Source organism: Ruegeria sp. O4 (assembly GCF_056535125.1).
This window is the reverse complement of sequence record NZ_JBQERO010000003.1, coordinates 166,793-220,898: the sequence shown is the minus strand read 5'-3', so window position 1 is coordinate 220,898 and position 54,106 is coordinate 166,793. Positions and strand designations below refer to the sequence as shown.

The window sequence follows — 54,106 nt, the reverse complement described above, 5'->3', positions numbered from 1 at the left end:
ACACACGTCGTGTCGATCTGGTGTTTGGAATTGATTACGGGGACAGCGCAGATACCGCCATGCAGATCGTTCTGGATGTGGCCAAGGCCGACCAGCGCATTCACAGCGATCCTGAACCCTGGGTGCGGGTCACGAATCTGGGCGACAGCTCAGTCGATCTGACTGCGCGGCTATGGTGTGCGGCAGCCGATTACTGGGACGTCAAGTTCGAGCTTACGAAGGCGGTGAAAGAGGCGTTTGACGCCAAAGGTGTTTCGATTCCGTATCCGCATTCGGTCGAAATTCAGAAACAGGGGTGACAGCTGGCGCCTATTGTTTGGGCGAGCATTCATCCTTTCCGCGTATTAAAAAGGGCACCGCGCAGAAACGCGGTGCCCTTTTTTGTGAAAGTCGTCGGTTCGGTACCGACCGCGCCACCCCGAGAATTACCATCGACAGGCAACTTCAGGAGTGGAGGTACTTACGATTTGACCACCACGTTTGGCGAAACGACGTCGATGCCAAGGGCCTTGCCAACGGCATAGTATGTCAGTTTGCCAGCATGAACGTTCAGACCTTCCAGCAGGTGCGGATCGTCCTGGCATGCCTGTTTCCATCCCTTGTCGGCCAGCGACAGCATGAACGGCATCGTGGCATTGCCCAGTGCGATGGTCGAGGTGCGCGCGACAGCGCCCGGCATGTTGGCAACGCAATAATGCATGATGCCATCGACATCGTAGATCGGATCGGCATGGGTGGTGGCTTTTGACGTTTCAAAGCACCCGCCTTGGTCGATGGCGACATCCACCAGTACTGCGCCGGGTTTCATCGTCGACAGTTGAGCGCGCGACACCAGTTTCGGTGCGGCTGCGCCGGGGATCAGAACAGCACCGATGACCATATCGGCGTCCTGGATCAGTTCAGCGGTCGCGCCTGCTGTCGAATACTGGTTCTTGAAAGTTCCACCAAAGACATCGTCCAAGTAGCGCAGGCGCGGCAGCGACCGATCCAGAACGGTAACATCAGCCCCCATTCCGGCGGCAATCTTGGCCGCGTGTGTTCCGACGACACCGCCGCCAATCACAACAACTTTGGCCGGGCCGACGCCTGGAACGCCACCCATCAGAACCCCACGGCCGCCATTGGCCTTCTGCAGGGTCCAGGATCCGACCTGAGGGGCCAGACGACCGGCGACCTCGGACATAGGTGCCAGCAGCGGCAGGCCGCCATTGGCATCCGTTACGGTTTCGTAGGCAATTGCGGTACAACCCGATTCCAGCAGGTCATGTGTCTGATCCGGGTCCGGAGCCAGGTGCAGATAGGTGAACAGCAGCTGGTCTTCACGCAGCATCTTGCGTTCCACGGCCTGCGGTTCCTTGACCTTGACGATCATGTCGGCGGTGGCAAACACCTCTTCCGCGGTGTCGATAATTTGCGCGCCTGCGGCGACATAGGCGTCATTGTCGAAACCTGCGCCGATGCCCGCGCCGGACTCGATCAGGACTTGGTGTCCGCGAGCGACCGCTTCTTGAGCAGCATTGGGCGTCATCCCGACGCGGAATTCCTGAGGTTTGATTTCCTTGGGGCAACCGATTTTCATTGGGCTCTCCGTTCATAAGCTGCTTAAATTATGTGCATTTCGTGGCGCAATTTCTGTGAAAGAAAACGTGCCAGTAGACTTTTCTTTGGAAGAATTTCCCGTACTATTCAAAAAACTCGCAAAGGAATTGCAAGAATGAGCCTAGACACGACTGATCGAAAGATTCTGGCCGCACTTCAGAAGAATGGCCGGATGTCGAATTCGGAACTGTCTGAACAGGTCAACCTGTCTCCATCTGCGTGCCACCGCCGCGTTCAACGGTTGGAGGTTGACGGCTATATCCGCAACTATGTGGCTCTGCTGGATGCGCGGAAAATGAACGTGCCTACCACCGTCTTTGTCGAGATCACGCTACAAGGCCAGGCCGAAGAGGTTCTGGATGTTTTCGAAAAGGCGGTGGCCCGAATACCAGATGTGCTGGAGTGCCATCTGATGGCCGGAACCGCAGACTACATTCTGAAGGTCGTGGCGGAAAACACAGAAGATTTCGCGCGTATCCACCGGCAATACCTGTCGCGCTTGCCTGGGGTGGCGCAGATGCAAAGTTCATTTGCGCTGCGTACCGTGTTCAAGACCACAGCCTTGCCGGTCTGACCGTCATAACGGGCCGGGATAGGTGAACAGCAGCAGGTGGGTCAGATTGAACAAGAAATGCATCGCAACAGGCACCCAAAGCCGACCGGTTGCATAAAACCCCAACCCGCACCCCAACCCGAGAAGGGATGCGAATACCACAAGCGCGGGTCCTCCGCCAATATGCGCCAATCCAAAGAGCAGGCTGGCAGCGACCAGACCGCCTGTTGCCTCAAGGCGCAAGGTAATGGCCGACTGCAAGTAGCCGCGAAAGAACGCCTCTTCTGTAAGACAAGTCAGAAACAGGTTGGACAGGCAAAATACCAGCCACCAATAAGGGGCTGAGAGGTCCACGCGCACGGCGCGCAGCGATAGACCCAGCAGAAACAGGCCGGGCAGAATCAGAAAACCCGCTAGCAAAGGTTTTATTCTGGTCTTGATTGGGCTGTTCAGCATTCCGGGCCAAGCCAGAAGAACGGCAAAGAAGACCATGGGTTTGTCCAGATTCAGGTGCAGTGTGAAACTTGTGCTCGAGGCACTTGCCTGCACCTGATCCAGCAGTTTCAAATTGTTGAATCCTGGCAACAGATGTGCCCCCAATGCCAGGCACCACAGGATCAACAGCGTATGCCCCGCAATAGCCAGCAGACCTGTCTGGCGAGGGAGGAAGAAGGCCACGATCAGACCAAGCGCCACCGCCACGATTGCTGTCGGTGACATCAGTCCGGTAACCGAGGCGACACTGACGAACAGAACCAGCAGGGCATACGCAAGTCCGGTTCGTCGCCCCATCGCCGCGACTTGCGCTGTGATCAAGATCAGCCAGGGCCAAGTGACCGGCAATGTCGAAAAGAAATACGTCACGGCGTTCTCGTCTGAATTGTGGACCCAGTCATGCCGCACAAAAACAAGGCAATGCAAGCAACCTGAAAGCGCGTGATTGGCGCCTCGTGTCAATTCTTGTGCTTGTATCCTTTGGGCCAGACGTACAAATTCGGGTAAAAGACCATATACCCGTCCAGACCCTGATTTCCGATATAGACTGCTGCAACGGATCGGCTTCGATTTATCTGATGACATCAGGCGGTTACACAGGCCCGATATGGTTCGAACCCGATGACTGAGAAGGAGCTGATCTTGGCTTACGAGAACGATGGGGGCACCAAGAACTGGCTTGAGGCCGAATTGGAAGACACGCTGGATGAAGACTTCGAAATCGAGTTCAGCGAGCCTATGCTGTCGATGGAAGTCCGCAAAATCTATCGGGACCAGCACCCCGAAATGCTGGATCGCAAAGTCTATTTCCGAAACCTGCTGCGGTTGCAGGCCGAGTTGATCAAGGTGCAGGATTGGGTTCAGCACACTGGCGCCAAGGTTTGTATCCTGTTTGAAGGCCGTGATAGTGCGGGCAAGGGGGGCGTGATCAAACGGATCACGCAGCGCCTGAACCCCCGTGTCGCCCGTGTGGTCGCTCTGCCAGCCCCCAGTCGCCGCGAGCAGAGCCAATGGTATTTTCAACGCTACGTGCCGCATCTGCCTGCTGCGGGTGAAATCGTCTTGTTCGACCGCTCGTGGTACAACAGGGCGGGGGTTGAGCGAGTGATGGGCTTTGCGTCCGAGGATCAGGTTGAACAGTTCTTTCAGGACGTTCCCGAATTTGAACGGATGCTGGTGCGGTCAGGGATCATTCTGCTGAAATACTGGTTCTCGATCACGGATGAAGAGCAACAACTGCGGTTCCTCATGCGTATTCACGATCCGATGAAACAGTGGAAACTGTCACCGATGGATCTTGAATCCCGCATTCGCTGGGAGGCGTACACGAAGGCCAAGGAAGACATGTTGTTTCGAACCAACATACCAGAAGCACCGTGGTATATCGTTGAGGGCAATGACAAGAAACGCGAACGTCTGAATTGTATCGAGCATCTGTTGACAAGAATCCCCTACGAAGACGTGCCACAGGAAAAGGTCAATTTGCCTGACCGGCGGTACAATCCTGAATACGAGCGGCGGGTATTGCCAGACGAGCTTTACGTCCCAAAGATTTACTGAGCAACGCATGCGAGGCCGGCAGGGCCGACCTCGCACAATTTCAAGTGATCAGGCTGCATCCATCATGCAGTCATGGGTGAAGATATTGATCATGAAGATATCGCAGCCATCGTCTTCGGTCGTTTCGGTGTCGACAGGCTCAATCTCGGTCTCCGGAGTGGTATCTATGGTCGGCAGGGTATCGACATCGTCGACATCTGCCACATCAGTGCCGTCATTCATGTCGTCGCGCCAATCAAACTCGTCAAACTGCGTTTGCAGGTTTTCAAGGAAGCTGGCGATTTCATCCAGGAATGCCTGAATGTCAAAGCAGAAGGCTTCCGGCTCACCACCATCGACGACTTCAGTATCGGGCGTTTCAGGTTGCGGGTCTTCGGTTTCGGTAACGTCAGTATCCGGCGCTTCAGGTTCCGGTTCTTCAGTTTCGGTTACGTCAGTGTCCGGTGTTTCGGGTGTTGTTTCCTCGGTACCGGGGGTTTCAGGTTCCGGTTCTTCGGTCTCAGTGACGTCGGTATCAGGTGTCTCGGGGTCCGGCTCTTCCGTCTCTGTGACATCGGTGTCCGGTGTTTCGGGTGTTGGTTCCTCGGTTCCGGGGGTCTCGGTCCCAGGCTCTTCGGTCTCGGTGACGTCAGTATCCGGGGTTTCGGTTTCTGGTTCCTCGGGCTCAGCAACCTCGTCCGGTGTTGTCGGAGGAACGGGCGGGGCGTTTGTATTGCCGTTGTCCAGCATGACAGCCGCGTCGGTTGCGGCAAAGTTTTGCGTGACCATCACGGCATCGAAGCCTTGCATGTCACCGGTTTCGATCCCGATCCCGATATACTTGAAATCCGGGTTCAGGATATTGGCGCGGTGACCCGGACTGTTCATCAGGTTTTGATGCAACTGGGCGACATCGTCGCTGATACCCGGCGCGCCGCGTTCGGACTGCCATGCGATGTTTTCCCCGGTGCGCCAGCTTCCTTCAAGATCGAACCCCGCGTTTTGCATCCGCTGGGTTGCGCTGGAACCGCCTGAACCGGTGTGGCTGAAGGTGTCTGTATTCAACATCCAGGTGCTGTGATCTTCGGACGAGTCGTTCAGCTGCGTTTCAAGCTGCAGCGGGTTGAGCCCGCGGGATGTGCGCTCCTGGTTTATCAGCGCCAGCATCTCGCGTTCGTATGTACTTGCAGTCGACATATTTGCCTCCGTTTGTGTTTGTGTCCTTGCGGACGGGCTCACTTAGAGGCGGGGATGTCGGGGGCGATAGAGGGCGGTGCATATCAGGCGAGTTTTGGCGGCGCGATGCTACCGAGACGAGATTCGCTGCGCTGCAAAGCGCCGGGCAAAACACTGCCTGTACGGAATTGGCAGCTTGCCGCACAACCTGAACCACGAGTCGGCGGATTGTATCCGAGCCCTGAAACGACAAACCCCCGGGCCATGCCTCGGGGGTCGTCAAATAGTGTCATCCAAAGCTGGACGAAATCAAAGATCTTAAAGCAGACCTTCGCGCTGGGCTTTCTTGCGCGCCAGTTTACGGGCACGGCGAATCGCTTCAGCTTTCTCGCGCGCTTTTTTCTCGGACGGTTTCTCGAAATGTTGCTTGAGCTTCATTTCACGGAACACGCCTTCGCGCTGCAGCTTTTTCTTCAGGGCACGAAGCGCCTGATCGACGTTATTGTCGCGAACACTAACCTGCATGTGGTTGTCACCACCTTTCTAGATAGAGTTGCAAGGAAATTGCAGGAGTTGGCCGTATAGCAAAGCCGCCCTAACTTGTCTAGTACTGGGCCTGACAACCGGAGAACCGTCATGACCACCACATATGAAGATGCAAAACGGCAGCTTTTGGACGCGATGCTGAACCATGTTCCTTTCGACGGCTGGTCGGAAGCCAGCTTTCGCGCCTCGGTTTCCGATTGTGGTCTGGATGACGGTTTGGCACGTGCAATCTGCCCGCGTGGGGCGGTTGATCTGGCATTGGCCTTTCATGCGCGCGGCGATCAGGTGATGCTGGACCGCCTCAGGTCCGAGGACATGAGCGGGCTAAAATTCCGCGACAGGATTGCCGCTGCGGTCAGGTTCCGGTTGCAGGCTGTTGAAGACAAAGAGCTGTTGCGCCGGGGCATGACGCTGTTTTCCCTGCCAGCATATGCGGCCGATGGGGCCAAGGCGTTATGGCAAACCTGCGATCTGATCTGGGACACGCTGGGCGATACGTCGGAAGATGTGAACTGGTACACCAAACGGGCAACCTTGTCGGGGGTCTATTCCTCGACCTTGCTGTTCTGGCTGGGCGATGACAGCCCGAACCATCAGCGCACGTGGGAGTTTCTGGATCGCCGGATCGCAAATGTCATGGAGTTCGAAAAGCTCAAGGCTCAGGTGCGTGACAACCCGGTGTTGAAACCCTTTCTTGCAGTTCCGAACTGGCTGGCGGGTCAGGTGAGGGCGCCGTCCAAGATGCGGGGTGATCTGCCGGGCATGTTGAACCCCAGAAAGTAACGCGTCTTGGTGCTGGGCCTTGCCTCTGATGCCTGTTAGGCATTGGGCAAAGGAGGTGCTTATGACCCAGATGATGCGTGCTGTTGAGATCACTCAACCGGGTGGTCCCGATGTTTTGCAGCTGACCGAACGGCCTATCCCTAAGCCGGGGGCCGGACAGGTTGTATTGAAAGTGTCCTATGCCGGGGTGAACCGCCCCGATGCTTTGCAACGCGCGGGCGCTTACGATCCGCCGCCGGGCGCCAGCGACCTGCCGGGGCTTGAGGCTTCGGGCGAAGTGGTTTCAGTTGGTGCGGGGGTTGAAGGACTGTCTGTCGGCGATCGGGTCTGCGCACTGCTGCCGGGCGGAGGATATGCGGAATACGTTTCGACCCCAGCGACCCATTGTTTGCCAGTGCCTGCAGGTATGGGAATGAAAGAGGCAGCGTGTCTGCCCGAGACCTTCTTTACAGTCTGGTCCAACGTGTTCATGCGTGGCGGGTTGAAGGCGGGTGAACGCTTTTTGGTTCACGGTGGGTCCAGCGGAATTGGTACGACGGCAATCCAACTGGCCAATGCCTTTGGCGCGCGCGTTTTTGCCACGGCTGGGTCGGATGAGAAATGTGAGGCTTGCGTCAAGCTGGGCGCGGAAAAGGCGATCAACTATCGAAACGAGGATTTCGTAGCAGCCATGCGCGCCGAAGGTGGGGCAAACCTGATCCTTGATATGGTCGGCGGTGATTACATTCCGCGCAACGTCAAAGCTCTGGCCGAGGATGGGCGGCTGGTGCAAATCGCGTTTCTGCAAGGGCCTGTGGTCGAGCTGAACTTTGCTCTGATGATGGTCAAGCGCCTGACCCTGACCGGCAGCACCTTGCGCCCACAAAGTGATCTGGCCAAGGCGCAAATCGCGCAGGACCTGCGCGAAGCTGTCTGGCCTCTGTTGGATGCTGGAAAAGTTGCGCCCGTGATGGACAGCGAGTTTGATCTGACCGAGGCCGCCGCAGCCCACGCGCGCATGGAAAGCTCGGGCCATATTGGCAAGATTGTTCTGAAGATCGCGGGTTGAGTTTAGAATGCGCGGGCGTGTCCCGCGCGTTCACGCAACGGCGCGGCGATACAGATGCCACGTGGCATGACCCAGAACGGGCATCACCACGATAAGACCCAGCAGCAGTGGCAAAGCCCCCAGAAACAAAAGCACCGCTACAATAAACCCCCAGGTTAGAGTGACTCCGGGGTTGTGACGCAGCACCCTGAATGATGTCACAACGGCAACCGGCAGGCCCACTTTGCGGTCCAGCAGCAAGGGAAAACTGACGACGCTAATCGCCAAAGCGCAAAGGGCAAAAACAAACCCAACTGCGGTTCCGACAATGACCATCGTCCAGCCCGCAGAGGTCGTAAACACCTGCGTGGCAAATACGCTGAGCGACGCAGGAACCTCGGGGCCCATCGTGTAGGTGTGAATGCTTTGCGCGACCATCAGCCAAAGCAGCAGCAGCATCACAAGGTAAAACCCCAAAACCAGAATTGCTCCAAATGACGGCGAGCGGAATACACCAAATGCGTCCAGCCAGTGAACCTCGCTGCCCTGTTCACGCTTACGGCTGATCTCATAGAGGCCCACGGCCGCAACAGGCCCGATCAGCGCGAAGCCTGCGACCAGAGGGGCCAGAAGCGGAACCAGATTGGCATTCAGGGCAAAGCCGAACATCAAAAGCCCAGCAATCGGATAAACCAGGACAATGAATACGACATCCGCTCGGGTTTCGAGAAAATCCTGATACCCCGCCCTCAGGCAGGCCCGTAGGTCTTGCAGGGTCAAGGTCTGCACTATTGGCACTTGCGTTGGATCTGCACTGCCAAGTTGCGAGACGCTTTCGGTGACGTGGTCACTTGTGGCGCCCAGAGCCTGGGCTGCCCAGCTGATCGGATTTCCGATTGTCTTAGCCATTTCTTCACCCTTCCCTGGCGAGACTTGCGCCGCGGAACGGATCCGGCATTCAGTTGCCCGTGGCCGGTCCAACCGGCAACGCCATACCTCAGTATAACATAAATTTGCGAAATCTGGATCAATACTCCGGCATCGGACGGATTGCCCTGTGTCACAGTCATGTTAGCTTGATGGCAGGCAAGAGGAGGTCAGGATGCAGCAAACAGCGAAAACGGTTGTGATTCATGAATTTGGTGGGCCTGAGGTTCTGCGGATCGAAGACAGGCCAGTGGGCGACCCCGGTCCGGGCGAGATACGTATTCGGCATCAGGCCTGCGGGTTGAACTTCATCGATGTATATCAACGCACCGGCCTGTATCCCCTTGATCTTCCACATGCTTTAGGCATGGAAGCGGCGGGTACCGTTGAAGCGGTTGGGGAAGGGGTAACGCATCTTCAGCCGGGGCAGCGGGCCGCTTACGCCGCAGCCCCGCCCGGTGCATATTGCGAGGCGCGTGTGATGCCCGCAGCGCAGGTTTGCCCGCTACCGGATGGCATCACATTCGAAGCCGGCGCAGCGATGATGCTGAAAGGTCTGACAGTTGAATACCTGTTTCACCGGACCACACCATTGAAGCGGGGCGATACGGTTCTGTTCCATGCGGCAGCTGGCGGGGTCGGGCTGATCGCATGTCAATGGGCTAAATCCGAAGGCATCACCTTGATCGGAACGGCGGGGAGTGACGAAAAATGCAGCCTTGCCCGGTTTAACGGGGCCGCGCATTGCATCAATTACAGGTCCGAGAATTTCGCAGAACGCGTGGTTGAGATTACAAAGGGTCAGGGCGTCGACGTGGTGATGGACTCGGTCGGGGCGGACACATTCGAAGGATCACTGGATTGCCTGAAACCGCTGGGCATGATGATTTCCTTCGGCAACGCCTCGGGCCCGGTTCCACCGTTCAACCTTGGGATTCTGGGTCAGAAAGGCTCGCTCAAGATCACCCGGCCCACGTTATTTACACATATCGCGGATCATGCGGTGTGTCAGGCAATGGCGCGTCGCCTGTTTGGCAAAGTCGAGGGGGGTGAGGTCAAAATCCATGTCGATCAGCGTTTTGCCTTGGATCAGGTTGCTGATGCGCATCGTGCGCTTGAAGCGCGGCAAACGACCGGCAGCACAATTCTGGATCTGTAACGCAGTACCCAAACGCCATCGTCCTTAGAATGCGGATATATGTTTCGCCCGTTGGGGAAGGATGAGAGGTGTTCAAAAAACATACGGCGGCGGAAAACCCGCCGCCGCTTTGCCTGAAACAGTCAGATCTTACTGCGATTGCAGCTCTGCCGGGGATTTTTCAGCAATCGTTTCCCAGTTTGCGCTCGCGCTTTCGATGAAACCCGGGATGTCGCCTTCCCAGCGCTCCTGAATGTCTTTGGACAGGTTCAGGTACAGTTTGTTGTCGACGATCTTCCAGTGGTTCGGGTCGCCGTCGAATTTAAAGCCCATGGCCGCGCCGAAGGCACAATAGCCACCATATGCGGGCAGGTATGCTTCGGGGTTGGCTTCAAAGGCTACTTTGTTTTCTTCCGAAGAGAACCGGTACAGTGCCTCATCGTGCAACGCAGTGATGCGGTAGTCGCCTTTGGTTGCCTCGCCAGCAGTGAAATACGCCACCGGATCATAACCCTGCATCGCCAGACCGGTCGAGCTTGCGTTGATTTCAACACCAGCCGCCAGCGCGGAGGTTGCCAATGTGACAGACAGTGCCACGCCACTGATCAGAGATTTAAACTTGTTCATTGCTTCACCTTTCGTGAAAAGAGCCCGTTCGACACCGCGAAAATTGCCGCCGTAAGGCCCAGATTGTTGTCCTGTGTGGCCCGTAATTGACCGTCACGATAGCGATTTGGGAAGCGGGCTGATCACGTTCAAAACAATGATTTGTGATTGTGCGCAGGTGATAGAGCCACTGTTCTTTTTTGCCGATCTCGCCTCAGGCATCCGGCCTTAGGTTCAGGACAAATGCGATGACTTTGCATGCGGACATTTCACAGGGTCTTAGCAACGCGCCGCTGCCCATGGTCTGATACAGGTTCAGGCTGATATAGTCGGCTCCGCCCAGTTCGTGCGCAACCAGCTTGTGGGATTTACCACCCGCCATTCGTTGACGCACAACAACATAGCGCCGACCGCCGGAGGTTCCGGTGAAACTGCCCAAGGGCAGTGCAAAAAGGGCATACAGAAACCCGTCTGGCGCGATCACGGCTTTCCGATTCTGGGTTCCGTTCCGGCCTTGATCCGCGCGACGTTCGAGCTGTGCCGCCAGTAGACCAGAAGTGTCAGAATTATCCCAAGGATAAATGTAGTCCCGTTTGACAGCAACAACACCCAAGTCGTTGACAGCGCGGCCGCAGCCAATGCGCCAACCGAGGATATCCGCCAGATTGCCGCCGCGACCAGCCAGGTCAGGCAGCAGGCAACACCGATGCGCCAGTCCAGTGCCAGCCAAAGCCCCAGAAAGGTTGCCACGCCCTTGCCACCCTTGAAGCTCAGCCAAACCGGAAAGCAATGGCCTAGAAACGCCATAAGAGCGGCAACCTGGGCTGCATCTTCACCCGCATATGCGCGTGCGATCAGAACGGCCGCCGCCCCCTTGCCTGCGTCAAACAGCAAGGTCAGTGCCGCAGCGGTCTTGTTGCCGGTACGCAGAACGTTGGTTGCTCCGATATTGCCGGAACCGATCTCGCGCAGATTTCCCAACCCCATGAACTTGGCCAGCAACAGGCCGAAGGGAATAGAGCCCATCAGATATCCAACCACCGCCCATTGGAGCAGTTCGCTAGTTGAGTTGTCGATTGGGGGCATCAGGGTCTCCGGAACACTTCATTACCTGCTACATAGGTCGAAATGACCTTACCTTGCATCCGCTGGCCGTCAAATGGAGTGTTCTGAGATTTCGATTTTAGTGCAAACCGATCAAGCACAAAAGGCACATCCGGGTCGAACAGAACCAGATCCGCTGGCGCGCCTTTCGACAGGCGACCGCTGTCCAGTCCAAGCCGCTTGGCCGGGTTAAGGGCCATGGCCCGAAAAAGCGTCGGCAGATCCAGCTGGCCCGCGTGATACAGGCGCAAGGCCGCGGGCAGAAGCGTTTCCAGTGCGACCGCACCCGAGGCCGCTTCTTCAAACGGCAGGCGCTTGCTTTCTTCGTCCTGAGGGGTGTGCATCGAGCTGATGATATCGATCAGCCCGGTGCGAACAGCTTCAATTACCGCTTGCCTGTCGTCTTCTGATCGCAGCGGCGGCTTGACCTTGAAGAAGGTGCGATAGTCGGCCACGTCAAGCTCGTTCAACGTCAAGTGGTGGATCGACGTCCCTGCGGTTATGTCCAGCCCATTGCGCTTGGCGCGCTCCAGTGCAGGCAGCGCCCGGGCAGTGGTGATTTGGTCGGCGTGATAGGCGGCACCGGTCATCTCCAGCAGGGCAATGTCGCGGTCCAGCCCCATCCGCTCTGCCATCGGTGACACTACGGGCAAGCCGCGCAGTGCCGCGAACTTGCCACTGGTCGCTGCGGCCCCGGCGCTCAGCCCCGGCTCTTGCGGGTGGGCTATCACAAGCGCGCCACAGGACTTCGCATAGGTCAGGGCACGGGAAAACACCTTGGTATTAGTGATGACGTGATCGCAATCGGTGAAGGCGATCGCGCCCGCGTCCATCAGAAACCCGATCTCGGTCATCTCACGCCCTTCGCGCCCTTTGGTCAGGGCAGCCATCGGCAGAACATTGACTGGCGCATCGGCCTGCGCCCGGCGTGTCGCGAATTCCAGCGTTTCCGGTGTGTCGACTGCTGGCAGAGTATCCGGTCGGGTGACAATCGTCGTGACACCGCCAGCTGCAGCAGCAAGTCCTGCTGACCGATAGCTTTCCTTATGACGTTCACCGGGTTCACAGACCTTGACGCCAATATCGATGATGCCAGGGGCGAGGCACTTGCCGTTGCACTCTACGATATGCCCTTCAGTACACGGCGCGCTTCCTTCGCCTCGGGCGGTAATCCGGCCATTGTTCACCTGCAACCAGCCAGTTGACTCTGTTCCGGCTTCGGGGTCGATCAGGCGGGCGTTGGCGAAAAGAACGGAAGTCATGGAACAGCCCTTTCGATGGCGGCCTTCGTGGCGGCGGGATCGGCCTGATACTTGATCAGGTGTTTGTCGCCGCCTTTGGTAACGACTTGGACAAAACTGCCCATGGTTTTAACCGCCTCGACCTGATTCAGCGGTACTTTGCGGGGACCGGGGCCGGTCAACAAAGTGCCGGTCATCTCCCAGTTAGCAGCCAGTTCTTCCGATGCCAGATACCACGCGCGGATGCCAATTGCGGCGAGGCCGGCGGGTGCTCCGGTCCAGACATAAGGGTTGCCGGTCAACCACAAGACAGCCATTGCACCGGCCATGGCAGCCGCCGCTAGCCATGCATTGGTGCGGATATACGCGCCCTTGTCCGGGGCAAAGACTACAGGATCAGCCATAGAATCCCTCCGGTGACCAAAAGTACTGCCAATGCCATAACAGCCGAGCCTATGCGGAGCGGTTTGTTGTCAACCGGCGCGGTTTGCGGGGCGGAGAAAGGCTTGGCACTTTCGGTTTCGATCACACCGCCGGTCCAATTGGTTGCCACTTCCGTGAAAAGACCCGTCAGGTGAAGCCGGGGATCGGGTTCAAGGGTCGTGGCCTGGTCTTTGAACGCCGCGCTGCGCAGAACCATGACCCATCCGCCGATCTGCGCCAGCGCCGCACGGTCCAACTGATCCTCGGACACGCCGCACCCTTCGTTCAGATAGCCGTAAAGCCCAAGTGCTTCGAGGTCGGATACCGGAAAAATGTCGATCTGCTCGGGGTCCAGCCCGTCGATGCCAAGCACCTGATCGGCGGCACCCGGTTCGCGCAGGAACTTTGCCTCTTCCGGGCGCATGTCCAGTGTGAACAGGCGCAGAACGCCGCGTTCATGGGGGGCGACTTTCAGATTGTTCATGCAACCTCGCGCAGGTTGCGGGCCAGAAGGTCCATGGCGGCCATGCGGACAGCGACCCCCATCTCCACCTGCTCCTGTATTACGGATCGATTGATGTCATCAGCCAGGGTTCCGTCGATCTCAACCCCGCGGTTCATTGGGCCGGGGTGCATGACGATGGCATCGGGCTTGGCCAGCGCCAGCTTTTCCGCATTCAAGCCGTAACGGTGGTAGTACTCACGTTCTGACGGGATGAAGCCTCCGTCCATTCGTTCTTTCTGAAGGCGCAGCATCATGACCACATCGACGTCTTTGAGACCCTCGTTCATGTCGTCATAAACCTCGGCCCCGAACTCGGCGAATTGCGACGGCACGAGTGTGGGCGGGCCGATCAGACGAATGCGGTTTTCCATCTTGCCCAGCAGGATCAAATTGGATCGAGCAACACGAGAGTGCGCGACATCGCCGCAAATGGCGATGTTCAGACGGTGCAGGCGACCTTTTGCGCGGCGGATCGTCAGCGCGTCCAGCAAAGCTTGTGTCGGATGTTCATGCCGCCCGTCGCCTGCGTTCAACACGGCGCAGTTGACCTTTTGCGCCAGCAGATCGACCGCGCCCGAATGCGGGTGACGCACCACCAAAAGGTCGGGATGCATCGCGTTCAGGGTCAGCGCAGTGTCGATCAGGGTTTCGCCCTTTTTGATCGAACTGGCCTGCATCGCCATGTTCATCACGTCCGCGCCCAGACGCTTGCCAGCCAGTTCGAAGCTTGCCTGTGTCCGGGTCGAGTTTTCAAAGAACATGTTGATCTGGGTCAGCCCCGACAGAACGTCCGAATGCTTGGTCGACTGGCGGTTCATGTCGACATAGGTTTCGGCCAGATCGAGAATTTCGGTGATATCGGATTGCGACAGATGCTCGATGCCAAGAAGGTGACGATGGGCGAAACGCATGGGCGGGCTCCTGTCTGACAATCGGGCCGCTTATAGAAAGCCACGCGGGGCAAAGCAACCTAAGGATCAGAACCCTCTGGCAGTTTTTCGCAGCCGCCTTCGGGCAGACATTGTTCACCTGGTTTGCACCATTTGCCGTATCCGCAGTCGATGGCTTTGATCGGCACGCAACCCTGATGGTCCGAGCATTTGAATCCCGGACGGCACTGCGAGCCTGTTTCTTCGCACAGGAACCATCCCGGACGGGAACACCCCCCACCCGGCAGACAGGACGAGCCGCGCGCACAAGTTCGGCCATCCTCGCATATCGTAGGAGGGGCTGTACCCGGATCTGGTGTGATCCGTTCACATTCGCCGCGCCCATTGCAAAAACTGTCACCGGGGCAATCCAGACGCGATGTGCATTTGTTCACGCCTGCGGGTGCACAGCTCGCTCCTCCCGCTACGCAGCGTTCAAACGGGCCGCAGCTGCGCCCGCCACCGCAATAGGTGCCGCCCAGCGGTATGCAGTGCCCATCAAAGCTGCATCTTTGACCGCCGGAACAGCAGGTGGTGCCGCATTTGAACTGGCCCGCACGGCACTGGCCCTGTTCGTTGTGGAACGTCGCCAATGCCGGATTGCCGGTAAGCACCAGTCCAAGCCCGATCAGGAGGATTCGCAAGGTTCTGAGCATCGTGCCCTGATGGTCGGCGCGACAGAGCGACCGATCAAGCCCAATTCGCTTTCCATCAGCCCTCAGGCGGGTAAATTATCCATATGGAATCGGGCTTGGACTATTACTCTGCACGGGCCTTGCTGGAATGGCAGGTCGAACTGGGCGTGACCGAGGCAATCGGGGATGCTCCGGTTGATCGATATTCGGTGCCGGACACATCACCAAAGCCCAAGAAGGCAGAAGTTGCGGCAGCCATCCCGTCAAAGCCCGGACAGACCGACCCGGTAACGGTTGCGCAAGCAGCGGCCAAGGGGGCGGGGTCACTGGATCAGCTGCGCGATGCGATGGAAGCTTTTGATCACTGCGAGCTGAAGCGCGGGGCGCGGCAGTTGGTTTTTGCTGATGGAACGCCCGGTGCGCGGGTGATGATTATTGGTGAGGCTCCGGGCCGCGACGAAGACCGCGAGGGCAAGCCCTTTGTCGGGCGCGCGGGCCAGTTGCTGGATCGCATGTTGGCCGCGATTGATCTGGATCGCAGGCAGAACGTCTATATCACAAACGTGCTGCCATGGCGGCCCCCACAGAACCGTGACCCAAAGCCCGAAGAAATCGGGATGATGAAGCCCTTCCTGGAACGTCACGTGGCGCTGGCCCGGCCCGAGGTTCTGGTGGTGATGGGCAATATCAGCTGTCAGGCCGTTCTGGGCAAGCGCGGGATTACCCGATTGCGCGGCCAATGGGATCAGGCGATGGACCTGCCTGTGATCCCGATGTTTCATCCAGCTTATTTGCTGCGCCAGCCGCAAATGAAGCGGCAGGCCTGGGCTGACCTGCTGGAGTTGCAAGCCCGGCTGCGAGGTGAGGCATGAAGGTCTTGGCGTTTTCCGATCTTCATATGGCACGCAACCGCGCCGCTGATCTGGTGGCGGCCAGCGCTGATGCCGACCTGGTTATCGGCGCAGGGGATTATTGCAATATGCGGCAGGGTCTGGACGAGGCGATGCAAATGCTTTCGGGCGTTTCAGCGCCGCTGGTCCTGATACCCGGGAATGCAGAAAGCGCAGAGGATCTGGGCAAAGCTGTGCCCGAGGGTGTGCATGTTCTGCATGGAACGGGAATGACGGTGGATGGATTGCGCCTGTTCGGGCTTGGCTACGGTGTTCCACCCACACCGTTTGGTGATTGGTCCTGTGATCTGACCGAGGGTGAGGCCGCCGAACTGCTGGCGCGCTGCAGCGGAGCAGATATCCTGATTTCGCACTCACCGCCCAAGGGCCATGGGGACGTGACCTCGCAAGGCATGGCTGTGGGCTCGATCGCTGTTCGGAACGCGATCGAGCGGATACAGCCCCGATTCACGTTTTGCGGCCATATTCACGACAGCTGGGGATATCGCGGCTCGATCGGCCGCACCCGGATCGCCAACCTTGGCCCCAAGGTAAACTGGTTCGAGATCGCTGTATGATTGAGTTGGTAACGCTGCTTGCCTTCATTCCCGCCGCGCTGGCGCTGAACCTGACACCGGGCGCGGATATGATGTTCTGTTTCGGTCAGGGCCTGCGATCAGGTCCGCGCGCAGCAATTGCCGCAAGTGCTGGGATTTCCGCGGGTGGAATGATACAGGTCCTTCTGGCTGGGCTGGGCCTCGGCGCGGCGGTTGCGGCCTTGCCATGGCTGTTCGATGTCATTCGCTGGGTTGGTGTTGCATACCTGTTGTATCTTGCCTGGGGTGCTGTTCGAAATGGCGCAGTGTCGGCCGAGGCCCCCGTCAAACCGGCCCGGTTGTCCTTTCGGGATGGGATGCTTGTCAATCTGACGAACCCCAAGGTTATTCTGTTCGTTCTGGCCTTTATCCCGCAATTTGTAGACCCGTCGCGGGGGTCGGTCCTGATGCAGTTTTTGATCTTCGGCACAATCATCGGCATCGGTGGGTTCGTCGTGAACGGGCTGGTTGGTGTTTTCGCCGGAAGCGCGGGGCGCCATCTGGTCTCGAATCCGCGCGCCTCACGTATTCTGGGCTGGATTACAGGGGGCATTTTTGCGGCCCTTGCGGTCCGGCTTGCCATTCTGGAAAGGGCCTGACACCACATGTCGCGCATTGATGAAACCATGGAGTTCATCCCGGTTAAGATCGCCGTACTGACTGTTTCGGATACCAGATCGATGAAAGAGGACCGCTCGGGACAGACATTGGTGGACCGGATTGAAAAGGCAGGCCATGTCGTCGCGGATCGCAGGATAATTCGGGACGAGCGCAAACAGATCGCAGATCAGTTACGCGCGTGGGTGGCGGACGAACAGATCGACGTCGTGATTTCGACCGGCGGCACGGGTCTGACTGGGCGCGATGTCACCGTCGAGGCGCATCGCGATGTCTATGAAAAAGAGATCGAAGCCTTTGGCACTGTCTTCACGATCATCTCGATGGGAAAGATCGGAACTTCGGCGGTGCAGTCACGGGCGACGGGGGGCGTTGCCGGGGGGACATACCTGTTCGCATTACCCGGCAGTCCGGGGGCCTGCAAGGACGCGTGGGACGGTATTTTGGAAAAACAGTTCGATTATCGCCATCGCCCGTGCAATTTTGTGGAAATAATGCCCAGATTGGACGAACATCTGCGACGGAAGTAGACTGGTCATACGTTCCATTCCGTATAACCGCCTTGTGGCTTGGCATATTTCCTGATCCAGCTACATGTTGTGGACGGCAGCGTGGTGCAACCGGGGTAACTGATTGATGCGATTTCTGCGGCATAGTCTTGTCGGTATTTTTCTGGCGTTTCTGGCGCTGGCTTTGTTGTTTGTTGCCGTGCAGATGATCGTTGGGGCCGTTCAGGAGGCTTTGACGCACGATAACGCGACACCTCCCGCTCGAGAAAGGATCTTTGCTGTTTCGGTTCGGCCTGCCGAGGCGGAAACCGTCACCCCATATCTTGAAGCTTTCGGAGAGGTTCAAAGCCGCCGCAGGCTGGAGTTGCGCGCGGCGCTTGGTGGTCGCGTTGTCGCGCTGGCGGAAGACTTTGAAGATGGTGGAATTGTTGAGGCTGGCGAAGTGCTGGTTGAACTGGACCCGGCAGATGCGCAATCCGCACTGGATCGGGCCAAGTCCGACCTCTTGGACGCTCAGTTTGAAGAGCGCGATGCAGAACGCTCGTTGCTGCTGGCGCAGGACGAGCTGAAATCGGCTGAGGCTCAGGCGGAACTGCGGGAAAGGGCGTTGCAACGTCAACGCGATCTGGAATCTCGGGGCGTGGGGGCCGCCGCTAGCGTGGAAGAGGCCGAACTGGCTGCCGCAGCGGCGCAACAGGCCGTACTGGCGCGGCGTATTGCGCTGGCACAGGCTGAATCCCGTGTGGATCAGGCATCAACCCTGTTGGCCCGCGCCATGATAGCACTGGAAGCTGCGGAACGTGATCTGGGCGACATGACAATCCGGGCGGGCTTTGGCGGTACTTTAACGGATGTGACGCTTGTGGAAGGGCGGCTGGTATCGGCAAATGAAAAGCTGGCTGAACTGGTTGATCCCAACGACCTTGAGGTGGCATTTCGGGTGTCGACCGCGCAATATGTGCGGCTTTTGGATGGCGGCGATCGTCTGATCAACGCGCCGGTAACCATATCGCTCGAAGTGACAGGGACCGATCTGACCGCGATTGGCCAGATTAGCCGCGACAGCGGGTCTGCCGGTGAAGGCCAGACCGGGCGGTTGATCTATGCCCGTCTGCAAGAGGCATCGGGGTTTAAACCCGGGGATTTCGTTACGGTTTCAGTTCAGGAACAACCGCTTGCCGGAGTTTACCGACTGCCGTCGTCGGCCCTTGATGCATCCGGAACAGTTCTGGTGCTTGGCCCTGATGACCGTTTGGAAAGCCTGCCGGTTCAACTCATCCGCCGCCAGGGGGACGAGGTTCTGCTGCGGGGCGACGGTTTGGAAGGGCGAGAGGTCGTCGTCGGGCGAACCCCCCTGCTTGGGTCGGGCGTGCGGGTGCGGCCCCTGCGGTTTGAGGCGGGTGCAGACCCCGGAATGGTCGAGCTGACGGACGAGAAGCGCGCCGAACTTGTGGCGCAAGTCGAGGCGAACAGTGCGATGCCTCCGAAGGAAAAGACGCAGGTTCTAACCCGGCTGCGCGAAGCTCGTGTGCCGACGTCTTTGGTGCGCAGCATTGAAACCAGGGCTGGGGGATAAACGCCATGATGCGCGAGATACCTGGCGCGGCGGGCGGCATTCTCAGTTACTTCACGCGGCATCGGACAGTTGCCAACCTGCTGTTGCTTGTCATGCTGGTTCTTGGCGCGGCGGCAATCCCGAACATGCGGGCGCAGTTCTTTCCGGACGTCATTCTGGAACGCGTCGATGTATCCGTAACCTGGGATGGTGCCGGGCCCGAGGACATGGACGCCGGGATCGTGCAGTTGCTGGAACCTGCGCTGCTGGCCGTCGAAGGGGTGACCAGTACCGAGGCTTCCTCGCATCCGGGCTGGACCCGTATCAGGCTGGAATTCGAACCCAACTGGGATGTGTCCCGCGCTGTTGAGGAAGTCCGGACCGCCGTAGACGCTGTCACAGATCTGCCGGAAGACGCTGAGGAGCCCAAGATTCAACGCGGTGCGTGGCGTGATCGGGTGACGGATGTGGTGATTACCGGTCCGACCGATACTGCTCAGCTGGCTAAGCTGACGGATGAGCTTATCAATCGTTTATTCGCATCAGGTGTGACCCGCACGACAATCCGGGGTATTGCCGCACCGCGCATCGTTGTCGAGGTCACCACCGCTCAGTTAATCGCAAACGATATAACGATGGCCGAAATCGCGGCAGCGATAGGTGCCGAAGTCAATACGGACCCCGCTGGCAATGTCGAAGGCGCGGGTGCTCGTGTCCGGGCGGGAACTGAGAAACGCACGCCGGAACAGATCGAAGGCATCGCGCTGCGGACGAACGAAGACGGGTCGAAGCTGAAGGTTGGCGACATAGCCACAATTCGGATTGAAGGCGTCACTCGCGACCGCAGCTATTATGTGGGCGATAATCCCGCCATGTCGATCAGAGTGGACCGGTCGAACCTCGGAGATGCGATAGGTATTCAGCACACGGTCGAGGACGTAGCCCGCGAGATGCAGGCCAGCCTGCCTGAAGGTGTGAGAATTGATCTGATCCGTACCCGTGCGCAAGCGATTACCGACCGGCTGAACATCCTCGTGGATAACGGGCTGATGGGGCTGGGGCTGGTTGTCATCCTGTTGTTCCTGTTTCTGAATGCGCGCATTGCGTTTTGGGTCGCGGCGGGTATCCCGGTGGCGATGTCGGCGGCGATCGCGCTGATGTATCTGGGCGGTCTGTCGCTGAACATGGTTTCCCTGTTCGGTTTGATCATCACCTTGGGGATCGTCGTAGATGATGCGATTGTCGTGGGAGAGCACGCCGATTATCGCGCCCGCCGATTGGGTGAGACACCTGTGGAAGCCGCTGAGCGTGCCGCCCGTCGAATGGCAATGCCGGTTCTGGCCGCCACAGTAACGACCGTGATTGCGTTTTTCGGCCTGACGTTGGTTGGAGGACGTTTCGGAGAGCTGATCCGCGATATCCCCTTCACGGTGATCGCAGTTCTGGTTGCATCGCTGGTGGAATGCTTCCTGATCCTGCCCAATCACATGGCGCACGCAATTGCGCATTCGGCCAAGGAACACTGGTACGATCTGCCGAACCGTGTCGTCAATCGTGGCTTTCGTTGGGTTCGGGATCACTTGTTCCGCCCGCTGATCGCCTGGGTGATCTGGGCGCGTTATGTGGTCGCCGCGCTGATGATCGCCATCCTGGCCAGTCAGGTCGCATTGTTCATTCGTGGCGACGTGAACTGGCGGTTCTTCAACGCACCTGAACGCAGCTCAGTCAGCGGCGGGTTTATCATGCGCGAGGGGTCGACCCGGTCAGATACGCTTGAAATGATGCGCATTCTACAGGACGCAACCAACGAACTGGGCCGGATCTACGAAGAGCGTCATGGCAGAAATCCAATTGACTATGTCTTGGCCGAGGTTGGTGGCAATGCTGGGCGTGCGCTTGCTGCGGCTGACGGCAAGGACGGCAGTGTGCTGGGGGGCATTTCGATTGAACTGATCGACGCCGATCTGCGCCCATATTCGAGTTTTGAGTTTGTGGGGGAGCTACAGGATTTCGTACCGCGCCACCCCAAGGTCGAGGTGATCAGCTTCCGCGGTTGGCGGTCCGGCCCCGGTGGCGACGCCATCGACGTGCAGTTCTATGGCTCGGACGTAAATGTCCTGAAAGCCGCATCAGAAGATCTGCAAACCGCGCTGTCGAAGTTTCCTGAAGTCTCGGCGCTCGAAGACACTCTGGCATATGACAAGGAAGAGTTTCTTCTGGACCTGACAGCGCAGGGTCAGGCGCTGGGCTTTCGGATCGAAACGCTGGGGCGGGCTTTGCGCAACCGTTTGAACGGGATTGAGGCCGCAACCTTCCCCGACGGGCCGCGCAGTGCCGAGATCCGTGTCGAACTGCCCGAAGGTGAACTGACGGCAGATTTTCTGGAACGAACTCTGATGCGTTCTCCTGATGGGGTCTACGTACCTTTGGCTGATATCGTTTCGGTCGAACGCAAGTCCGGGTTTTCGACGGTTCGGCGTGAAAACGGCCTGAGGGTGGTTTCGGTAACAGGTGACATTTCGGAAGACGATCCGGCACGGGCCGCCGAAATTGAACGCGTGATGCAGGACGAGATCCTGCCCAATATCGCAGCCGAAAGGCAGGTTGAGTGGCGCATGTCGGGTCTGAGCGAACAGGAAAACGAGTTCCTGTCCGAGGCCCGCAACGGTCTGATCCTGTGCCTGACCGGTATTTACCTTGTACTGGCCTGGGTTTTTGCCAGCTGGACACGACCCCTTGTGGTCATGGCGATTATTCCCTTTGGCCTAGTCGGGGCGATTTGGGGCCATTACATCTGGGAGGTGCCACTGAGCATGTTCACGGTTGTCGGGCTGCTGGGCATGACAGGGATCATTATCAACGACTCGATCGTTTTGGTGACCACGATCGACGCATACCAGCAGGATCGCGGGTTGATTCCGTCGATTCTGGATGGCACGGCGGACAGGTTGCGACCTGTCATGCTGACCACGCTGACGACGGTTCTTGGGCTAGCGCCCTTACTATACGAAGGCTCTCAACAGGCGCAGTTCCTGAAACCGACAGTAATCACACTGGTCTACGGGCTTGGTTTCGGAATGTTGCTGGTGTTGGTGCTTGTGCCCGCCTTGCTGGGAATTCTCAATGACGTGGCACGTCCGATGACAGCCATGCGCCGTGCTGCACGGGCCCCTGACAAGGTTGTTCGTGGCGCGTTGGCCGGAACCGGCGTGATGCTTGGGATCTGGTTTGCCTTGACGATGATCTGGCCCGCCGTCAACGGTGCACCGCTTGCCATGCTACAAAGCCTTTACCCCGGTGAGGATGGCATTGCCGCATTGAAAATGGGGTTGGGCGCGTTTGTTGTCGGCGCTGTGCCGATTGTGATTCTGAGCATTGCTGCCTCAGGCATGCTTTATGGTCGCCTCACGAAATCGGCAGATGCTTAAACCGCACGCAAGGCATATTCCATAAGCTCAATGACCCGCGCGCTCATGGGCAGGTTGCCCTGGCGTATCTGATCGACGGGAAACCACCGGGCATCCAATGCGTCGTCACCGGCCTTTGGCGTGCCCGAGCGATACTGGCAGGCGACCCCGACCAGCAGGTAATGGGACACGATCAGCCCATCTGGGGTTCGGCGCACAAGGTCCAGATTTTTCAGATAATGTGACGGCTGTGCAATTACCGAGGTTTCTTCCAACAATTCGCGTTGCGCCGCTTCCAACACGGTTTCACCCCATTCGACATGGCCACCAGGAAACCCCCACAGCCCGGCGTCGGGCTGTTTGCATCGCTGGACCAGAAGAACCTGATCCTGATGCAGAACAACGGCCAGGGCACCGATTTTTGGCGATTGGGTCATGAATTCAGCCTGCGCTGCAGCCCTGAATATCAACTGCGTGATTGGCGCCCAGAACCGTAATCCGGATTTCAGACCGATCCAGCGCAAAGGGTGTGCCCGATGCATTGATAATCTCGGCCTCGGCCACCAACGTATCACCTTGCCGTTGCGCAATCGGCTGCGACGCCCAGAGGGAGGGATTGCCGGGTTCGATCACAGCCACTTCATGACCACCTGCCGATGGCATGGTCACTCGTGCTTCGATACGCATACCATCTTTCGTCGGCGTCAGACGACAGGTGGCACTGGACACGCGAGCTTCTTGCGCGGAATAAGGGCGTTGCGCCAGTGCGGCGGCAATCGCGGGATGGCGTCCGGCATTGGCGTCGAGCGTGTGGTCAAAGCCCAGACGTTCCGGAATACAAACGTCTTTGCAAACGCCCAGATCCATTTCGCCCTGCAATCGGACCGGCTTGGCAGGGTTGTGCGGCGTAATCTCAATCGGAAGGACCAGTTGATTCTTGTAACCGATCGACTGCAACCCGTTCTGATCGAAGACATCGGGGGCAGGCCATGTGATCTCTACACGCCCGACATTGCTTGAGCGTTTCCAGTTGATTTCCGGCGGGATGCCAGCATCTCCGGGCGCGCGCCAGTAGGTTTTCCAACCATCCTCAAGCGTCACCTTCAAGGCGGTAAGATAAGTGCCGTTTGCAGTCCGTCCGCCATCCAGAACATCCAGCTGAACCACGCCGTCCAGACCCTGAGCGGCAACCGGGGCGGCCAGATGCAGGCAAGCGAGTGCAGCGACGGCAGTGTGTTTCATCGACATCTTCATCCCTCTTAAATGCGCGGCGTTGGCCCGGATTCCAAGTCACGTTCTGTTCACTGGGATGAAATCCGCCAAAATACCTGTTGTTCTCTTGCCAATAGACATGCTGCGGGGCCATTGTTGAGGTGTTCTGAGAAAGAGATGGCGGCCCATGGACCTGACCGGAAAACTGTTGATTGCGATGCCTGGTATGGGGGATCCGCGATTCGACCATTCGGTGGTGTATGTGTGCAGTCATGGTGACGACGGTGCCATGGGTTTGATTGTGAACAAGCCCTCGGACCTGCGGATCAAGACTTTGCTGGGTCAACTGAACATCGCCTGCCGTGTTCCGATTGTCGGCGAACGCCTTGTGCATTTCGGTGGGCCGGTCGAGATGTCACGCGGCTTTGTCCTTCACAGCGCCGATTACGAGGCCAACCTGCATTCAATGCAGATTTCCGAGGATTTCAGCATGACGGCGACACTTGATGTGCTCGAGGATTTGGCGTCAGGCACTGGGCCGCTGAACTCGATGCTGGCGCTGGGTTATTCCGGCTGGGGGCCCGGTCAGCTTGAGGATGAAATTGCCATGAACGGCTGGCTAACCACCGAAGCAACGTCGAAACTTGTTTTCGATGTGCCCGATGATGCGAAATGGGAGGCAGCGTTGGCTTCTTTGGGCGTGGACCCGCTGACCCTTTCTGCCAGCGCGGGGCGAGCGTGATCAGCTGTCACGGGGTGCCGCCGCGCGCCGCAGCCGGTCATTGATTGCCGCCCCCAAACCCGTGTCAGGGATCGGAGAAACGGCAATCGGTCGCCCGGTTTCGTTCAGCTGATGCAGAAACGCAAACAGATTTGCCGCCGCTTCGGTCAAGTTGCCAGTGGCGGACAAGTTCAGGTCGCACTCTACCTGCCCAAATCCCAGAAACACCTCGTCACCCTGACGGGTTTTGGCATTCAAACGGACCGGAGCGTCCGGCGCATAGTGTGATTGCAACTGGCCGGGGGCGGTCAGAAGATCACCGGATTGATGCAGATGCAGACGCATTTTCAGCGTCTCTTCGACCTGCTCCAGCGCGATGCCACCTGGACGCAAAAGTGCAGGTTCCCCAGCCAGGCCGATGATGGTGGATTCAAGCCCGACACCGCACGGCCCGTCATCCAGAACAGCCGCGATCTTGCCGCCAAGACCTGACCAGACATGACTTGCCTTGGTCGGACTGATCTGACCCGACGGGTTTGCCGAAGGCGCCGCAACCGGGCCATCAAATTTGGCCAGCAGCGTGCGCGCTGTCGGATGTGCCGGAACGCGCACGGCCAACGTATCCAAACCTGCTGTCACCAGCGATGAAATCCCGTGCCCTTCGCGCAAGGGCAAAACCAAGGTAAGCGGACCGGGCCAAAAGGCCTGCGCCAGATGCTCGGCCTGATCTGACCATTGCACATACCGTTGCGCCGCGGCGACCGAAGCGACATGTGCGATCAGCGGATTGAAACTGGGCCGCCCCTTGGCCTCGTAGATCGACGCCACCGCCTGCCCGTTGCGGGCATCGCCGCCCAGGCCGTAGACCGTCTCGGTCGGGAAAGCGACCAGAAGGCCCTGTCGCAACATATCTGCAGCCCGCGCGATACCGCCGGGATCCGCCGTCAATTCCTGAGTGCCGGTTGAGATCATAACTGGTGACGCCGCGTTTTGGTTGCTTGAAACATAAGGGACAGTAGGTAATTGATCCAAGCTCATACGCTTACCGGCGCTTGCCCACAATTCCAAGCCTGCCGATATGTTCTGAATTGTTAGCCTTCGAGAGTGATCATGCCCTATCGCACCCCAATTTCAGATTACCAGTTCCTGCTGGACCAAGTGGTCGGGTTCGACCAAGTCGCTGCGACGGATAAATTTGCTGATGCCAGCGGGGATGTGGTCAATGCGATCCTGACCGAAGCTGGAAAGATGTGCGAAGAGGTGATGGCCCCTCTGCAGCGTCCCGGTGATCTGGAACCTGCACGGCTTGAAAATGGCGTGCTGCGAACTTCTCCGGGATATGCAGACGGCTGGAAGGCAATTGCCGAAGGTGGCTGGATCGGGATCAGTGGTAATCCTGAATACGGGGGGATGGGGCTGTCTATGACCATCACCACGGCGGTCAACGAGATGATGAGTGCCGCCTGCCTGTCGCTGCAACTTGCGCCGCTTATGTCTCAGGGCCAGATCGAGGCGTTAGAGCATCACGCCAGCGACGAATTGAAAGCGCTGTATCTGCCTAAGATGATGACGGGGGAATGGTCGGGCACCATGAACCTGACCGAAGCTCAGGCTGGATCCGATGTTGGCGCGCTGTCTGCGAAGGCTGAGCCGAACGGTGACGGGACATATTCGATCACCGGTCAAAAGATCTTCATCTCGTGGGGCGATACCGATTTCACCGAGAATGTCTGCCATCTGGTACTGGCCCGCCTTCCCGATGGGGTGCCCGGCACCAAAGGGATCTCGTTATTCCTTGTCCCCAAATTCCTGCCTGATGAAAATGGTGATCCTGGCGTGGCCAATGATCTGAAAGTGGTTTCGCTGGAACACAAGATGGGCTTGCACGGGTCGCCCACCTGCGTGATGCAATATGACAAAGCCAAAGGCTGGCTGGTGGGTGCCGAACATGGCGGTATGGCGGCCATGTTTACCATGATGAACAATGCGCGCCTCGGCGTGGGCGGACAGGGCGTTGGCGTGGCCGAAGGTGCATATCAGCACGCGGTGGCTTATGCGCTGGAACGGAAACAAGGCAAAACGCCGTCCGGGACGATCATCGATCATGCGGATGTGCGCCGTATGCTTTTGGATATGCGTGCTGATGTTTATGCCGCGCGCGCGATCCTGTTGGCCAATGCGGTTGCGATCGATATGGCAGAGGCCACTGGTGACGCCGATTGGGCTGCGCGGGCCGCGCTGTTGACGCCGATCAGCAAGGCGTTTGGTACTCAGACCGGGATGCGTGTGGCTGAAACAGGGGTCCAGGTGCATGGTGGCATGGGATATATTGAGGAAACCGGCGCAGCTCAGTTCTATCGCGATGCGCGTGTCACCGCGATCTACGAGGGCACCAACGGCATTCAGGCGATGGACCTTGTTGCGCGGAAGATGATGGACGGGGGCGAGGCTGCTTCGAACTTGCTGGATGAGATTGAAGACCAGGCTGAACGCGCCCGTGCAACACTGCCTGATCTGGCGGGCCCTGTTTGGGAAGCCACCGAAACGCTGCGCGAGGCGACAGAATGGCTGGTGGCACAGGACGATATGAATAACCGCTTTGCAGGCGCAGTTGCTTATCTGCAGGCATTTGCCCGGGTGCTGGGCGGGCATTATCACCTGACCGCAGCCCTTGCCGACCCAGAGGGGCCGCGGGCGAAACTGGCGCGGTATTATATCAACGCCCTGTTGCCCGAACATACGGGCCTTTTGGCACGGGCACAGAACGGGGCGGATGACCTTTTCGCGCTGAGCACGGACGAGTTTGCAGTTTGATGGACGGGGATCACGTATTGGGGATCAGATATCCGTGGTCTGAACCGCCCGCGCAGGGCGAAGCCACCGAGATTGCCCAAGGTGTTCTCTGGATGCGGTTGCCCCTGCCTATGGCGCTGGACCATGTAAATATCTACGCACTGGACGATGGAGACAGCTGGACGGTGATCGATACGGGGCTGTCCTCGAACAAGACGCGGCGCATCTGGGAAGCATTGATGGCCGGACCTCTTGCAGGCAAGCCGATCAGGCGGGTGGTGGTGACTCACCACCATCCCGACCATGTTGGCAATGCCGGATGGTTTCAGACGGAACACGGCGCCGAGCTGGTGACAAGCCGCACCTCGTGGCTGTTTGCGCGGATGCTGACGCTGGATGTGCAGGAAACCTGGCCGCAAGAAACGCTGGGTTTCTATCGCAGCGCGGGCATGGCATCCGAAGTTTTGAACAAACGGATGGCGGACCGGCCCTTTAATTTTGCCGACACGGTCTATCCCATGCCGCTGGGTTTTACCGGGATCAAGCAGGGTGACGTGATCCGTATGGGCGGACGTGACTGGGACGTTCATATGGGCAATGGCCATGCACCGGAACACGCCACCTTCTGGAGCCGCGATGACAATCTGGTACTCAGCGGCGATCAGATCTTAAGTTCGATCAGTCCCAATCTGGGTGTCTATGCGACCGAACCCATGGCCGATCCAGTGTCAGGATGGATGGAGGCCTGTGAGAGGCTTCAGGCGCTCGCCCGTCCCGATCATCTGGTTTTGGGTGGGCACAAACTGCCCTTCACGGGTCTGCCGTTGCGTATGAAGCAGCTGATTGACAACCACCATGGCGCGCTGGAACGGCTGCTGGATCATCTGGATCAGCCCAAATCTGCCGCTGACTGCTTTATGCCGCTGTTCAAACGTACAATCCGCGAGGGTGAGTATGGCCTTGCGCTGGTCGAGGCGGTTGCACATGTAAATCACCTCTACCACATTGGTGCAGTAACCCGGACGCAACGCGCGGATGGGGCATGGTTGTATCAACGCAAAGGGTAGACGAATGCAGGACCAGATCGAAACCTCGGCCGAGGCCGCAGAAGCCGCAGCTTTGCCAAAGTGTTACGAGGTGCACGCCGATCCCAAAGCCGAATCCGGAAGCAAAAAACTGCCCGAGACGTTGAAAAAACCGGTGGCTAGCAAGAGCCCCGCACAATGGGCATACGAGCGGTTAATCCTGTACATCCAGAATTTCGAACAGACGCTGGACGGCGATCATGAGGTCGCGATGGGGTTCACCGGTGGCGATGCAGGTGTAATGCGGATCGAGGGGATGGGTTATTTCGACCCCGACATGATAACCTTTTACGGGTCCGACGGGACCGGAGCCCGCACGCAACTGGTGCAACATGTCAGCCAGTTGAACGTGATGTTGCGTGCGCTTCCCAAATCGGTTGAAGACAAGCCAGCCAACCGCATCGGGTTCCGCCTAGCTGCAGACCTGAAAGACAGCTGACTTGCAATTCACGTTTGCGCGCCTTTGAATGAATGTATCAGTTCGGAGGCGACCGCGTGAGCAGATATTTCCATGCCGTAACACATGCCTACGCGGGGGCCTGGGCCCGGCGTCGGGTTTTTGTGCCTATCTATATCGTTGTCCGATTGCTGCTTGTGGCGTTGATTGCGCCAGGGGTGGCGCTGGCGGTCAATCTGGCAGTCTCTCTGTCTGACCAGACGGCCTTGACCGATCAGGACATCGCCATGTTCCTGCTGTCTCCAGTCGGGTTTATCTCGTCTGTTGTAGTTCTGAGCTTGTTTCTGCTGGCTGAGGTCCTGGTGTTCTCGGTCATGGCCGGGTCGCTGCGCATGGGCGAACAAGATCCCTGGCGTGCTGGCAGTGCGGCGCTCGCATTGATCCTGTCCCGTTTCCCGGCGTTGTTCGGATTTGCCGTGCGTTTCATCCTGCGTGCCCTGTTGCTTGCCCTGCCATTCGTGGCTGTCGCTGGCTTGATCGCTTGGTGGACGCTGACTGAATACGACATCAACTATTACCTGACCTTCCGCCCCCCCGCCTTCAAGGTGGCGGCTCTTCTGATCGGAGTGGTTGTTCTTGTACTGGCGTGGCTTTTGATCCGCCGCCTGTCCGCCTGGGCGCTGGCCCTGCATTTGGTCCTTTTCGAACGAACTGCGCCCCGAACGGCGTTTGCCCAAAGTGCGCAGAATATGGAAGGCAGGCGCGGGCGGTTGAAGATCGAGCTTGCCCTTTGGCTGGGGATGCGCCTTGTCATCGCCGCTTTGATTGCCGCAGTGGCCAGCCTTTTGTTTACTTTCGTACCCGTGCAGGACGGCGGCAACCTCAAGCTGGCCCTGACCTTCAGTTTTGTCGTCGCTGGGCTGTGGTCATTGGCGGGGCTGGTTCTGGCAGCAACGGCGCTGGGCGCGCTGGCCGTCTTGCTGGACGGGTTTTTCGATACAGACGGAAAAAAGATCGCTCACCCAGAGCCCTGGAAAATTCGGGCGCCTGTATTTGTGACAGTGGGTGCATCCCTAGCCGCGTTGGGTATTGGCCTTTGGTCAGGTCAAAGTCTGCTGGAACGTGTGCAGGCCCCGGATCATGCCGAGGTCATTGGCCACCGGGGTGCTGCGGCCTTGCGGCCGGAAAACACGATGGCCTCGGTTCTGAAAGCCATCGAGGACGGCGCGGATTGGGTTGAAATCGATGTTCAGGAATCTGCGGATGACGTGATCATCGTGGCCCATGACAGCGATTTCATGAAGCTGGCGGGAGTTAATCTGAAGGTCTGGGATGCCACAATGGCGGATGTGGCCGATATCGACATCGGCAGCTGGTTCGACCCGGAATACGCCTCGGAACGCACGCCAACTCTGCGTGATGTGCTGGAGGCGGCCAAAGGCAAGTCCAGGGTTCTTATCGAACTGAAATACTATGGCCATGATATCGATCTGGAAAACCGGGTGATCAAACTGGTGGAAGAGTTGGAGATGCAGGACGAGGTTGCCACCATGTCGTTGAAATACCCGGCTGTCCAAAAGATGAAGAAACTGCGCCCGGACTGGCGTTCGGGTGTATTGGCGGCCACAGCCGTTGGTGATCTGTCGGGGTTGGAGGGCGAGTTTGTCGCCGTTAACGCAGGGATGGCGACGCCGGGTCTGATCCGAAAGGTTCACGATGCCGGCAAGGATATCTATGTCTGGACAGTGAACGATCCGCTGCAAATGTCTAAAATGGCGTCTATGGGTGTTGATGGTCTGATTACTGATCGCCCGGCTATGGCCAATGAGGTTCTGCGCGTGCGCGCCGAAATGGGACCGGCAGAGCGGCTGATGTTGTGGCTGGCCACGGCGTTCGGATTACAGGTCGACACCAAGGCGATGCGCGATGAAAGCCCTTAATCTTTCGCTGCTGTTGCTCGTTATTCCGCACGCCGCCTTGGCACAGGACTTGATGCGCCGGTTCGAAATGCCTGCCCATCGCGCCTTGATGGACCAGAGCGAAAGCGCCGAGCTGCAACCATTCGAAACAGACGGGTGTTCGGGTGGGTTGTCCGCAAGCTGGCGCTGGGTGGCAAAGCAGTTCCCGCAGGTTGGCGAGCTTTTTGAAGAACATCCGCCTTGGGAAAACTGTTGTGTGATCCACGACCGGGCATATCACAATGCCGGCGGCGCGGATTCGGCCGAGGAAAGCTATGACGCGCGTTTGGCGGCGGATGATGCCCTGCATGCCTGTGTTAAGGCGCATGGAGATCTGTATGCCGACGAATACGCGGATCGCTACGATATGGAACCTGACCAGATCCGCACCATTCACGCGATCACCGCGGATGCCATGTATGGGGCGGTTCGTTTCGGTGGCGGGCCGTGCAGCGGCCTGCCCTGGCGATGGGGGTTCGGTTATCCCGGATGCTCGGTCCTCAAGTAAGCGCGCCCTGCGCGCGAATGACGTGGTGACAGGCGTTTTGTTTTCCATTATCCAACAAATCAAACACGCGAATTGGGATTCTGAGACTCATGGCTGAATACAAGCACGGCGAAATGAACATCGACGTTCAAACCAAAACTTTCAACGGTTTCATCAAAGCCACCACCTGGTGTGTGGTCGCGATCGCCTTGTTGTGCCTGTTCCTGGCAGTTTTCGCCTCGTAAGCAATTCGGGGGCGGCTTTGCTCAGGATATTGACTGCGTGCCTTGTGGCCGCAACGCTGGCTGGTTGCGCTGCATCACAGCGCCCGCAAGCGGATCAGACTGAAATAACGTCCCGTTCCTATCGCGATCCGGGGCCATCGACCCTGACCTTGTACACGATGATCAGCACCCGGACCGGTTCGGGCGCGCATACGTCGTTGATGATCAGCGGCAGTGAGCGGGTTATTTTCGACCCGGCAGGGTCGTTCCGGGCGGATGTTGTACCGATCAGGAACGATGTGCTGTACGGTATTACCCCGAATGTCGAACGTGCGTATCGCAGCAGCCACGCCCGCGAAACACATTATGCGCGCATCCAGACGATCGAGGTCACTCCGCAACAGGCCGAAATTGCATTGCAACTGGCCAAGCAGATGGGCCCAGTGGCTGGTGCATTCTGTGCGAACTCTACCTCGCAGCTGTTGCAGCAGGTTCCGGGGTTCGAACAGATCACGACCACATTCTATCCAGTCAAACTGTCGGATCAGTTTGGAGCGCTGCAAGGCGTTCAAACGGCGGAGTACCGTGAAAACGACGACGCGGACCTGCAAAAGGGACTGGCGTTCAACAATGCGCGCCTGAACCAGCTGGACGCGGCTTCATCCAACTAAATACAGCAATATGTAAAGTGTTGCCGCCCCGGTAAAGATGGCGGCCAGCACATTCTTGGTTAGAATGCCCACAGACAGTGCAACCGCTGCGGCCGACATACGGGGTATATCCGGTTGTCCTTCGGTGGCTGCAGGCCAAACCACCAGCGGCGCGATCAGTGCGGGCAGGATGGCCACGGCTGTATATCGAAGGTGACGTAACAACCAGGGCGGCATCGGGCGATCACCGACGAGACCGATGAAGGTAAAGCGCAAAGCATAGCTGCCCACCGCAAGACCCGCGATGATGATCCATATTGTTGTCTGATCGATCTGGTTCATAGCGTGTTCCGCTTTAGCATCAATTCCGCCTGCGCACCGGCCATCATCCCTGCTGCGCCCGCGATCAGCAGGCCCAGATTGAACGGCACACTCACGGTCAGCAGGGCAACAACAATGGCGACCAGGGCGGCGATGACATGGGCCAGCGTACGCATCATTGGCCCAATCATCGCCAGAAAGGTGATCGGCAGGGCAAAGTCCAGCGCCCAACTTTCCGGTATTTGAGCACCCAGCACGGCACCCAGACAGGTTCCCAAAACCCACAGCGGTGTGATCGGAGTGACCGAACCCAGGAAATAGGCCATTCGCTGGGGGATCGTCAGATCAGGCTCTTTTTCGAACTGCGCGATTGAACAGGCGTAAGACTGATCAACGATCAGGTAAGCCGCACATGCTCTCTGCCACAAGGGCGCGGCACCCAGAAACGGCGTCAGTGATGCGGAATACATCGCAACCCGCAGGTTCACTGCCAGGGCTGAGATCAAAACGATGATTGTCGGCGTTTCATCCTGCAGAAGTTGCAGAGCTGTAAACTGCGCAGCGCCTGCAAAAACGGTGATGGAAAAGGCGATGGTCTGCACGATATTCAACCCGGCTTCTGTCGAGAAGACACCGAACAACAGACCAAAAGGCACAGCCACGAAGACAAACGGTGTGCCGTCGCGAAAACCTTTCCAGAAGTATGACTTGGATGTGGCAGAGGCCATGGCTAAATCCTATGGTGACGCCAGCAGCAGTATCGGTCTTGTGGAGGGGTTGCAATTGGTCACCGAAACCGACGTGTCAGACTATGTAATCGCTCCTGATCCGGGCGCGGCCCGCCTGACCCGTGCGGTCGAGGGGGTGGACCAGAATGGCGAGGTCAGTCAGATTTCAGTGGTTGAAGAGCGCCCACTGACGATCTTCCTCAACGCGCAGGAAATTGTGACGGCGATGACCATTGGCGATTATCCCGAGTACCTGGCGCTGGGTTTTCTGCGAAATCAGGGCATGTTGCTGGCTGATGATGAGATTACCCGTGTCGATTACGATGATGATCTTGAAACCGTTGTTGTCCGCACCGCACGCGCGACTTCGTACGAAGACAAGCTGAAGAAAAAGACACGCACCAGTGGCTGCGCTGTGGGAACGGTGTTCGGGGACATGATGGAGGGCCTTGAGGGCGTTCAACTGCCACAAGTGCAGGTGCGGACCTCGTGGCTTTACGAACTGGCGGCCAAGATCAACCGCACCCCGTCGCTTTATCTTGAGGCCGGGGCAATTCATGGGACTGTACTGTGCCGCGAAAACCGCCCGCTGGTTTATATGGAAGACGTGGGTCGCCATAACGCTGTCGACAAGATCGCAGGCTGGATGCTGTCCGAGGGTGCTTCGGCAGAGGACAAGATCCTTTACACCACCGGTCGCCTGACATCCGAGATGGTGATCAAAACGGCGATGATGGGCATTCCCGTGTTGGCGTCCCGTTCCGGCTTTACCGCCTGGGGTGTCGAGATCGCGCGTGAGGTCGGCCTTACGCTGATCGGTCGGATGCGCGGACAGCGCTTTGTTTGTCTTTCCGGTGAGGAACGGTTGGTTCGTGATGTGGACCCGTCGACGGTTGTGGCCGAAGACAGGAAACACCGGCGGAAGAGTAGCCAATGAGTGATGAAAACAGAAAACCTCTCGGCGTTATCCTCGCAGGCGGGCAGGCCACCCGGATGGGTGGTGGTGATAAAGGCCTGTTGAAGGTTGGCGGGCAGACCCTGCTGTCCCATGTCGTTGATCGGCTGTCTCCTCAAGTCGATGGTTTGGCCCTGAACGCAAATGGTGACCCCAAGCGTTTCAGCGATCTGACGCTACCTGTTCTTCCTGACACAATTGAAGGCTTCGCTGGCCCTTTGGCCGGCGTTTTGGCGGGGCTAGATTGGGCGGCAGATCAGGGGGCCGACAGCATCGTGACGGCTGCCGCAGATACTCCGTTCTTCCCGCGTGATCTGGTGGCGCGTCTGCAAGAGGCGGCAGCGGGGCAGGCGCATCCTCTGGTCTTGGCCACTACTCCGCGAACGGGCGACGAAGCGCTGAAGTCCGGTGGCGGCAGGCGCGTCAACCGGCACCCGACCTTTGGGCTCTGGCCTGTGGCTCTGCGCGATGATCTGCGGGCGGCTCTGACGGACGGGTTGCGCAAGGTCGTGCTGTGGACTGATAAACACGACGGGCGCGAGGCTTTGTTCCAGGCTGACCCGTTTGATCCGTTCTTCAACGTCAATACGCCTGACGATTTGGACCGCGCCCGGACATTGTTGGAGCAGGTATGAGAGTCTACGGCGTCACTGGCTGGAAAAACGCAGGCAAAACAGGGCTGATGGAACGGCTGGTGGCCGAGATCACGGGGCGGGGCTTTGCCGTCTCAACCGTCAAGCACGCGCATCACGGCGTCGATGTGGATCAGCCGGGCACGGACAGTCATCGTCACCGCGTTGCTGGCGCCAGCGAGGTGTTGCTTGCGTCGGGGCAGCGCGTCGCCTTGATGCAGGAGCTGCGCGGCGCACCCGAGCCGCCATTGGGCGAACTGCTGGCGCGGCTTTCACCGGTTGATCTGGTGCTGGTTGAAGGCTTCAAGCGGGAAGGCCACCCAAAGATCGAGGCGTTTCGCGCCGAGGCGGGAAATCCTCTGATTGCGATTGAAAACGAAACTATTCGTGCCGTTGCCAGCGACACGGCGCTGGAACTGGATCGTCCGGTTTTCGACCTGAACGACACAGTCAGGATCGCGGACTTCATATTGGATGAGGTCGGTTTGTGACCCCGTTCCAGACCTTTGCCATGGTGGACTGGTCTGGTGGAAATGACACCGGACCAACGCCGCGCAAAGACGCGATCTGGGTCTGTATTGTGCGTGAAGGGCAGGCACAGGAACCTGAATACCTACGCAACCGGGCGCTTGCCGAGGCGTGGCTGGATGCCCTGATCCGCACCGAACTAAAGGCAGGTCGCCGCCTGTTTCTGGGGTTCGATTTCCCTTTTGGATACCCGAAGGGCTTTGCCCGCGCGATCACCGGAACGGATGACCCCTTGACCTTGTGGGACTGGTTCGAACAACATGTCGAGGACGGTCCGAAAACGAACAATCGTTTTGACTTGGCAGGCCGGATCAATCGACAATTCGGAGGAAGAGGCCCATTTTGGATGAATGGCCTCGGGCGTGACATTGATGGTTTGCCGCGAACCAAGACGGGCTATTCCAATCCGTTTTCCGACCGTCGTGCGGTTGAAGCCTTGGCAAAAGGCAGTTTCACCTGCTGGCAGATGGCGGGTGCAGGCGCGGTCGGTGGGCAGGTGATGATGGGGCTTCCAGTTCTGAGCAGGCTCCGCCATCGCTTTGCCGGACAAGTCGCGGTCTGGCCGTTCGAGTCGTTGGATAGACCCATCGCCTTTGTGGAAATCTGGCCGTCGCTCACCTTGGGTGCGCCACCGGACGGGCGGATCAAGGATGCTTGGCAGGTCGAACTGATCGCCTTGACTCTGTCGCGTTTGACAGAGCAGGAGTTGAAAGCGCAATTAGATGTTTCAGCGGCAGAGGAAGGCTGGATATTGGGTGTGACTCAGAAAAAGCCGAACATAGTCCCGCCACCATTGCGCAACGATTGTTTTGCGCTGCCAGCGGGTGTGGAGTGGACGCCGGTTGATGACGCCTTAGCCTATTTGCGCGACAGGTTGCATCCGATTACCTCGGTCGAGGTGGTCGCGCTGAATAAGGCGAGTGGGCGCATTCTGGCAGAAGATGTGACAGCCCAACGTTCCAACCCGCCGCAGCCGAATACAGCCGTGGATGGGTTCGGGTTCGCTGGTCCGGTTTCAGATGGGCCACAGGTCCTGCCGCTGGTCGATGGGCGTGCAGCAGCCGGTATCCCGTTCGACGGTGATGTTCCCGCGGGTCAGGCAGTGCGCGTTCTGACGGGCGCCGCGCTGCCTGACGGGGTGGATACGGTTATTCTGGAAGAGGATGTCACAGTTAAAGACGGGCATATCGCATTCCACGGCCCGCTGAAAAAGGGGGCAAATACCAGGCAAGCGGGCGAGGATGTGGCCGCAGGCGATCTGGCCCTGCCTACAGGGCGCCGATTGACACCGGCTGACCTTGCGCTGCTCACCGCTTTGGGCATTGCCGAGGTGAAGGTGCGCAAACCGCTGCGTGTCGCCGTGGTATCGACCGGCGATGAACTGATCGACGCCGGAGAGTGCGCCGGACCGGGTCAGATATTCGACGCCAACCGCCCGATGCTGTTGTCTCTGGTCGAATGGCTGGGGTTTGTACCTGTGGATATGGGGCGTGTTTCAGATGATCGGGACGCCCTGCGGGAACGGCTGGATCAGGCTGCGGAACAGGCAGATGTGATACTGACGAGTGGTGGCGCATCTGCTGGTGACGAAGACCACGTATCTGCCTTGCTGCGCCAGGCGGGGGCGATGCAACACTGGCGGATCGCCTTGAAACCCGGTCGCCCTCTGGCTTTGGGGTTGTGGTCCGGAACCCCAGTCTTTGGACTGCCCGGCAATCCCGTTGCCGCCTTGGTCTGCACCTTGATCTTTGCGCGACCGGCGCTGGGCCTGATGTCTGGCGAAGGCTGGATCGAGCCGCAAGGGTTCGAAGTGCCCGCTGCCTTTGAAAAGCGCAAGAAACCGGGCCGCCGCGAATACCTGCGCGCGCGCATACGGGAAGGCCGGGTTGAAGTCTTCAAGTCAGAAGGATCGGGCCGGATCAGCGGGCTCAGCTGGGCCGAAGGGCTGGTCGAAATAGAAGATGGTGCCCGGCATATCCAACCGGGTGATATGGTTCGGTTTATCCCGTATGGCAGTTTTGGGTTGTGAAAATCACGATCTCACGCGGTTTTTCTGATGCGGAACGCCCACTGGTGGCGACCCTGTTCTGGCAGGCATTTTCGGCGAAACTGAACAAAGTCATGGGTCCGGATGAAAAGGGGCTGGCTTTCTTCGAAACTTCGTTGAACCCGGATTTCGCGCTTGTTGCACGGGACAAGGAAAACCGGATTTTGGGGCTTGCAGGTTTCAAGACACGCGATGGTGCATTGGCCGGAGGCGGAATGTCAGACCTAGCAAAGGTCTATGGCTGGCTTGGGGCCATTTGGCGCGCCCTCATCCTCAGTATTTTGGAGCGCGAACTGAAACCCGGCGTGTTTCAGATGGATGGCATATTTGTGGCCGCGGGCTCGCGTGGCAAAGGGGTTGGTACTGCCTTGCTGGATGCCGTTAAGTGTGAAGCGCGGAAACAAAACATGTCAGTGGTTCAGCTTGACGTTATCGACACAAACCCCCGCGCCCGCGCTTTATATGAGCGCGAAGGATTTTGGCCTGTGGGGGAAGAAAAAACCGGGCCTTTAAGTTACGTGTTTGGTTTCAGCAGCGCGACCAAGATGTCTTGGATCGTTTTGCCTGATTAATCAAACGTCCCGGCCACGCGCCCCAGCAACATGAACGCCCGCGCGGTGCGGGTCTCACCCAACGCGCTCAGTTCTGCATCGCTTGCGGTGGGCTCGAACTCGGCCATCATCTTGTCGAAGCGGCGAAGAAAATGATGGGCGGCGTCGCGAAAAATGGGATCCTGTTTCATCCGCGCAGCTGTCAGCGCCAGCGAGGACCGGTCGCGTACACCCCCCAGCGAGGCGACAGCGCGACCCCGCGCGCCCTGCGCGAACTGACGCCAGATTTCGGGCCGGGCCATGTCAGGGCGCAGGTCGTCCATATAGATGCCTTCCTGGCTGAGCAGTGTAAGAACATCCTGCGAGGCTTGCACGATCTGCGCCGTCTTGCGGTCTTTCAGCGCCACGCGCAGGGCATTGAACCCTTCGGTGTCATTCTGAGTTTCCGGGAAGTTCAAGGCGCGGATAAAGATATCGGTGCTCAGCGGTGGCGCAATTTCTTCCGCAGATGTGCCCAGTTCAAGCGAGGTTTGAGCACCCGCAACGAGTGGTTTTGCAGGGGCGTAAGGGGGCGTTGTGCGCTTGGTCGAAAATGTTGCCAGCGCGCTTTCGGTTTTTCGCGTCGCGGCTGCGATCTCATCCAGTTTCTTTGCTACCGTAGGTTCGTAGGTGCTGGATGCGCGCTGCTGCTGCGCCACATAAGCCTGACGGATCGCATCAATCGCAGTTTGCAGCCGCGCGCTTTCCTCGCGCATCACGCGGCTGGCACGCATGGCAGTGGCCGCGACCCAGATCATCGCCACAGGCATGAAAACGGCCAGAAAGGTGACAACAAAACCACCGCTCTGCGCCTTATCTGGCAACACCAGAAAAACAACCGACACCACCAGCCAAATCAGGCTGAGCACCAGTGCGGCAATCTCAATCTCGGTGACAGACGGTGCCTTTGGGCGGTCATAGATGCCCAGCGAAGTCGGTCTTTCAGTTTCCGGGTCAGGTTTGGGCCCCGACATTACATGCGCTCCGGTCAGGCGTACTTGATACTCAGAATTTCATAAGAGCGCACGCCGCCAGGGGTGCGCACCTCGACACTGTCACCTTCGTCCTTGCCGATCAGGGCGCGGGCGATGGGGGATTTGATATTCAAAAGGCCGGCTTCGATATTGGCTTCATATTCACCGACGATCTGCCACGTCTTTTCTTCGTCGGTATCCTCGTCAACCAATGTAACCTTTGCGCCAAACTTGATCGCGCCAGACAGTTTTGCCGGGTCAATTACATCCGCCAGTGACAGGATACCTTCCAGTTCCTTGATGCGACCTTCGATAAACCCCTGCTTTTCGCGGGCTGAATGATATTCGGCGTTTTCTTTCAGGTCGCCAAGTTCTCGCGCCGATGCGATGGCTTCGATGATCGCAGGGCGTTCGACGGATTTGAGGTTCTTCAGCTCAGCTGCGAGTGCGGCATTGCCCGCAGGCGTCATCGGGATCTTTTCCATACTCTCTACGTCCACGCATAAACTGACTCGCCCCGCCGCACAGAAGCGTCGGGGCGAGTCCTAGGTTGACGATTACCTGACCCAAATACCACGTGAATTGCAAGGGGTGTCAGCAGGTGCAGCGATCAATTTGCAACATTGCGCCGCTGGGATTGTTTCGGGTGTGGCCTATGGCGATGGTCCGGTTGCCCACCCTTGCACCATCGCTTTGAAGGCGTGCAGAGCCACAGCATCTCAATCATATTGAACCACTTCAAACTCGATGCCGTTGTCATCCCTGAAATAGAACCGACGCCCCGGTTCGTAATCGGCATGATTATGGGGTTCGAACCCGGCCTTGCGCACCTTGGCCTCGGTTGCATCGATATCTTCGACCAGAACACCAACATGATTCAGCCCGCCGACGATATCGTAGCTGCTTTCGACCAATGGTTTCGGCGCATCTGGTTTGTAAAGCGCAAGATAGGTGTGGGCCGATCCGACATGCACCGTGTATCCGCCTGATATTGCGGGTCCTTCCCACCGTGTTTTCCAGCCAAAGACCTGCTGCATCCAGGCGGCCGAGGCCTGTGGGTCGCTGACAGTGAAATTGGTATGTTCAAGCGTTGCCATCATGGGATCTCCTTTTTTTGGCTTGTTTCGACTCACCGTAATTTCTAAACCTAACTTTAGGTCAAGGTATTTCTTCGAGGGCGACATGGCTGTTTCAGAAGGGTTGGCAATCGGGGCATTGGCCCGACGTACGGGGTTGGCCGTTTCAGCGATCCGGTATTACGAAGCACAGGGTTTGATTGCGCCCTGGCGCAATGCGGGTGGGCAGCGACGTTACCAGCGGGCGGATATCCGGCGGCTGAGTTTTGTCATGATCGCACAGCAGTTCGGCCTGACCTTGCCTGAAATTCGCGAGGTCTTGTCGGGCTTGCCGGGAAAGCGAACACCGACACCACAAGATTGGAAAGCCATAAGCGTGCGGTTGCGCACTCATCTGGACCAGCGAATCGATACCCTGATGCGATTGCGCGACAATCTGGACGGCTGCATCGGGTGTGGGTGCCTCAGCTTGCCGAAATGCAAGCTTTATAACCCCGATGACAGGGCAAAATCCCATGGTAGCGGCCCCAGATACCTGATGGGTGATGCACCAGAGGACTGATGTGTCGAATAGCGCCCTTGTTACGCCGTGTTTCGATTGACCAAAGTCTTACTGACCATGTAATCAGCCGTGAAACAAAATTGCGCAGATCCTGCAGTGACAGCGCCAATTCGGAAAGTAAGCTAGGGAGCCCGCGATGGCCGAGATTGAACGCGAAGCAATGGAATATGACGTGGTGATCGTAGGCGCAGGTCCTGCGGGCCTGTCGGCGGCCATTCGTCTGAAACAGCTGGATGCGGATCTGAACGTTGTCGTTCTGGAAAAGGGCTCGGAAGTGGGCGCTCATATCCTGTCTGGCGCAGTTCTCGATCCCTGCGGGCTGGATGCTTTGATCCCGGATTGGAATGCTAAGGGTGCTCCGCTGAACGTGCCGGTGCATGAAGACAATTTCTACATGCTGGGCGAGGCAGGTAAAATCCGCATCCCCAACTTCCCGATGCCGCCGCTGATGAACAACCATGGCAACTACATCGTTTCGATGGGCAATGTTTGCCGCTGGATGGCCGAGCAGGCCGAGGAACTGGGCGTGGAAATCTTCCCCGGCATGGCCTGTTCCGAACTGGTTTACGGCGATAACGGTGAAGTCAAAGGCGTAGTGGCCGGTGTCTTTGGTCTGGAAGCGGACGGCTCTTATGGCCCCAACACCGAGCCGGGTATGGAATTGCACGGCAAATACGTTTTCCTGTCGGAAGGTGTGCGCGGCTCACTGTCCAAGGAAGTCATCGCCAAATACGACTTGTCTGCCGGCAAAGAGCCGCAGAAATACGGCGTCGGCATGAAAGAGATCTGGGAGATCGATCCGGCAAAGCACAAGGAAGGTACGGTCACGCACACAATGGGCTGGCCTCTGGGCGGCAACGCAGGCGGCGGGTCGTTCATCTATCATCTTGAAAACAATCAGGTCTATGTCGGCTTTGTGGTTCACCTGAACTACAAGAACCCGCACCTGTACCCCTACATGGAATTCCAGCGCTTCAAGCATCACCCGATGGTGGCCGAGCTGCTGAAAGGCGGCAAGCGCGTGGCTTACGGTGCCCGTGCGATCACCGAAGGCGGCCTTCAATCGATGCCCAAGCTGGTGGCACCGGGCGTGGCGCTGCTGGGCTGTTCTGCGGGCATGGTCAACGTGCCGCGCATCAAGGGCAACCACAACGCGATGCTGTCGGGCAAGGCCGCGGCTGAGGCTGCTTATGACGCGATCAAGGCTGACCGTTCAGGCGATGAGCTGACCGCTTACGAGGCCGATGTCCGCAATGGCGCAATTGGCAAGGACCTGAAGAAGGTGCGCAACGTCAAGCCGATGTGGTCCAAGTGGGGCATGATCCCTTCGCTGGTGCTGGGTGGTCTGGACATGTGGACCAACACATTGGGCTTTTCGCTCTTTGGTACGCTGGGACATGGCAAGAACGATGCCCAGTCGACCGAGGAAGCCAGCAAGCACAAGCCGATCAATTATCCCAAGCCCGATGGCACGCTGTCCTTTGACCGTCTGACCAACGTGTCCTTTGCGGCAACCAATCACGAGGAAAGCCAGCCCTGCCACCTGCGCCTGACGGACCCGGATATCCCGGTCAAGGTCAACCTGCCCAAGTTCGACGAACCGGCGCAGCGCTATTGCCCGGCAGGCGTGTACGAAATGGTCGAGGATGACAACGGTCCGCGATTCGTCATCAACTTCCAGAACTGCGTTCACTGCAAAACCTGCGACATCAAGGATCCAAGCCAGAATATCACTTGGACCACACCGCAGGGGGGCGACGGACCAAACTATCCGAACATGTAAGCAAAAAACCGGCAATGGCAGGGTCGTGAAGGCTCTGCCATTGCCTCTTGCCGACCGAAGCCCTAGCTTAACCGTCAGTCAACGATAGTAAGGCAGGATTTCGGTGGTTTCCCTGGTTCGTCGCGCGGCATTGTCCGTGCTGCTCATGTCGTCGGTCGCAGTTCCGGCCTATTCGGATTCGGGTGCCGGTTCATATCTGGCCGGGCGTCAGGCGATCTACGAAAGCGACTATTCTGCGGCGGAAAGATACTACGCCCAGGCTCTCAGGTTTGATCCGGAAAACGCGCTGCTCTTGGAAAGCGTTGTTGTCGCCCGCCTTGCGCTGGGGGAAATTGCCCGTGCTTTGCCTGTTGCAAAGCAGATCGAGGAAGCCAACCTTCCCAGTCAGGCCGCGCGCATGGCGATTTCGGCCAATTTGATTGCTGACGGCAAGTTTGACGAACTTCTGGCGCGTGACCCTGAAACGCAGGGGATCGGTCCTTTAGTTGATGGACTGATGATCGCATGGGCCCATCTGGGGCAAGGTGAAATGACAAAGGCCATGGAGCAGTTCGATGCCGTGGCCACGCAGGAAGGCCTCAGGGAATTTGCGCTGTATCACAAAGCCATGGCATTGGCCTCTATCGGCGATTTCGAAGGTGCCGAGGTGATATTTGCGGATAATAACGACGCGGTTGCGCGGTTCTCGCGTCGGGCCGCGCTGGCCCGTACAGAGGTGCTGTCACAGCTGGATCGCAACGAAGACGCCATTCGATTTCTGGACGATGTGTTTGTTTCCGGTAGCGATCCGACCATTGAAGCCTATACCGGCCAATTGACCGCGGGCGAGACGCTTCCGTTCACCCATGCGGGCTCTGCGCTGGATGGCATGGCGGAAATATTCTTTACCGTTGGTGCCGCATTGAACAGCGAGGCTTCGGCTGACTACGTCCTGCTTTACGCGCGACTGGCGAGCTTTCTGCGCCCTGACCACGTGGACGCCATTCTGCTGAGCGCGGAATTGCTGGACAAGCTGCAACAGTATGATCTGGCTGTTGCCGCCTATCGTATGGTCCCGGCAGGCAGCAATGACCACCATGCCGCAGAACTTGGACGGGCCGAAATCCTGGATAAATCCGGAAAAACCGATGCGGCCATCGAAGTTCTGCAAAACCTGGCGCTGCAAAACCCTGATTTGCCCAGCGTGCATGTTTCTCTGGCAGATCTTCAGCGTCGTCAGGAAAACTATGCGGCTGCGGTTGCCTCTTATGACACTGCGATTGCTTTGACGGACAGTCAGGCAGGTGGGAATTGGTTCCTGCACTACGCGCGCGGCATAAGCCACGAGCGGCTGAAGCAATGGGATCAGGCTGAAACCGATTTCCGCCGGGCGCTGGAGTTGAATCCGGATCAGCCGCAGGTGCTGAACTACTTGGGCTATTCTTTGGTAGAACGGAAAGAAAAGCTGGATGAAGCGCTGGACATGATCCAACGCGCGGTCGAAGCCCGCCCGGATAGCGGCTACATCGTGGACAGTCTGGGTTGGGTTCTGTTCCGTCTGGGTCGTTACGAAGAAGCGGTCGAGCATATGGAGCGCGCGGTCGAGCTGATGCCTGTTGATCCGGTCGTCAATGATCATCTGGGGGATGTCTATTGGGCTGTTGGACGTGCGCGCGAGGCCGAGTTCCAATGGAAGCGGGCGCTGTCCTTTGTTGACCCCGAAGACACAGATGGCGAGGCTGACCCAGATCGCATTCGACGCAAGATCGAGGTCGGACTAAGTGCCGTTCTGGCCGAAGAAGGTGCGGAACCTTTGAAAGTCGCAAATGGAAATTAAGGCGTTTGCGCCCGCCAAGATCAACCTGACCCTGCATGTGACCGGACGTCGTAAGGACGGTTATCACCTGTTGGATTCGTTAGTGGTTTTTGCTGATCTCGGCGATCAGTTGACATTCACACCCGGCCCCGAGCTGACTATGGACGTGAGTGGGGAGTTTGCTGAAGGCGTGCCCATGGACAGCCGTAACCTGGTCTGGAAAGCGGCCGAAGGTGTCGGTTGGACCGGGCATATCGACCTAACCAAATCTCTGCCCCACGGAGCAGGTATTGGGGGTGGGTCATCGGATGCGGCCGCCACGCTGAATATGCTGGGCGGTCTGGGCCGTGACATCCCGCCTGACCTGCCGTTGTCACTGGGGGCAGATGTGCCCGTTTGTCTCGAAAACCGGGCGATCAGAATGCAAGGCATTGGCGATCGTTTGGCGGCGGTAAACCTTCCGAACCTACCCGCACTGTTGGTCAACCCGAATGTGCCGGTGCCGACAGGTACCGTTTTCAACGCGCTGGCGTCCCGAGACAATCCGCCGATGCCTGAGCTGCTCCCTGATTTTGAAGACGCTGAAGCCTGTGCTCTGTGGTTGCGTGATCAACGCAATGACTTACAGGTACCTGCCATGGGTGTTGCACGTGAGATCGAGCAGGTTCTGGACGAGTTGAACATGACCAATCGTGCCCTTGTGACGCGCATGTCGGGATCCGGCTCGACCTGTTTTGCCCTATACCCCACAATGAAAGATGCGCATTTTGCGGCCTATGAGATCGCCGCAGCCCATCCTGATTGGTGGTGCCGCGCCACACAGCTCAATTGAGACGAGAAACCACGTAATCGGCCAATTCGCGCAACAGGCTGCGAATCTCATGATCGGGCAGAACATCCAAAGATGCCTTTGCCTTATTCGCCCAACCCAAAGCGTCCTGTCGGGTTTTTTCAAGCGTTGTGTATTTGTCCATCAGACCCAGCGCCTGATCCAGATCCCCGTCCTGTTGGCGGCCCTTTTCGATCGTACGCTCCCAGAAAGCGCGTTCTTCCGGCGTGGATTGCGCCACGGCTTTGATGACGGGCAGTGTCAGCTTCCGTTCACGGAAGTCATCGCCAACATTCTTCCCGGTCGCTTTGCTGTCGCCCTGATAATCCAGCAGGTCATCGGCAATCTGGAACGCGATGCCCAGTGAATCGCCATAGTCGAAAAGCGCTTTGACCTGCTCTTCCGAGGCACCTGAGATCACGCCGCCTACCTCGGTCGCGGCTGAAAACAATGCCGCCGTCTTGCCGCGCACGACCTGAAGGTAAACGCTTTCATCTGTACGTAGGTCGGTTGCTGCGGTCATTTGCAGTACCTCGCCTTCGGCGATGGTTGCTGAGGCATTGGCCAAGATATCCAGAACCCGCAGCGAACCCGTTTCGACCATCAATTGGAAGCTGCGGGAAAACAGGTAATCACCGACCAGCACACTGGATTTGTTGTCCCAAAGTAGATTTGCAGTTGGGCGACCGCGCCGTTGGGCGCTCTCATCCACAACGTCGTCGTGCAGAAGGGTGGCGGTGTGGATGAACTCGACCGTGGCAGCAAGGCGTACATGGTGCTCGCCCGAATAGCCAAACAGCCGCGCGGCTGCCAATGTCAGCATCGGCCGCAGGCGCTTTCCGCCCGCCTCGACCAGATGCTGGGTCACTTCGGGGATACGTGGGGCATGGTCCGACGCCATCCGGGTGCGGATCAACGTATTCACAGCCTCCATTTCACCCGCCAATATATCAGCGAGGCGCTCATGCGGTTTTGAGATCATGCCGACGGTCATCATTCTCCTGATACAAGGCTCGACTTCCGCCCCGCCTTGCCCTTACATCCATCCCCATGAAAGAACTATTGCGCAGTACCGATCCGACGATCCTGGCCTTTGCATCCGCTCTCCTTGAAGGCGAGGATATAGACTGCTTTCAGATGGACGTAAATATGAGCATCCTCGAAGGTGGGATCGGAATCTTTCCCCGCCGACTGATGGTTCGCGCCGAAGACCTGACCCGTGCCGAACGTGTGATGCGCGACAATGAAATTCCGCTGGGCCGATGACCCGGTTTTCCGATAGTGAACTCAGCTGCAATGATTTCTTGGGGGGCAGGGTTCGATTGCTGCAACCTCAGTCGGGTTATCGTGCCGGGGTCGACCCGGTATTGCTTGCCGCATCCGTTCCGGCCAGCGCAGGTCAGTCCGTGTTGGAGCTGGGGTGCGGCGCAGGGGCTGCCATTCTTTGCTTGTCCTCCCGAGTGCCCGGTCTGCATCTGACAGGTATCGAGCTACAGCCCGCCTATGCGGAATTGGCCCGCAGAAATGCGGAAATCAACCGGATAGAGCTGGAAGTTGTCCAAGCTGATCTGACCGCTTTGCCTGAGGCGTTTCGGCAGCGCCAGTTCGATCACGTCATTGCGAATCCGCCCTATTATCGGGCGGGGGCGCATAGCCCTGCAAAGGATGCGGGACGAAGTGTGGCCCTGAGCGAAGACACCCAGTTGGCCGACTGGATTGCAGTGGCTGCCAAACGCCTTGCGCCAAAAGGGTACCTGCACATGATCCAGAAAGCCGATCGACTGCCCGACATGCTGGCAGCGTGCCAGGGGTTGCTGGGATCGGTAGAGTTGTTGCCGCTAAGCCCACGGACAGGGCGAGAGGCTGAGCTGATCATTCTGCGCGCCCGCAAAGGAGGGCGTGCGGCATTTCGCCTCCACCCACCTTTGATTGTGCACGCGGGTGAACGTCACGAAAAAGACGGCGAAAGCTATACGGATGCAGTTTCGGCCGTGCTCCGGAAGGCCGCTGCCCTGCCCGGGTTTTGACGACGACCGGCAATGTCCAGCCGATTTTGTCGGATTTGTTTCAGATTCTGTGCGTCTGCAGCGTGACAGGGTGGAAACGATGTGATCAACTTCTTACGTGACATTCAGACACGTATAAAAGGAGGATCGCAATGAGCGTGAGCGCACATCTGACAGAACTGAAGAAAAAGCACGAATCTCTCGGTCTAGAAGTAGAACAAGCCCAACGCTCGCCAGGCATCGATGATCTCCACATAGCCCAGCTGAAGAAACAGAAGCTCAAGCTGAAGGAAGAGATCGAGCGACTGTCTGCTTAAGATTTCAAACTGGAACGGGCCGCGATCAAGGCCCCGCCGGTAATCAGAAAGGCCGCGATCGCCAGCCCCCAGGATGGGGCAGCGATCCCGGCCATCACCAAAGCAAGTGTCGACAAAAGCGGGGCCGCATAAGATGAGGTCCCGAGCATTTGAATATCACCCTGCTTTACCCCGATATCCCATACATAAAAGGCCAGTCCAACGGGCCCGAGGCCAAGTGCCAATACCGATAACCACCCCAGTGTCGTGTCGGGCAGCACGGTGTCTTCTATGGCCAGATGCAGCAGACCCGAAGCCATCGCAGCCATCAGACAAAAGACCGCAACCGAACTGGTCGGTGTACCCCCCAATTTGCGCGACAAAACCGAATAGCCTGACCATGTCAGGGCGCAAAGCAGGGCCAATGCATATCCCGGCAGGTGTTGTGCCTGAAAACCGGCGCTCCCGCCTCCGGTGATGATCAAAGCAGCCCCAACAAAGCCAAGGCATGCCCCGATCAAGTGACCAGTGCGAAGCTGCTCGCCCGGCAGCAGGCCGGAAAACAGAACGATAAGAAGGGGCCAGAGATAGGCAATCAACCCGGCCTCGGCCGCGGGGGCCATACGCAGGGCTGAAAAATACAATGCGTGATACCCGAACAGACCCAATGAACCGAACAGGTAGGTCGTCCAGGGGACCTGTTTCAACCCGCTAAACCCACCGGTTGCGGCTGTCCAAATCAACCCAAGTGCCCCACCAATCGAAAAGCAGATCGTGTTCAACAGCAATGGCGGTGTGGGTGCAGAGCCGACGGTCAAAAGCGCCAGCAAAGCCCATAATAGTACGGCCCCAAAGCCGATGGCTGTTGCGCGCGTTTTGGTCATGATCCGGAAACCTCTTCGATCGGAATAATGTCGAATTCATCCGAAATATGCGCGGTCTTTTCAATCTCGGTCAGGAACCAATCCCGAAATGCTGAGATCTGAGGACGTTTTTCGGCCCCCGGAAGGCACAGGAACCGGAACCGGCCCTGCGTTTCCAGCGCGACCTTGAAGGGGGCAACCAGCCGACCCTCGGTCAAGTCCTTGAGGATCATGGCGCGCCGTCCAAGGGCGACACCAACGCCGGCGACAGCGGCGTCAATCGCGTGATCTGCGTTGGAAAAATGCGCCCCATGAGTGGGGATAAAATCGATACCCACAGCGCGGAACCAGGCAGGCCAGTCGCAGGGCGGGGTCAGAAAATTGATCGAATCGTCGTGGATCAACGGTGCGTCGCGCAGGCTGTCTGGCGTGGTGAATTGCTCCGCTAGCTCCGGGGTCATGACCGGGGTCAGCCACTCTTTTCTTACAGGTACGGAATACAGCCCCTCATCGGCGGAATTGCCAAATCGGATGGCAACATCCACATCATCTCGCTCCAGATCCATGTTGCGCAATGTGGCCGAGAATTTCAGGTCGATTTCCGGATGTGCACGGGCGAATTCGTAAAGGCGAGGTGCGAGCCACTTTGCAGTCAGTGCCGGACCTGCGGTGACGGTCAATCCGGTGTCATCCTCCTGCCTGCGTACAGCACGCCACGCGCTTTGCAATGTGGCAAAGCCCTCTGCCGCGCCGGGGGCCAGGGCGCGGCCCGCATCAGTCAGTTCCACAGCACGGTTCAGACGGCGGAACAGAGGGCGACCCAGATGCTCCTCAAGCGATTTGATCTGAAAGGACAGGGCCGCTGGCGTCACGTGCAGCTCTTCCGCCGCTTTCGCGAAGGACATGTGCCGGGCCGCGGCATCAAAAGCTCGAAGCGCGGTAAGTGGGGGCAGATAATCACTCATGGTCGAGAAATTCTTAACTGAAGGTTCAGGAAACTTCGTTTGTCATGATCATAGGTGACCTTCATATTCACATCAGGTCAAGCAAAACTGAATTGAAAGGCGGCTACCATGATCGAGATGACAACAAATCCCGCCGCCCAAGTGGCGATCCTGCGCGCGCATGAAGAGCGTGGCAAGGTGGTCCGGCAGTTGTGGAATTGGGTATTGGGTTCCCGCTGATCGCAGCGCGCGCGATCTTACGGGATAAGGATGGGCCGGCCCTAATGGACCGGCCCGTTTTCACAATTCTGATTGCAGATCAGACGAAGAACTGGGCGCCGTTGGCCGAGATGGTCGAGCCGTTGATGAACTGAGATTCGTCCGAGGCCAGGAAGGTCACGCAGCGTGCAATCTCTTCTGGTTCGCCCAGACGACCGGCGGGGATCTGGCCAATAATCGATTCGCGTACCTTTTCGGGCACCGCCATCACCATCTCGGTTGCAATATAACCGGGGCAGATCGCGTTGGCCGTGATGCCTGCCCGCGCGCCTTCCTGCGCCAGAGATTTAACGATGCCCAGATCGCCCGCCTTGGTCGCAGCATAGTTCACCTGAGCGAACTGACCTTTCTGGCCGTTGATCGAGCTGATGACGATGACACGGCCAAATTTGCGCTCGCGCATGCCGGGCCAGACAGGGTGCACAGTGTTGAATACGCCGGTCAGGTTGGTGTCGATCACGTCTTTCCACTGATCGGGTGTCATTTTGTGGAAAGGTGCATCACGGGTGATGCCTGCGTTGGCGACAACGACATCGATGGGGCCAACCTCGGCCTCGACCTTTTCGATGCCCGCTTTGGATTCGTCATAATCGGCGACGTTCCACTTGTAGGTCTTGATGCCGGTTTCTTCGGTGAATTTCGCGGCGGCTTCGTCATTCCCTGCATAGGTGGCCGCAACGTTGTATCCTTCGGCTTTGAGCGCCTTGGAAATTGCTGCGCCAATGCCGCGGGAACCGCCGGTAACGAGTGCTGTACGTGCCATTTAGGACTCCTCCAATTTTGTCGCCTTGGTAATGCTGTTACTTTGAGAGATGTTTGTGCGCAATATTGTTTCGTCATTAAGGTGTTTATTTCGGATGGCAATATCGTCGCATCTAAGGGGTACGACCCCAGTGTAACAAAAAAGGGCGTCCCATGGACGCCCTTTTCTATTTGGTTATTGGCGCACTTAGTCGCGCTCCACACACAGGGCGACACCCATGCCGCCGCCGATGCACAAGGTGGCCAGACCTTTCTTTGCGTCGCGGCGCTTCATTTCGAACAGCAGCGTGTTCAGAACGCGGCAACCTGATGCGCCGATTGGGTGGCCGATGGCAATTGCGCCGCCGTTCACGTTCACAATCGACGGATCCCAGCCCATGTCTTTGTTCACTGCGCAGGCCTGCGCGGCAAAGGCTTCGTTGGCTTCAACCAGGTCCAGATCGTCGACGGACCAACCCGCTTTTTCCAATGCCTTGCGCGAAGCGTAGATCGGGCCAACGCCCATGATCGACGGGTCCAGCCCGGCAGTTGCGTAGGACGCGATGCGCGCCAAAGGTTCGATTCCGCGCTTCTCTGCGTTTTGAGCTGACATCAGCAGGGTTGCGGCCGCGCCGTCGTTCAGGCCCGAAGCGTTTGCAGCAGTGACCGATCCGTCCTTGGTAAAGGCGGGGCGCAGCTTTGCCATGGCTTCCATTGTAGCGCCGTGGCGGATGTATTCGTCCTTGTCCATCACGATGTCACCCTTGCGGGTCTTGATGGTGAAGGGCACGATTTCGTCGACAAATTTGCCAGCTTTTTGCGCCGCCTCGGCCTTGTTCTGCGAAGCAACAGCGAATTCATCCTGCATGTCGCGGCTGATCTGCCATTTCTCGGCAACATTTTCCGCCGTCTGACCCATGTGATAACCGTTGAAGGCATCCCACAGACCATCGCGGATCATGGTGTCGATATACTTCATATCGCCCATCTTGTGACCGGCGCGCAGGGCAGCTGCGTGGGGCGACAGGGTCATGTTCTCTTGGCCACCAGCGGCGACGATGTCGGCATCGCCGAGTTGGATGTGCTGAGCGCCCAATGCGACCGCACGCAGGCCTGAGCCGCAAACCTGGTTGATGCCCCAGGCGGCACTTTCTTGCGGCAAACCAGCGTTGATATGCGCCTGCCGAGCCGGGTTCTGCCCCTGAGCCGCAGTCAGCACCTGACCCAAGATGGTTTCGCTGACTTCGCCTTTTTCAATCCCGGCGCGCTCAACAACTGCTTCCAGGACGGCCGCGCCCAGATCATGTGCGGGGGTGTTCGCAAACGAACCACTAAAGCTGCCGACACCTGTTCGTGCGGCGGATGCGATTACTACGTTGGTCATATGATCAGTCCTTTACCGTCATTGTCTGGCGGAATGTCTGACGGCGCAGGCCGAGAGTTTCCCTCTCGAAACAAGAGCGCCCCGTTATCCCCCGCTCAAGTACTTCTGCAATAGCGTAATGCTGCACTTGCAGCAACGGGCAGCTTGTCTCAGCTTGGGAAATGGCGGAAAAATGTCGATCACCCACGGGTCAACTTGCTGTTTTTGAAATTTTTTCCTGTTTCCACTGGGGCGAAACACTGGGCGCGCCAAACAAAAAGCCCTGCATGCAATCCACGCCAAATTCAAGCAAAAATGCCGCATCCTTCTGAGTTTCGACCGATTCGGCAGTGACCAGAATTTCAAACTCACGCGCTACGGCAATCAGGGCCCGCACCAAAGCCTGGTTGTCGGGGCTGTTGCTGATGCCCCTGATAAACTGACCGTCGATCTTGGCGGCGTCGAACAGAAACTCGCGAAAGTGGCGGAAACTGAAGTTGCTGGCACCAAAGTCGTCCAGCGCAAAGGCGATGCCGCGATCCTGTAGGCGGTCCATGAAGTCGACCACCAATTCCGGCACCTGCATAGCAGAACTTTCGGAGATTTCTAGGATCAGCCGTTCGCCCAGTTGCGGATCCCGTTTCAGAAACCGGTCCAGTATACCGGACCAGTTGGAATAACCGATCGAGCGGGCGGACATGTTGATCGACAGGCGGATCTGGGGGTTGTTCACCAACGTGCGCAGACCAAGTTCCAACGCGACGCAGTCGAGATCACGTCCGATCGGAGTGTTTTCAACCTGTGGCATGAACTCGCGCGCGGGGATAACGCGCCCTGTTTCATCCAATACACGAATGAAGCCTTCGTAAAACGCGATGTCATGCGGCGGGTGCGCCTGAACAACCGGCTGAAAGGCCAACCGACATTGCTTGTGCTTCACAGCATCGGTTGCCATCTGAACCACCGAACGATCCCGTGTTGACACTGCTGCATTCAAAGGGGTGTCCAACCCTTCGGGAAGATTGGTGAGCTTTTTGTTTCCCATAGGCGCAGATTCCCGTGTGTCCGGAACAGGTGTTTTGACACAGTTTCGGGGCAAACAGATGAATCTGCGGTTAAAGCGTCAGATGAAGTTGCTTATTGCGGTTTTCAGCGCGCGGAGTGCCCGGCACGGGCCAGCGACGCCGCGGCTCCGAGAAGGGCTCCTGTCGCACCCAGAATCATCAGGACAAAACCCAATGCGATCAGAGTGCCAACAAAGCTGCCGAGCGCGGCAAGCATGGCCAGCAACAGGCCAAACAACCCCACGAAGGTTGAAATGGTTGCCAAACGTTTCATGCCGCCCCTCGCTCATCTATGCGCCACATTCAATCACTGATATGGCGTGCAAAGACCGGAGTTCAAGTCTAGCGGGGCCTGACGGCTGTATCAGGCCTGTTCTGCCTGTCCTTTGGGCAGGATCTTGTCGACCTGCTCAAAACCGGGCGTTCCCCGGTCCTCGGGATGGCGAGCCAGGTGCTTGGCTTTTATCTGTTCCGAGTTGTCGCGGCTGCCGTCGTGGCTGTACCCCGGAGGCGCGAAACAATAGGCCAGACGTTGCCGTAGTGTCAGGCCGGGCTGCGTGGCGTCGTGCCAGATGCCGACCCATTCGTGAAACGCAACGCGCAAAGGGTTGAAGGTGCCGATATTGTGAACCAGCCCGTAATCGACCCGATCGTTTTCCTGTTCAGGCACAAATGTCCCGAACATCTTGTCCCAGATGATGAAAACTCCGGCGTAATTGCAATCCAGATACCGTGCGTTCCGGCCGTGATGCGCGCGATGATGGCTGGGGGTATTCATGACCGCTTCGAACCATCGGGGCATCTTGCCGATGGCCTCGGTGTGAATCCAGAACTGATAGATCAGGTTCAATCCACCGACGAACAGAACCATGGCCGGATGGAAACCCAGCAGGATCAGCGGCGCGCGAACGACCATCATGAACGTAAAGGTATAGGTCCAAGTCTGCCGCAGAGCTGTGGTCAGATTGTAGTGCTGTGAACTGTGGTGGTTGACATGGCTGGCCCAGACCCAGCGAATGCGATGCCCAAAACGGTGTACCCAGTAATAGCGAAGATCATCCAGGACAAAGCACAGAATGATAATGGGAATTGACGTGCCCAGGTCCAAAGGAGTGATCTGCCACAGCCACATAAAAAACGCATAGGCAATAAAGCCCAGCAAAAAGCCCGACGCGATGTTCCCGGCCCCCATGATCAGCGAGGTTACAGCATCGCGCGTTTCATACCGCCCGCCTTTGCCTTTGACTGCGATCCACAGGAATTCTGCCAGAATAGCAGCGATGAAAAACGGGACGGCCCATTGCACCGCATCGGGAAAGCTTACCTGGTCTGTCATGCGGGCCTCATCAAGTGTTGCCAGTGCTGGCGTTCGGTCTGGTCAAGGTGAAGAGTCGCGCGCGGG

General features: G+C 58.0%; 62 protein-coding genes (2 of these 62 cut by a window edge). 32 read left to right on the top strand and 30 right to left on the bottom strand.

Annotation, left to right across the window (positions count from 1 at the left end; translation table 11 throughout):
• On the top strand, positions 1-299 hold the 3' portion of the coding sequence (locus tag ACR0J7_RS06925; protein WP_480899374.1) for a mechanosensitive ion channel family protein. 490 nt of this gene lie to the left of the window's left edge; only the last 299 of its 789 coding nucleotides appear in the window; its start codon lies beyond the left edge, outside the window; it ends in the stop codon at positions 297-299.
• Positions 300-460: 161 nt separating this feature from the next.
• On the opposite strand, the gene ald is transcribed toward ACR0J7_RS06925, so the two are convergent.
• Entirely contained in the window at positions 461-1,579 is a 1,119-nt protein-coding gene (gene ald, locus ACR0J7_RS06920; protein WP_267366958.1) for an alanine dehydrogenase, read from the bottom strand.
• Positions 1,580-1,714: 135 nt separating this feature from the next.
• Between ald and ACR0J7_RS06915 the strand changes: the two genes are divergently transcribed.
• On the top strand, positions 1,715-2,173 hold the full coding sequence (locus tag ACR0J7_RS06915; protein WP_209506641.1) for an Lrp/AsnC family transcriptional regulator: 459 nt from the start codon (positions 1,715-1,717) through the stop codon (positions 2,171-2,173).
• A 3-nt stretch (positions 2,174-2,176) separates the two neighbouring features.
• Here ACR0J7_RS06915 and ACR0J7_RS06910 read toward each other — a convergent pair whose 3' ends face one another.
• On the bottom strand, positions 2,177-3,016 hold the full coding sequence (locus tag ACR0J7_RS06910; protein WP_480556375.1) for a CPBP family intramembrane glutamic endopeptidase: 840 nt from the start codon (positions 3,014-3,016) through the stop codon (positions 2,177-2,179).
• A 252-nt stretch (positions 3,017-3,268) separates the two neighbouring features.
• Here ACR0J7_RS06910 and ppk2 point away from each other — a divergent pair, with 252 nt between their 5' ends.
• The gene (ppk2, locus tag ACR0J7_RS06905) at positions 3,269-4,207 is read left to right on the top strand and encodes a polyphosphate kinase 2 (RefSeq protein WP_267365547.1); all 939 of its coding nucleotides are present in this window, start codon (positions 3,269-3,271) and stop codon (positions 4,205-4,207) included.
• 48 nt (positions 4,208-4,255) lie between these two features.
• Here the strand turns inward: ppk2 and ACR0J7_RS06900 are convergent, their stop codons facing one another.
• Both ACR0J7_RS06900 and rpsU read right to left on the bottom strand, forming a co-directional pair.
• Positions 4,256-5,383 carry a CAP domain-containing protein gene (locus ACR0J7_RS06900; RefSeq protein WP_480899197.1) on the bottom strand — a complete coding sequence of 376 codons (1,128 nt, stop codon included), beginning with the start codon at positions 5,381-5,383 and terminating at the stop codon, positions 4,256-4,258.
• A gap of 297 nt (positions 5,384-5,680) precedes the next feature.
• Entirely contained in the window at positions 5,681-5,887 is a 207-nt protein-coding gene (gene rpsU, locus ACR0J7_RS06895) for a 30S ribosomal protein S21 (protein WP_005614280.1), read from the bottom strand.
• 111 nt (positions 5,888-5,998) lie between these two features.
• On the opposite strand from rpsU, the gene ACR0J7_RS06890 reads away from it, so the two are divergent.
• Together ACR0J7_RS06890 and ACR0J7_RS06885 are read left to right on the top strand one after the other, a co-directional pair.
• Positions 5,999-6,691 (top strand): COQ9 family protein, encoded by a 693-nt coding sequence (locus ACR0J7_RS06890; RefSeq protein WP_480913650.1) that lies wholly within the window; start codon positions 5,999-6,001, stop codon positions 6,689-6,691.
• 61 nt (positions 6,692-6,752) lie between these two features.
• The gene (locus ACR0J7_RS06885; RefSeq protein WP_480913648.1) at positions 6,753-7,739 is read left to right on the top strand and encodes an NAD(P)H-quinone oxidoreductase; all 987 of its coding nucleotides are present in this window, start codon (positions 6,753-6,755) and stop codon (positions 7,737-7,739) included.
• Between the two features lie 30 nt (positions 7,740-7,769).
• Here ACR0J7_RS06885 and ACR0J7_RS06880 read toward each other — a convergent pair whose 3' ends face one another.
• Complete coding sequence (locus ACR0J7_RS06880; RefSeq protein ID WP_480913646.1) at positions 7,770-8,627, bottom strand: DUF2189 domain-containing protein; 858 nt, start codon at positions 8,625-8,627, stop codon at positions 7,770-7,772.
• 193 nt (positions 8,628-8,820) lie between these two features.
• Here ACR0J7_RS06880 and ACR0J7_RS06875 point away from each other — a divergent pair, with 193 nt between their 5' ends.
• A complete protein-coding gene (locus ACR0J7_RS06875) occupies positions 8,821-9,804 on the top strand; it encodes a quinone oxidoreductase family protein (protein WP_480899203.1) in 984 nt (327 codons plus the stop codon).
• 129 nt (positions 9,805-9,933) lie between these two features.
• On the opposite strand, the gene ACR0J7_RS06870 is transcribed toward ACR0J7_RS06875, so the two are convergent.
• From ACR0J7_RS06870 to ACR0J7_RS06835, 8 genes are all read right to left on the bottom strand, one after another.
• On the bottom strand, positions 9,934-10,410 hold the full coding sequence (locus ACR0J7_RS06870; RefSeq protein ID WP_267365535.1) for a YHS domain-containing (seleno)protein: 477 nt from the start codon (positions 10,408-10,410) through the stop codon (positions 9,934-9,936).
• A 193-nt stretch (positions 10,411-10,603) separates the two neighbouring features.
• Positions 10,604-10,873 (bottom strand): hypothetical protein, encoded by a 270-nt coding sequence (locus ACR0J7_RS06865; protein ID WP_480483043.1) that lies wholly within the window; start codon positions 10,871-10,873, stop codon positions 10,604-10,606.
• Positions 10,870-11,475 carry a glycerol-3-phosphate 1-O-acyltransferase PlsY gene (plsY, locus tag ACR0J7_RS06860; RefSeq protein ID WP_480899205.1) on the bottom strand — a complete coding sequence of 202 codons (606 nt, stop codon included), beginning with the start codon at positions 11,473-11,475 and terminating at the stop codon, positions 10,870-10,872. Before plsY ends, ACR0J7_RS06865 begins: the two co-directional genes overlap by 4 nt.
• Positions 11,475-12,755 carry a dihydroorotase gene (gene pyrC, locus ACR0J7_RS06855; protein ID WP_480899207.1) on the bottom strand — a complete coding sequence of 427 codons (1,281 nt, stop codon included), beginning with the start codon at positions 12,753-12,755 and terminating at the stop codon, positions 11,475-11,477. The genes plsY and pyrC overlap by 1 nt, the downstream gene beginning before the upstream one ends.
• Entirely contained in the window at positions 12,752-13,138 is a 387-nt protein-coding gene (locus ACR0J7_RS06850) for a hypothetical protein (RefSeq protein ID WP_480506675.1), read from the bottom strand. The genes pyrC and ACR0J7_RS06850 overlap by 4 nt, the downstream gene beginning before the upstream one ends.
• A complete protein-coding gene (locus ACR0J7_RS06845) occupies positions 13,123-13,641 on the bottom strand; it encodes a hypothetical protein (RefSeq protein WP_480899209.1) in 519 nt (172 codons plus the stop codon). Before ACR0J7_RS06845 ends, ACR0J7_RS06850 begins: the two co-directional genes overlap by 16 nt.
• Positions 13,638-14,573 (bottom strand): aspartate carbamoyltransferase catalytic subunit, encoded by a 936-nt coding sequence (locus tag ACR0J7_RS06840; protein ID WP_267366053.1) that lies wholly within the window; start codon positions 14,571-14,573, stop codon positions 13,638-13,640. The genes ACR0J7_RS06845 and ACR0J7_RS06840 overlap by 4 nt, the downstream gene beginning before the upstream one ends.
• A 59-nt stretch (positions 14,574-14,632) precedes the next feature.
• The gene (locus tag ACR0J7_RS06835) at positions 14,633-15,247 is read right to left on the bottom strand and encodes a scavenger receptor class F, member 2 (protein WP_480869902.1); all 615 of its coding nucleotides are present in this window, start codon (positions 15,245-15,247) and stop codon (positions 14,633-14,635) included.
• Between the two features lie 83 nt (positions 15,248-15,330).
• Here ACR0J7_RS06835 and ACR0J7_RS06830 point away from each other — a divergent pair, with 83 nt between their 5' ends.
• The 6 genes from ACR0J7_RS06830 to ACR0J7_RS06805 all read left to right on the top strand — a co-directional run bounded on the left by ACR0J7_RS06830 (position 15,331) and on the right by ACR0J7_RS06805 (position 22,822).
• Positions 15,331-16,098: a uracil-DNA glycosylase gene (locus tag ACR0J7_RS06830; RefSeq protein ID WP_480899212.1), complete on the top strand. Its 768-nt coding sequence runs from the start codon at positions 15,331-15,333 to the stop codon at positions 16,096-16,098.
• Positions 16,095-16,694 carry a metallophosphoesterase family protein gene (locus ACR0J7_RS06825; RefSeq protein ID WP_480899214.1) on the top strand — a complete coding sequence of 200 codons (600 nt, stop codon included), beginning with the start codon at positions 16,095-16,097 and terminating at the stop codon, positions 16,692-16,694. The genes ACR0J7_RS06830 and ACR0J7_RS06825 overlap by 4 nt, the downstream gene beginning before the upstream one ends.
• The gene (locus ACR0J7_RS06820; RefSeq protein ID WP_267366057.1) at positions 16,691-17,311 is read left to right on the top strand and encodes a LysE family translocator; all 621 of its coding nucleotides are present in this window, start codon (positions 16,691-16,693) and stop codon (positions 17,309-17,311) included. Before ACR0J7_RS06825 ends, ACR0J7_RS06820 begins: the two co-directional genes overlap by 4 nt.
• A gap of 6 nt (positions 17,312-17,317) precedes the next feature.
• Positions 17,318-17,860, top strand: a complete 543-nt coding sequence (gene moaB / locus ACR0J7_RS06815) for a molybdenum cofactor biosynthesis protein B (RefSeq protein ID WP_480486593.1) — start codon at positions 17,318-17,320, stop codon at positions 17,858-17,860.
• Between the two features lie 106 nt (positions 17,861-17,966).
• A complete protein-coding gene (locus ACR0J7_RS06810; protein WP_480486830.1) occupies positions 17,967-19,415 on the top strand; it encodes an efflux RND transporter periplasmic adaptor subunit in 1,449 nt (482 codons plus the stop codon).
• A gap of 5 nt (positions 19,416-19,420) precedes the next feature.
• On the top strand, positions 19,421-22,822 hold the full coding sequence (locus ACR0J7_RS06805) for an efflux RND transporter permease subunit (RefSeq protein WP_480913643.1): 3,402 nt from the start codon (positions 19,421-19,423) through the stop codon (positions 22,820-22,822).
• Here the strand turns inward: ACR0J7_RS06805 and ACR0J7_RS06800 are convergent.
• Both ACR0J7_RS06800 and ACR0J7_RS06795 read right to left on the bottom strand, forming a co-directional pair.
• Positions 22,819-23,238 carry an NUDIX hydrolase gene (locus tag ACR0J7_RS06800; RefSeq protein WP_480913641.1) on the bottom strand — a complete coding sequence of 140 codons (420 nt, stop codon included), beginning with the start codon at positions 23,236-23,238 and terminating at the stop codon, positions 22,819-22,821. The genes ACR0J7_RS06805 and ACR0J7_RS06800 overlap by 4 nt on opposite strands.
• 4 nt (positions 23,239-23,242) lie before the next feature.
• Positions 23,243-24,043, bottom strand: coding sequence for a protein-disulfide reductase DsbD domain-containing protein (locus ACR0J7_RS06795; protein WP_480913681.1), 801 nt, complete (start codon positions 24,041-24,043; stop codon positions 23,243-23,245).
• A 157-nt stretch (positions 24,044-24,200) separates the two neighbouring features.
• Between ACR0J7_RS06795 and ACR0J7_RS06790 the strand changes: the two genes are divergently transcribed.
• Positions 24,201-24,755 (top strand): YqgE/AlgH family protein, encoded by a 555-nt coding sequence (locus tag ACR0J7_RS06790; protein ID WP_480483069.1) that lies wholly within the window; start codon positions 24,201-24,203, stop codon positions 24,753-24,755.
• Here ACR0J7_RS06790 and ACR0J7_RS06785 read toward each other — a convergent pair whose 3' ends face one another.
• The gene (locus ACR0J7_RS06785; protein ID WP_480899218.1) at positions 24,756-25,706 is read right to left on the bottom strand and encodes an L-threonylcarbamoyladenylate synthase; all 951 of its coding nucleotides are present in this window, start codon (positions 25,704-25,706) and stop codon (positions 24,756-24,758) included.
• A 138-nt stretch (positions 25,707-25,844) separates the two neighbouring features.
• Here ACR0J7_RS06785 and ACR0J7_RS06780 point away from each other — a divergent pair, with 138 nt between their 5' ends.
• From ACR0J7_RS06780 to ACR0J7_RS06750, 7 genes are all read left to right on the top strand, one after another.
• Complete coding sequence (locus ACR0J7_RS06780) at positions 25,845-27,548, top strand: acyl-CoA dehydrogenase (RefSeq protein ID WP_480913639.1); 1,704 nt, start codon at positions 25,845-25,847, stop codon at positions 27,546-27,548.
• Entirely contained in the window at positions 27,548-28,594 is a 1,047-nt protein-coding gene (locus ACR0J7_RS06775; protein ID WP_480506691.1) for an MBL fold metallo-hydrolase, read from the top strand. The genes ACR0J7_RS06780 and ACR0J7_RS06775 overlap by 1 nt, the downstream gene beginning before the upstream one ends.
• Before the next feature lie 4 nt (positions 28,595-28,598).
• Complete coding sequence (locus ACR0J7_RS06770; protein WP_267364542.1) at positions 28,599-29,051, top strand: DUF6173 family protein; 453 nt, start codon at positions 28,599-28,601, stop codon at positions 29,049-29,051.
• 56 nt (positions 29,052-29,107) lie between these two features.
• Entirely contained in the window at positions 29,108-30,949 is a 1,842-nt protein-coding gene (locus ACR0J7_RS06765; protein WP_480913637.1) for a glycerophosphodiester phosphodiesterase, read from the top strand.
• On the top strand, positions 30,936-31,475 hold the full coding sequence (locus ACR0J7_RS06760) for a hypothetical protein (protein ID WP_480483080.1): 540 nt from the start codon (positions 30,936-30,938) through the stop codon (positions 31,473-31,475). Before ACR0J7_RS06765 ends, ACR0J7_RS06760 begins: the two co-directional genes overlap by 14 nt.
• An 89-nt stretch (positions 31,476-31,564) precedes the next feature.
• On the top strand, positions 31,565-31,699 hold the full coding sequence (locus ACR0J7_RS06755; protein WP_267364539.1) for an aa3-type cytochrome c oxidase subunit IV: 135 nt from the start codon (positions 31,565-31,567) through the stop codon (positions 31,697-31,699).
• Between the two features lie 17 nt (positions 31,700-31,716).
• A complete protein-coding gene (locus ACR0J7_RS06750; protein ID WP_480475007.1) occupies positions 31,717-32,349 on the top strand; it encodes a hypothetical protein in 633 nt (210 codons plus the stop codon).
• On the opposite strand, the gene ACR0J7_RS06745 is transcribed toward ACR0J7_RS06750, so the two are convergent.
• Positions 32,338-32,670: an AzlD domain-containing protein gene (locus ACR0J7_RS06745; RefSeq protein ID WP_267364537.1), complete on the bottom strand. Its 333-nt coding sequence runs from the start codon at positions 32,668-32,670 to the stop codon at positions 32,338-32,340. The two genes, ACR0J7_RS06750 and ACR0J7_RS06745, sit on opposite strands and share 12 nt — an antisense overlap.
• Entirely contained in the window at positions 32,667-33,377 is a 711-nt protein-coding gene (locus ACR0J7_RS06740) for an AzlC family ABC transporter permease (protein ID WP_480483082.1), read from the bottom strand. Before ACR0J7_RS06740 ends, ACR0J7_RS06745 begins: the two co-directional genes overlap by 4 nt.
• Here ACR0J7_RS06740 and fdhD point away from each other — a divergent pair.
• The 5 genes from fdhD to ACR0J7_RS06715 are packed head-to-tail and all read left to right on the top strand — an operon-like array spanning position 33,376 to position 38,111.
• Positions 33,376-34,314: a formate dehydrogenase accessory sulfurtransferase FdhD gene (gene fdhD, locus ACR0J7_RS06735; protein ID WP_480899223.1), complete on the top strand. Its 939-nt coding sequence runs from the start codon at positions 33,376-33,378 to the stop codon at positions 34,312-34,314. The genes ACR0J7_RS06740 and fdhD overlap by 2 nt on opposite strands.
• Entirely contained in the window at positions 34,311-34,967 is a 657-nt protein-coding gene (gene mobA, locus ACR0J7_RS06730; protein ID WP_480869925.1) for a molybdenum cofactor guanylyltransferase MobA, read from the top strand. The genes fdhD and mobA overlap by 4 nt, the downstream gene beginning before the upstream one ends.
• Positions 34,964-35,455 carry a molybdopterin-guanine dinucleotide biosynthesis protein B gene (gene mobB, locus ACR0J7_RS06725; protein ID WP_209506603.1) on the top strand — a complete coding sequence of 164 codons (492 nt, stop codon included), beginning with the start codon at positions 34,964-34,966 and terminating at the stop codon, positions 35,453-35,455. Before mobA ends, mobB begins: the two co-directional genes overlap by 4 nt.
• The gene (locus ACR0J7_RS06720) at positions 35,452-37,521 is read left to right on the top strand and encodes a molybdopterin-binding protein (protein WP_480773349.1); all 2,070 of its coding nucleotides are present in this window, start codon (positions 35,452-35,454) and stop codon (positions 37,519-37,521) included. The genes mobB and ACR0J7_RS06720 overlap by 4 nt, the downstream gene beginning before the upstream one ends.
• Complete coding sequence (locus tag ACR0J7_RS06715) at positions 37,518-38,111, top strand: GNAT family N-acetyltransferase (RefSeq protein ID WP_480773348.1); 594 nt, start codon at positions 37,518-37,520, stop codon at positions 38,109-38,111. The genes ACR0J7_RS06720 and ACR0J7_RS06715 overlap by 4 nt, the downstream gene beginning before the upstream one ends.
• Here ACR0J7_RS06715 and ACR0J7_RS06710 read toward each other — a convergent pair.
• The 3 genes from ACR0J7_RS06710 to ACR0J7_RS06700 form a co-directional block, all read right to left on the bottom strand.
• Positions 38,108-39,103, bottom strand: coding sequence for a hypothetical protein (locus ACR0J7_RS06710; RefSeq protein ID WP_480773347.1), 996 nt, complete (start codon positions 39,101-39,103; stop codon positions 38,108-38,110). The two genes, ACR0J7_RS06715 and ACR0J7_RS06710, sit on opposite strands and share 4 nt — an antisense overlap.
• Positions 39,104-39,117: 14 nt before the next feature.
• Positions 39,118-39,588 carry a transcription elongation factor GreA gene (gene greA / locus ACR0J7_RS06705; RefSeq protein WP_209506599.1) on the bottom strand — a complete coding sequence of 157 codons (471 nt, stop codon included), beginning with the start codon at positions 39,586-39,588 and terminating at the stop codon, positions 39,118-39,120.
• Positions 39,589-39,822: 234 nt separating this feature from the next.
• Positions 39,823-40,203: a VOC family protein gene (locus ACR0J7_RS06700; RefSeq protein ID WP_209598670.1), complete on the bottom strand. Its 381-nt coding sequence runs from the start codon at positions 40,201-40,203 to the stop codon at positions 39,823-39,825.
• An 82-nt stretch (positions 40,204-40,285) separates the two neighbouring features.
• On the opposite strand from ACR0J7_RS06700, the gene soxR reads away from it, so the two are divergent.
• From soxR to ACR0J7_RS06680, 4 genes are all read left to right on the top strand, one after another.
• Complete coding sequence (gene soxR / locus ACR0J7_RS06695; RefSeq protein ID WP_209598669.1) at positions 40,286-40,741, top strand: redox-sensitive transcriptional activator SoxR; 456 nt, start codon at positions 40,286-40,288, stop codon at positions 40,739-40,741.
• 136 nt (positions 40,742-40,877) lie between these two features.
• A complete protein-coding gene (locus ACR0J7_RS06690) occupies positions 40,878-42,524 on the top strand; it encodes an electron transfer flavoprotein-ubiquinone oxidoreductase (RefSeq protein WP_480539009.1) in 1,647 nt (548 codons plus the stop codon).
• 145 nt (positions 42,525-42,669) lie between these two features.
• Complete coding sequence (locus tag ACR0J7_RS06685) at positions 42,670-44,340, top strand: tetratricopeptide repeat protein (protein ID WP_480773399.1); 1,671 nt, start codon at positions 42,670-42,672, stop codon at positions 44,338-44,340.
• Positions 44,330-45,151: a 4-(cytidine 5'-diphospho)-2-C-methyl-D-erythritol kinase gene (locus ACR0J7_RS06680; RefSeq protein ID WP_480913635.1), complete on the top strand. Its 822-nt coding sequence runs from the start codon at positions 44,330-44,332 to the stop codon at positions 45,149-45,151. The genes ACR0J7_RS06685 and ACR0J7_RS06680 overlap by 11 nt, the downstream gene beginning before the upstream one ends.
• Here ACR0J7_RS06680 and ACR0J7_RS06675 read toward each other — a convergent pair.
• Positions 45,144-46,142 carry a polyprenyl synthetase family protein gene (locus ACR0J7_RS06675; RefSeq protein WP_480913633.1) on the bottom strand — a complete coding sequence of 333 codons (999 nt, stop codon included), beginning with the start codon at positions 46,140-46,142 and terminating at the stop codon, positions 45,144-45,146. The two genes, ACR0J7_RS06680 and ACR0J7_RS06675, sit on opposite strands and share 8 nt — an antisense overlap.
• Positions 46,143-46,198: 56 nt before the next feature.
• Here ACR0J7_RS06675 and ACR0J7_RS06670 point away from each other — a divergent pair, with 56 nt between their 5' ends.
• The 3 genes from ACR0J7_RS06670 (at position 46,199) to ACR0J7_RS06660 (ending at position 47,471) form a co-directional block, all read left to right on the top strand.
• Positions 46,199-46,414 (top strand): putative signal transducing protein, encoded by a 216-nt coding sequence (locus tag ACR0J7_RS06670; protein ID WP_050604033.1) that lies wholly within the window; start codon positions 46,199-46,201, stop codon positions 46,412-46,414.
• Positions 46,411-47,175, top strand: a complete 765-nt coding sequence (locus ACR0J7_RS06665; protein WP_480899231.1) for a tRNA1(Val) (adenine(37)-N6)-methyltransferase — start codon at positions 46,411-46,413, stop codon at positions 47,173-47,175. Before ACR0J7_RS06670 ends, ACR0J7_RS06665 begins: the two co-directional genes overlap by 4 nt.
• Before the next feature lie 131 nt (positions 47,176-47,306).
• Positions 47,307-47,471 (top strand): YdcH family protein, encoded by a 165-nt coding sequence (locus ACR0J7_RS06660; protein ID WP_083445267.1) that lies wholly within the window; start codon positions 47,307-47,309, stop codon positions 47,469-47,471.
• On the opposite strand, the gene yddG is transcribed toward ACR0J7_RS06660, so the two are convergent.
• The 8 genes from yddG to ACR0J7_RS06620 all read right to left on the bottom strand — a co-directional run.
• On the bottom strand, positions 47,468-48,334 hold the full coding sequence (yddG, locus tag ACR0J7_RS06655) for an aromatic amino acid exporter YddG (RefSeq protein ID WP_480483101.1): 867 nt from the start codon (positions 48,332-48,334) through the stop codon (positions 47,468-47,470). The two genes, ACR0J7_RS06660 and yddG, sit on opposite strands and share 4 nt — an antisense overlap.
• Positions 48,331-49,278: a transcriptional regulator GcvA gene (locus ACR0J7_RS06650; protein WP_480483103.1), complete on the bottom strand. Its 948-nt coding sequence runs from the start codon at positions 49,276-49,278 to the stop codon at positions 48,331-48,333. The genes yddG and ACR0J7_RS06650 overlap by 4 nt, the downstream gene beginning before the upstream one ends.
• A gap of 298 nt (positions 49,279-49,576) precedes the next feature.
• Positions 49,577-50,299 (bottom strand): acetoacetyl-CoA reductase, encoded by a 723-nt coding sequence (gene phbB, locus ACR0J7_RS06645; RefSeq protein ID WP_480773342.1) that lies wholly within the window; start codon positions 50,297-50,299, stop codon positions 49,577-49,579.
• Between the two features lie 186 nt (positions 50,300-50,485).
• Positions 50,486-51,661 (bottom strand): acetyl-CoA C-acetyltransferase, encoded by a 1,176-nt coding sequence (locus ACR0J7_RS06640; RefSeq protein ID WP_209598663.1) that lies wholly within the window; start codon positions 51,659-51,661, stop codon positions 50,486-50,488.
• Between the two features lie 190 nt (positions 51,662-51,851).
• The gene (locus tag ACR0J7_RS06635) at positions 51,852-52,685 is read right to left on the bottom strand and encodes an EAL domain-containing protein (RefSeq protein WP_480773341.1); all 834 of its coding nucleotides are present in this window, start codon (positions 52,683-52,685) and stop codon (positions 51,852-51,854) included.
• Between the two features lie 104 nt (positions 52,686-52,789).
• A complete protein-coding gene (locus tag ACR0J7_RS06630) occupies positions 52,790-52,978 on the bottom strand; it encodes a hypothetical protein (RefSeq protein WP_480585514.1) in 189 nt (62 codons plus the stop codon).
• A 90-nt stretch (positions 52,979-53,068) separates the two neighbouring features.
• The gene (locus ACR0J7_RS06625; RefSeq protein WP_480558781.1) at positions 53,069-54,040 is read right to left on the bottom strand and encodes a sterol desaturase family protein; all 972 of its coding nucleotides are present in this window, start codon (positions 54,038-54,040) and stop codon (positions 53,069-53,071) included.
• A protein-coding gene (locus ACR0J7_RS06620; RefSeq protein ID WP_480558783.1) for a hypothetical protein crosses the window boundary here: on the bottom strand, positions 54,037-54,106 show its end. Its footprint extends 317 nt past the window's final position; 70 of the gene's 387 nt are visible here — the last part of the coding sequence; the start codon falls outside the window, past its right edge; it ends in the stop codon at positions 54,037-54,039. The genes ACR0J7_RS06625 and ACR0J7_RS06620 overlap by 4 nt, the downstream gene beginning before the upstream one ends.

Bases quoted from the DNA above. Each gene is read 5' to 3' on its own strand.
- ald (WP_267366958.1), bottom strand. From the start codon at position 1,579: ATGAAAATCGGTTGCCCCAAGGAAATCAAACCTCAGGAATTCCGCGTC.
- ACR0J7_RS06915 (WP_209506641.1), top strand. From the start codon at position 1,715: ATGAGCCTAGACACGACTGATCGAAAGATTCTGGCCGCACTTCAGAAG.
- ppk2 (WP_267365547.1), top strand. From the start codon at position 3,269: ATGACTGAGAAGGAGCTGATCTTGGCTTACGAGAACGATGGGGGCACC.
- ACR0J7_RS06900 (WP_480899197.1), bottom strand. From the start codon at position 5,383: ATGTCGACTGCAAGTACATACGAACGCGAGATGCTGGCGCTGATAAAC.
- rpsU (WP_005614280.1), bottom strand. From the start codon at position 5,887: ATGCAGGTTAGTGTTCGCGACAATAACGTCGATCAGGCGCTTCGTGCC.
- ACR0J7_RS06890 (WP_480913650.1), top strand. From the start codon at position 5,999: ATGACCACCACATATGAAGATGCAAAACGGCAGCTTTTGGACGCGATG.
- ACR0J7_RS06885 (WP_480913648.1), top strand. From the start codon at position 6,753: ATGACCCAGATGATGCGTGCTGTTGAGATCACTCAACCGGGTGGTCCC.
- ACR0J7_RS06880 (WP_480913646.1), bottom strand. From the start codon at position 8,627: ATGGCTAAGACAATCGGAAATCCGATCAGCTGGGCAGCCCAGGCTCTG.
- ACR0J7_RS06875 (WP_480899203.1), top strand. From the start codon at position 8,821: ATGCAGCAAACAGCGAAAACGGTTGTGATTCATGAATTTGGTGGGCCT.
- ACR0J7_RS06870 (WP_267365535.1), bottom strand. From the start codon at position 10,410: ATGAACAAGTTTAAATCTCTGATCAGTGGCGTGGCACTGTCTGTCACA.
- plsY (WP_480899205.1), bottom strand. From the start codon at position 11,475: ATGCCCCCAATCGACAACTCAACTAGCGAACTGCTCCAATGGGCGGTG.
- pyrC (WP_480899207.1), bottom strand. From the start codon at position 12,755: ATGACTTCCGTTCTTTTCGCCAACGCCCGCCTGATCGACCCCGAAGCC.
- ACR0J7_RS06850 (WP_480506675.1), bottom strand. From the start codon at position 13,138: ATGGCTGATCCTGTAGTCTTTGCCCCGGACAAGGGCGCGTATATCCGC.
- ACR0J7_RS06845 (WP_480899209.1), bottom strand. From the start codon at position 13,641: ATGAACAATCTGAAAGTCGCCCCCCATGAACGCGGCGTTCTGCGCCTG.
- ACR0J7_RS06840 (WP_267366053.1), bottom strand. From the start codon at position 14,573: ATGCGTTTCGCCCATCGTCACCTTCTTGGCATCGAGCATCTGTCGCAA.
- ACR0J7_RS06835 (WP_480869902.1), bottom strand. From the start codon at position 15,247: ATGCTCAGAACCTTGCGAATCCTCCTGATCGGGCTTGGACTGGTGCTT.
- ACR0J7_RS06830 (WP_480899212.1), top strand. From the start codon at position 15,331: ATGGAATCGGGCTTGGACTATTACTCTGCACGGGCCTTGCTGGAATGG.
- ACR0J7_RS06825 (WP_480899214.1), top strand. From the start codon at position 16,095: ATGAAGGTCTTGGCGTTTTCCGATCTTCATATGGCACGCAACCGCGCC.
- ACR0J7_RS06820 (WP_267366057.1), top strand. From the start codon at position 16,691: ATGATTGAGTTGGTAACGCTGCTTGCCTTCATTCCCGCCGCGCTGGCG.
- moaB (WP_480486593.1), top strand. From the start codon at position 17,318: ATGTCGCGCATTGATGAAACCATGGAGTTCATCCCGGTTAAGATCGCC.
- ACR0J7_RS06810 (WP_480486830.1), top strand. From the start codon at position 17,967: ATGCGATTTCTGCGGCATAGTCTTGTCGGTATTTTTCTGGCGTTTCTG.
- ACR0J7_RS06805 (WP_480913643.1), top strand. From the start codon at position 19,421: ATGATGCGCGAGATACCTGGCGCGGCGGGCGGCATTCTCAGTTACTTC.
- ACR0J7_RS06800 (WP_480913641.1), bottom strand. From the start codon at position 23,238: ATGACCCAATCGCCAAAAATCGGTGCCCTGGCCGTTGTTCTGCATCAG.
- ACR0J7_RS06795 (WP_480913681.1), bottom strand. From the start codon at position 24,043: ATGAAACACACTGCCGTCGCTGCACTCGCTTGCCTGCATCTGGCCGCC.
- ACR0J7_RS06790 (WP_480483069.1), top strand. From the start codon at position 24,201: ATGGACCTGACCGGAAAACTGTTGATTGCGATGCCTGGTATGGGGGAT.
- ACR0J7_RS06785 (WP_480899218.1), bottom strand. From the start codon at position 25,706: ATGATCTCAACCGGCACTCAGGAATTGACGGCGGATCCCGGCGGTATC.
- ACR0J7_RS06780 (WP_480913639.1), top strand. From the start codon at position 25,845: ATGCCCTATCGCACCCCAATTTCAGATTACCAGTTCCTGCTGGACCAA.
- ACR0J7_RS06775 (WP_480506691.1), top strand. From the start codon at position 27,548: ATGGACGGGGATCACGTATTGGGGATCAGATATCCGTGGTCTGAACCG.
- ACR0J7_RS06770 (WP_267364542.1), top strand. From the start codon at position 28,599: ATGCAGGACCAGATCGAAACCTCGGCCGAGGCCGCAGAAGCCGCAGCT.
- ACR0J7_RS06760 (WP_480483080.1), top strand. From the start codon at position 30,936: ATGAAAGCCCTTAATCTTTCGCTGCTGTTGCTCGTTATTCCGCACGCC.
- ACR0J7_RS06755 (WP_267364539.1), top strand. From the start codon at position 31,565: ATGGCTGAATACAAGCACGGCGAAATGAACATCGACGTTCAAACCAAA.
- ACR0J7_RS06745 (WP_267364537.1), bottom strand. From the start codon at position 32,670: ATGAACCAGATCGATCAGACAACAATATGGATCATCATCGCGGGTCTT.
- fdhD (WP_480899223.1), top strand. From the start codon at position 33,376: ATGGCTAAATCCTATGGTGACGCCAGCAGCAGTATCGGTCTTGTGGAG.
- ACR0J7_RS06740 (WP_480483082.1), bottom strand. From the start codon at position 33,377: ATGGCCTCTGCCACATCCAAGTCATACTTCTGGAAAGGTTTTCGCGAC.
- mobA (WP_480869925.1), top strand. From the start codon at position 34,311: ATGAGTGATGAAAACAGAAAACCTCTCGGCGTTATCCTCGCAGGCGGG.
- mobB (WP_209506603.1), top strand. From the start codon at position 34,964: ATGAGAGTCTACGGCGTCACTGGCTGGAAAAACGCAGGCAAAACAGGG.
- ACR0J7_RS06710 (WP_480773347.1), bottom strand. From the start codon at position 39,103: ATGTCGGGGCCCAAACCTGACCCGGAAACTGAAAGACCGACTTCGCTG.
- greA (WP_209506599.1), bottom strand. From the start codon at position 39,588: ATGGAAAAGATCCCGATGACGCCTGCGGGCAATGCCGCACTCGCAGCT.
- ACR0J7_RS06700 (WP_209598670.1), bottom strand. From the start codon at position 40,203: ATGATGGCAACGCTTGAACATACCAATTTCACTGTCAGCGACCCACAG.
- soxR (WP_209598669.1), top strand. From the start codon at position 40,286: ATGGCTGTTTCAGAAGGGTTGGCAATCGGGGCATTGGCCCGACGTACG.
- ACR0J7_RS06690 (WP_480539009.1), top strand. From the start codon at position 40,878: ATGGCCGAGATTGAACGCGAAGCAATGGAATATGACGTGGTGATCGTA.
- ACR0J7_RS06685 (WP_480773399.1), top strand. From the start codon at position 42,670: ATGTCGTCGGTCGCAGTTCCGGCCTATTCGGATTCGGGTGCCGGTTCA.
- ACR0J7_RS06680 (WP_480913635.1), top strand. From the start codon at position 44,330: ATGGAAATTAAGGCGTTTGCGCCCGCCAAGATCAACCTGACCCTGCAT.
- ACR0J7_RS06675 (WP_480913633.1), bottom strand. From the start codon at position 46,142: ATGACCGTCGGCATGATCTCAAAACCGCATGAGCGCCTCGCTGATATA.
- ACR0J7_RS06670 (WP_050604033.1), top strand. From the start codon at position 46,199: ATGAAAGAACTATTGCGCAGTACCGATCCGACGATCCTGGCCTTTGCA.
- ACR0J7_RS06665 (WP_480899231.1), top strand. From the start codon at position 46,411: ATGACCCGGTTTTCCGATAGTGAACTCAGCTGCAATGATTTCTTGGGG.
- ACR0J7_RS06660 (WP_083445267.1), top strand. From the start codon at position 47,307: ATGAGCGTGAGCGCACATCTGACAGAACTGAAGAAAAAGCACGAATCT.
- yddG (WP_480483101.1), bottom strand. From the start codon at position 48,334: ATGACCAAAACGCGCGCAACAGCCATCGGCTTTGGGGCCGTACTATTA.
- ACR0J7_RS06650 (WP_480483103.1), bottom strand. From the start codon at position 49,278: ATGAGTGATTATCTGCCCCCACTTACCGCGCTTCGAGCTTTTGATGCC.
- phbB (WP_480773342.1), bottom strand. From the start codon at position 50,299: ATGGCACGTACAGCACTCGTTACCGGCGGTTCCCGCGGCATTGGCGCA.
- ACR0J7_RS06640 (WP_209598663.1), bottom strand. From the start codon at position 51,661: ATGACCAACGTAGTAATCGCATCCGCCGCACGAACAGGTGTCGGCAGC.
- ACR0J7_RS06635 (WP_480773341.1), bottom strand. From the start codon at position 52,685: ATGGGAAACAAAAAGCTCACCAATCTTCCCGAAGGGTTGGACACCCCT.
- ACR0J7_RS06630 (WP_480585514.1), bottom strand. From the start codon at position 52,978: ATGAAACGTTTGGCAACCATTTCAACCTTCGTGGGGTTGTTTGGCCTG.
- ACR0J7_RS06625 (WP_480558781.1), bottom strand. From the start codon at position 54,040: ATGACAGACCAGGTAAGCTTTCCCGATGCGGTGCAATGGGCCGTCCCG.